The organism is Alcanivorax sp., from assembly GCF_051117345.1.
Lineage (GTDB): Bacteria > Pseudomonadota > Gammaproteobacteria > Pseudomonadales > Alcanivoracaceae > Alcanivorax.
The window spans coordinates 1-43,872 of sequence record NZ_JBNPEC010000058.1 but is presented as its reverse complement, the minus strand read 5'-3'; the positions used below and the strand labels follow the sequence as shown (position 1 = coordinate 43,872).

Genomic DNA, 43,872 nt, shown 5'->3' with positions numbered 1-43,872 from the left:
GCGACCATCGCCAGCTGCGATGAGGCCGAGTTCGAGAAAATTATCGACGTGGATCTATTCGGTGTCTGGCGCACCCTTCGCGCGGCCCTGCCGGAAGTTCAGCGTAACCACGGCCAGATTGTCATCACCTCGTCGATCTATTCGTTCGTCAACGGCATGGTCAATGCGCCCTATGCTGCCTCCAAGTCGGCCGTGGAAATGCTCGGCAGAGCCTTGCGGGCAGAGCTTGCCGGTACCGGCGCCAGCGCCAGTGTGCTCTACCCCGGCTGGACGGCAACGCCTATCACCGAGCTGGCCTTCGGTGGCCATGCCACCGCCTCCGAGCTGATTGAAAGCGCCTTCCCTGCCGTACTGAGAAAGCAGGTACAGCCCGAGGAGATTGCCACTGCCCTGGTTGCCGGCCTGACCACCCGCTCCGCCGCCATCATTGCCCCGGCCCGCTGGAAACCCTTGTCCATGCTGCGCGGGGTAATGAGCCCACTCAGCGATGCACTGCTGGATCGAAGCGATAAAATTCACCGCCTGGTGAGAAACATCGAAGCGAACCGCTAGCAACACCGCCCTTCGACTCTTGCAGCCTCTTTATGAGGCAGCAAGAGTCGAAGGCGAGCGCTCCCTATGCTGTCCTCTGCAAAGCGTTGACTCCCCCGCCACCACTGGCATGATCGACGTATCCCAGCCAGCAGTGCCAGCCAGGAGCCACCATGTCCAAGCCCGTCATCGCCGATATCAAACCCCGGAAAATCGAACTCAAACCCGGTGAGACCTATCACTTCTGCCGCTGCGGGCGTTCCGCCAACCAACCCTTCTGCGATGGCTCCCATGCCGGTACCGATATCACCCCTCTCGGCTTCGAAGCCGACAAGGACGAAGGCTACCTGTGCATGTGCAAGCACAGCGCCAACTTTCCCTATTGCGACGGGACCCATGCACGGTTCAGCAAGGATCAAGTCGGCGAAGAAGGCCCTGGCCCGGAAAGTATCCAGCGGGACGGCATGCCACAACCAAAGGCCACCGCCGAAGAACCCAACGTGGCGCTGATCCACGATCTGGCAGAAAACGGACTCGATAAAGTCGGCCACCATGGCCCGATGACCGCCATGGGCGTCCCTCGCGACTGCCTGCCAAAATGGGATGACATACAGATCATGGTGGCGCAGATGGCCACCCAGCCACTGCTGGATGACCAGCCCGTAGGCACCGAACTGGTGATCGGTCCCAGGGCGGACAAACCGCTAACGCTGGATATTCCCCTGATGGTCTCGGACATGAGTTTCGGTGCGCTTTCCGAAGAGGCGAAGGTATCACTGGCACGCGGCGCAGACAGGGCCGGCACCGGCATCTGCTCTGGCGAGGGCGGTATGCTGCCGGAAGAACAGGCCGCCAACTCCCGCTATTTCTACGAGTTGGCCAGCGCCATGTTTGGTTATACCGAGGACCATCTGAAGAAAGTGCAGGCGTTCCACTTCAAGGGTGGCCAGGGCGCCAAGACCGGTACCGGCGGCCATCTGCCCGCCAACAAGAACGTGGGCAAGATTTCCCAGGTACGCCACATTCCCGAAGGCCAGCCGGCCATCTCCCCGGCCACCTTCAGAGAGCTACATAGCAGCGATGATTTCAAACGTTTCGCCGACCGGGTGCGCGAGGTGTCCGGCGGCATACCGGTGGGCTTCAAACTGAGCGCCAATCATATCGAAAGGGACATCCAGTTCGCCCTGGATGCCAGCGCCGACTACATCATTCTGGATGGCCGAGGCGGCGGCACTGGCGCTGCGCCCGCCATGTTCCGCGACCACATCAGTGTGCCCACCATCCCCGCCCTGGCCCGCGCCCGCCGTTATCTGGATAACCAAGGCGCCAGCGGCAACGTCACCCTGATGATCACCGGCGGCCTGCGCATGCCCATGGATTTCGTCAAAGCCATGGCGCTTGGCGCCGACGGCATCGCCCTGTCCAACAGCGCCATGCAGGCCATTGGCTGCGTCGGCGCTCGCATGTGTAACACCAACCAATGCCCCGCCGGCATCGCCACCCAGAACGAGGAATTGCGAAAACGCCTGGACGTGGACCACGCCGCCCAGCGCCTGGCCAACTTCTTCCATGCCGCCACAGAACTGATGCAAGTCATGGCCCGCGCCTGCGGCCATCACCATCTGAATCAATTTACTCTGGAAGACCTGGCGACCTTTGATCGGGAGATGGCCGCCCTGGCTGGTGTTCGCTATGGCGGAATCGGCTAGCGTCTGAAGATCATAGAGGGCGGACTTTCAACACCTGTAAGCCATGTCTTACAGGACGACCGCATGCGTAAGAAAAGGCGTACATTTTTTCGTTAACTCACCATCCAGGCGATCTATTTTTCCAAACAACAATATTTTCCTTATCAATCAAACCGTTAGAAAACAGCGGTTCCATCACTCCGATAAGCCACCAACGAAGACGGTCAACAGACCGTGATAGAAATATCAATTCATCCCCTCAAAGTCTCCGCCTGTCGCGATCCCTTTGCCCTGATAGCCAACTCGAAACTAATAATAATTGAGACCCAGTTCACTAACTGATGGCGACCAGCAGTCTTCGCCACTATTGCAGCACCCGGTATAACCGGACCTCGGATGGCACAAATGCAAACACAGCGCCTTGGATTTGTCGGATTGGAAGAAGACACGGTCCGTGCCTGCCTCTCAATGCTGAAAATCATTGATAGCCGGTCCTCAGTCAACTGGAGCCATACAGCACCAGCATTGGCGGATGTGCTGATGGTATCCAGCCAGCAAGAGGCGCAAACCCGTCAGGAAAGCCTGAGTCAGAAACCTTATATCGTCATCTATCCCAGCTGTGAAGAAAAACCAAAATCCGCGTTTACCCTTCCACATCCCTTTCGAGTCATGCAATTGCTGGATGTACTGGATGATGTGGTGCGCTCACTGGATAGCTCATTGAATACGGCTACACATGATCGCCGGGTTTCTCGAAACGCAGGGACCCCCAGTAATGAAAGAGGCACCTCTCTGCCTAGCGCCGATTTCTGCGCTTCTTTATACCGCGTCATCAATAGCAAGGGCGGTGGGGAATTATACAGCAGCCAAAGCCCGGAAGGGCTGTTGCTGGTAAAGCCGGGTAGCCACCGATTTTATGCCCGACCTGCGCTACTGCATGCGCTGTCCGCCGGCCCGGTATCATTCTCCCCACTTAGCCCCAGTAGCGACCCTGTTTCCGAGGGCATGGTTCCTCGCCCTCTGTTCGAGCTCGCCTGGTTGACCGGAGCCAGCCATTCCAGTGCTCTACTGCCCTGGCTGGAGGAAGACAGTCAATTCCGGCTAAGTCGCTGGCCCAGTGCCGCCGCGCTTAACAAATCCCGACCGTTGCTTTCCCTCTGTGCGCTGATGACCCGACGTGCGCTGACGCTTTCCGAGCTGAAAACGCTTTCACACTGTGATGACAAGGTGCTTTTCCACTTTATCAATGCATGCGAAATCAGCGGGCTGCTGATAAGCCAGGCTCGAAGCGCTTCGACCGTGCACGCCATACCGGCTAACTCAGAAAATCATCGTCTCGGTGGGATGATTAAAGGCCTCAGAACTCGTCTGGGATTAGGCTAAGAAATGATAAGTCACGAATTCAAAATTTTGTTCACTGGCCCAATGGGCGCCGGCAAGACGACAGCGATCACCCAACTCAGCGATGAAGATTGTGTATCTACCGATGTCGTCAATACAGATTTGCAACAGTGCAACAAGGAAATGACTACCGCCGGGCTGGATTACGGTTATATCAGCTTGCCTGACGGCAGCGGCGTTCGTCTTTACGGCACACCAGGACAAGAACGTTTTCAGTTCATGTGGCCGATTCTGGCCAATAATGCTGCAGGTGTCGTTCTCCTGCTGAATGGCGAGCACCCGGACCTCGACGCTCATCTGGATCTTTATACCAACGCCTTTTCCAACAACGGGGAAACGCCCCTGGTTATTGGTATCGGCCGGGTCCCCAGCGATGACTTCACACGTATCGACCGGGTTACGGAAAAACTGGCAGCCAAACATCTGTTTGTACCAGTGATTTCTGTCGACGTCAGAGAGTGTGACGACGTTCTGCTTCTGGTTGAAACCCTACTCTGTCAGATCGAAGCCAACCACATGGAACTGATGCAAGTATGAGAGACAGGAACCCCCTTAGCGATTCGGCCGTGGCAATGGCGCAGAAACAGCTTCACATCCTGCAGGACTCCACCCCGGGTATCACCTCTGCAGTTCTACTGAGCAGTGATGGCTTTGAAATAGCCACTCTGGAAAACGATAAGGGAAAAGCCAGCCGGCTGGCCGCAATGGGTAGCTCCCTGGCGGCAATCAGCTCGGCGATAGCGAAAGAGGCAGGCATTTCTGAATGCAGCCGTATGATCGTGGAATCCGAGGAGGGCGTTGTGGCCGTGATGAAAGTGCCCAACAGCTCACCTCCCCTTGCATTGGCCGTCGTAGCCAATGACGCCTCCAAGCTCGGGCAACTGATCTGGGGCGCCAAAAAGTGTTGTGCAGCTCTATCGGAGTCATCGACAGCAGCCAGTTAGTCCCCCCCTGTGTAGGGAATATATAAAATATTAGGAGTAAGTTATGGGAAACGTTACTGAGAGTCTGAAAACCCTGTTGGAATCCGATGGTGCAATGTGTGCCGCTATTGTTGATTCAAACAGTGGCATGGTATTGGGTCAGGATGGGAGCGGACTGGATCTTGAATTGGCCGCTGCCGGTAACACCGAGGTGGTTCGTGCCAAGCTCAAAACCATGAAATCACTGGGACTGAAGGACACCATCGAAGATATTCTGATCACACTGGGAACCCAGTATCATATCATTCGTCCGGTGGCTAAAAATGAAGGTCTGTTCATGTACCTGGTGCTGGACAAGGGGAAATCCAATCTGGCACTGGCACGCCGAAACTGTCAGTCGGTAGAGTCTACCCTCAGCGTCTAGTCGCCTCAGCACAAAGGAGTAGCACGGGTTTGCTGCTCCTTTGAGTTTCATATCAGAAAGGCACCACGTCCTCGCACCGCGCAGTTTCCCGAGACTGTCGGATGTTCTTCCCACACCGCTGTTTGCTCTTCAAGAATGCCCTTTCACTATCCCGGCCAAGACTTGTTACACTCCTCTCCCCCAGCCACCGCCTGAGACACCAGCATGGCCCGCGTGACACTTGATCTCCCTGAGCAGTTTCTCTACACCCACACCATCAATGTGCGCATGACAGACTTGAATACCGGCAAGCATGTGGGCAACGACCAGATGATTTCCCTGCTTTCCGAGGCCCGTTACCGGTTTTTCTGCCACATCGGCTTCGACCAGTTCGATACCGACAAGCAGAGCATTGTGGTGACTGACCTGGTAGCGACCTACAAGGCAGAAAGTTTCGCCCAGGATGATCTTCAGTTCGAGGTGGGGCTGATGGATTTCAACAAGTACGGGGCGGACCTGATTTTCCGGGTCACCAAACAACCTTCCGGACGGCTGGTGGTACTGGCCAAGCAGGGTTTTGTGTTTTTTGATCATCAAAAGCACGGAGTCATGCCGGTGCCGACAGCGTTCCGGGAACAGTTTGCCGACCTGGACTGAATCCGGTAACACCCGTGGCAGCGAACCGCACTAACCAATGCAATGTACGGCTCAGGACAGTTCCAACAGCTCGGTCAGAAATTCCTTCCACACTTGGTAGACCATAAAACGCCCAAGGCCAGGAAAGCTGCGCAACCGCACCCCGGGTAAATCCCCCGCCAGGCCACGAGCGCTACCGATGGAAATAATCCGGTCGTCTTCGCCGTGCCACTGCATGACCGGCATGGTGATCTTGCTCAAATCCACCTGCCAGGGATGCTGCATACGCAGATACTCATCAATCATGATGCGCGCCCCCTGAAAGTGGCTACGACGCATACATTTGATGGTTCGCTGCAGCAGATCCGGGTTAGCCAGCACGGCTTTGTCTTGTTCGCACAATCCTTTGGCGATCATGGCGAAGAACTTCTCTGGCGCCTTCTGTACCCCCCGGATGCCTAATCTCCCTACCAGCACGAACAGGCGGGGGTCACGCCGAAACAAACGCAGAAACATGTTGTGAAGCGGGTCCAGCTTGTCCAGTTCGAAGTGCTCAATGGGAACAGTACTGGCCAGCAGCCCGAGTCGGTCGAAGATATCCGGGTACAAGGCTGCCGCACACAGTGCATAGGGCCCACCACCACAAAAGGCGGCCATGGGCGGACGATGCAACTCAAGATGCTCACATAACGCCAGAATATCCGGACCGAAATCCCGGAACTCCATGTCCGCCTTGTAGGTGGATATGCCATAACCGGGGCGCACAATCATGATCATGCGCAGCCCTTTCTCGCGATACCAGTCATCAAAATAGCTGTGATCCGGCAGCGCCGCCCCCAGGTTATCCAACGTCAGTACCGGGCGGCCGTGCGGGTCACCATATTCGTACCAGCTCAGCACACGCCGGTCCGGCAGGCTCAGGGTGTATTCCCGATCCTGCTGGATTTGCGGGAGTTTTGCCGCCTGCACCAGGGCATGGCCCATGGTGTGACTGACCAGCTGTACCTGACTGTTGGCATTGAGTTTGGCCATAATGGATTTGAGCTGGGTTCGGGCCGTGTGAATACTGACATTCAACAGCTTGGCGCTCTGGCTCAGGTTGCCGATCTTGCACAGCAAGTGCAGCAGACGGGATTCCGCCTGGCTGATATTGAACAGGGAGCGAAGCATCTCAGGGGATGGTGTCACCACGCTGTGCCCAGCCAACACCCAGACGATGGTACGCAGCTGGGCAATGCTGCCCGGTGCATCAGATTTCTGCACCGGCAGACATAACAGGGACACCCCGTCCTGGGGAGAACTGATGAGCTGGGTTTCGCGGCCTTCGGCCAACCGGTTGATGCGATCCAAGGCCTGTTTCAGCTCCCGGTCGGCAAACAACAAAGTACCATCTTCGCACAGCTGCACCGGGCCATCCGCCAGCACCTGTCTGGCCACCGGATTGCATTCCAGTACCTGCATGCTGTCATCCAGCATCAGCATGGGCCAGGGCATCTGGTTATACATGGCATTAAGCACCTGGGTGCGATCTTCCAGGGCATGCATGTAGGCACTGCTGCGCACCGCTCGTTCCAGGTGGGCGATCAGTTGATCCACATCATTTGAGGGATGTCGAGGTTTCAGAGCCGTGCCAGCGTGGCCGGCCTGCGGCCGGTTATCGGTCCAGCCGGCAATGGTATCCAGCAACTCGACCCAGTCGCCGGGGGACAGCGCAGTTTCGTAGATTTTACCGATCAGCGCATCGTTATTGTTGTCGTCTTCCACTCAGTCTCGCCCATAGTCAGCAGCAACGATCATAGGAAGTGCGGGGAACCACGGCAAGCAGGCAAACGACGACCGGCGACTATTCCCGCACGTCCGCCGGTGCTGCCCGGCGTTTGGCCAGCCAGCGCCAGACCAGACCATCTGGTCGCTGATGCCCCGTCTGCACGTAACGCAAGGCGTTGAGGTGGCGCAGGCTCCATTGCATCTGATTATTGGCCTTGTCGGTGCCGCAAAACAGCAACCGGTCACCGGGCTCCAGCTTTTCCTTTTCATCGGGCAGGAGAGTATTGCGGCCATTGCGGCGCAGCATCAGGGGAATGGCATCCAGACACGTTAGCCGATGACGGGGGCTACGACACAGATTGCCCAGGGTAACCGGCTCGCCCAGACGCAGAGCCAGGGTCACTGCGGGGGTCTCTTCATCGCCAATCTGCACATGCCAGCTTTCCGGGGTGATCGTGGTCGTGATACCGGCCATACGCTCCAGCAGTTGCTCATTCCACTCATTGCCCTGCTGTTCCGCTTCCCGCAGAAACTCTTTCAGCAGAGGCGCATTGAGAACCGAAAGAAAACGACTGGCCACCAGAAAACTGGTCTGCACCGGCAATTCCGGATTGACTGCCTGGAACAACAGACGGTTATGCAGGCGGTTTTGCAGTGCCACCATGTAGATACTGCTGTTCAGCTCGCGAGCGGTCATCATCACTGACAGGTTATCGGCGTCGTCCGGCGTTGCCACCACCAGGGCGACGGCCTTGTCGATGCCCGCTTCACGCAGGGTCACCGCCTCGGTGCCTTTGCCTTCCACACTGCCCGCAGGCACATCCGGCTGATGTGGATGTGGGGTGACCACCACCAGTTCAATACCGGCCTCCTTGCTGAGCGCTTCGTAGACGGCGCGACCGAAGGGACCAAAACCACACAGGATCCAGCGGCCCTGGGGAGGCATGGGCCTCTCAGGCAAGGCAGCGTCGGGCAGAGAGGTAAGCCAATCGTACACCCGGTGGGTATCCGGCTGGCGAATACCCAGCAACAGCCGCCGGGCAAAATCCTGGTAGGGATTGACCACCAGGTCGGTGCCAAAGGACAGCATGTTGTTGGCGTTTTCTTCGCTGCCCGCACGGCAGAACACCTTGCTATGCTTGTTGAGCAACTTCACCGTGGTGGCAATTTTCAGATTGGTGTGATTATTGTTGGTCACTGCCAGCACACCGCGACATAACGGATGCTTGAGCCCGGCCTTGACCAGATTCCCGGGAATTTCCGCATCCAGGGTAAAACCCGGCACATACAGTCCCTGGTCCTTGATACGCAGTGAATCAATGGCTTCCGGGTCCTTGTCCACAATGACCACCCGCATGCCACGGCTGAGCAAAGAGCGGGTCAACAACTTGCCCGTATCGCCATAACCGCAGATCACATAGAAGGGTTCACGAAACCGACGCAGGCTGCGCTGCAACTGCACCCGGCTCAGTTCATGACGAAAACTCTTGTCCTGCAGCAGGGAAATGATGATGCCCACGGAATACAGCCAAGAGAACACGGTCAGATAAATGCTGACCATGGTCCACATGCGCTGGCCGCCGGAAAAATCGTAGGGCACTTCGCCAAAGCCGATGGTGCTGCCGGTATAGCTGACCACGTAGAAGGCTTCGAAGAAGCTCATTCGCCAGGGATTACCCTGATCATCCACGCCCGGGATCAGAGTGAAACCCACCGTGGCGATGCTGTACGCCACAATCAACACCACCAGCGGCACACGCATGCGCCGCAGGATCATGGGAACGACTGAGGGCATGACAGTTATCGCTGCAGGGTGATGGTTTCCACCGTCAACAGCACGGCGGATACCAGGTTGGCCAACAGCGCGCCACCGGACAGGGACACAATGGACGCCATCACCGCCGGCGTGAGCCCGACTTCAAGCACGTGCACCGCTACCGCCCAGACGATGGCTGCCACTATCAACTGCAGATCTGCCACCAGGGAGGAAGCCAGCAACACAGCACCAATCTGCGTGCGTTCACCAAATTTGAGCACAGTGGCGATCAGGCTCACTACCAGGGCCGCAAACAGCTCGTAAACATCATGGTGTTGCGGGTTATCAATCTCGCCGTAGAAAAAACCGAAGTTAAGCGTTAGCGCAAGCAGAATGAAAAAGCCAAAAACCACCTTCTCGAGATTCATCGTGCATCCTTGTTTTGCCCGAGGTGTTGGAGATCATTGTGTCAGGGAATGGACTGGTGGGCTACAGGCTTACCTCAGGATGACTTACCCACGGAGTTCACCGCGAAATACTGTTTATCCGCAGTCCTCTGTGGTGAGGCCATGCCTCTAACCGGGCTGACAAACACTACAACGCCAACCCCGTGCACCAGCCGCTGGCCCAGGCCCACTGGAAGTTGAAGCCACCGAGCTGACCGGTGACATCGAGAACCTCACCAATGAAGTGCAAGCCAGGCACGCTGTTCACTTCAAAGGTCTTGGAGGAGATGGCGTCGGTGTCGACGCCGCCCAGGGTAACTTCCGCGGTGCGGTAGCCTTCCGTGCCCGAGGGTTTGAATTGCCAGCCCTTGAGGGTGGCTGCCAGACCACTCAGGCGTTCGTTGCTGAACTGCTGCAAGTTACCCTGCCAGCCGAACCGCTCTACCAAAGCCCCGGCCAGGCGTTGCGAGAAGTACTGGCGCAGCCATCGTTCCATGCCGCGGTTGGGATGCTGATTGCGCTCGGCGACCAGATCGGCGAACGGGTCGGCAACACCGGGTAGCCAGTCCACAGTCACCGGCTGGCCCGGTGTCCAGAAGCTGGAGACCTGCAACATGGCCGGGCCGGACAGGCCCCGGTGGGTGATCAGCATGGGCTCGGCAAAGTGGGCACCGCCGGCCTCCGCCACCACCTCGGTGCTGATGCCTGACAAGGCGGACAGCCAGGTCTTGTCATCCGGCTGCAATGTGAACGGTACCAGCCCGGCACGGGTAGGTAGCACACTGAGCCCGAACTGCTCGGCAAGCTGATAGCCGAAGCCGGTGGCCCCCATGGTGGGAATCGACAGCCCCCCGCAGGCCACCACCAGTTTGGCGCAACGGATGACGCCAGCGGACGTAGAGAGCACAAAGCCCTGCCCCACCCGCTCCACCCGGCGAATCTCCGTCTTCAGGGAAATGTCCGCACCGGCCCAGTCACACTCGGTGAGCAGGATGCCGAGAATATCCTTGGAGGATTCTGCGCAGAACAGTTGTCCCGGCGCCTTTTCCACATGCTCGATACCATGGCGCTCCACCAGCTCCACGAAGTGCCAGGGGCTGTAACGCTTGAGGGCGGATTTGCAGAAATGCGGGTTGGCGGAAACGAAATGTTCCGGGGTGGTATTCAGATTGGTGAAGTTGCACCGACCACCGCCGGACATGAGGATCTTCTTGCCCGCCTTGTTGGCGTGGTCCAGCACCTGCACCCGATGACCCTGATACGCAGCCGTGGCGGCACACATCAGTCCGGCCGCGCCGGCGCCGATAACGACGATATCCACTTCTGTACTGACTGCCATGGGGCCCTCCGGTTACCGGCCGCAAGGATAGCGGGGATGGGCCGCCACGGCTATGCAGAAACGTCAGATCCATTGTAGGAGCTATGCTTGCATGGCGAAGGGTTGGCAGTGGCCAAGCATAGCGTCTACCAACAACAGCAACCCGAGGGACGACCACAAGCCACAAGGCACGCCAGGCATCTCTGCCTTGGCGGCCTGACCCGGCTATAGCTTGTACGCGGCTCAGGCAGCCAAAGCCGCGTTGTTGCCTGACGCATGCGGCTTGATGCGGCCCTACTGATTCAGCTCCTGATCACTGAACATATCCGCAAACAACGGCGAGGTAAGGTAGCGTTCGCCAGAGTCCGGCAGCACCACCACAATGGTCTTGCCCTGGAATTCCGGCAGCTGGCTGATGCGGTCCGCCACGCACATGGCTGCCCCGCAGGAGATGCCGGCTAGAATGCCCTCTTCCTGCATCAGCTTGTGGGCCCATTCCATGGCGTCTTCGTTGCTCACCTGCTCACAGCGGTCCACCACCGCCAGGTCCAGGTTCTTGGGCACGAAGCCGGCACCAATCCCCTGAATTTTATGAGGCCCGTGGGTGGGTTCTTCCCCTTTCAGGGCTGCGGTGATCATGGTGGAAGAATCCGGTTCCACGGCGATGGAGGTGATCGCCTTGCCCTTCTGGTTCTTGATGTAGCGGGACACCCCGGTAATGGTGCCACCGGTGCCCACGCCGCTGACCAGCACATCGATATCACCGCCGGTGGCGTCCCAGATTTCCGGGCCAGTGGTTTTCTCGTGGATCTCCGGGTTGGCCGGGTTGTTGAACTGCTGCAGCATCAGGAACGTGTCCGGATTGTCGTTGACCAGTTCCTCGGCTTTGGCGATGGCACCGGGCATGCCTTTGGCGCCGGGGGTCAGCACCAGCTTGGCGCCCAGGGCCTTGAGGATTTTCCGGCGCTCCAGGCTCATGGTATCGGGCATGGTCAGTGTCAGGTCATACCCCCGCGCTGCCGCCACGTAGGCCAGGGCGATACCGGTATTGCCGCTGGTGGGTTCCACCAGGGTCATGCCGGGTTTCAATTTTCCGCTCTTTTCCGCATCCCAGATCATGGAGGAACCGATACGGCACTTTACGCTGCCTGCCGGGTTGCGTGATTCCAGCTTGGCGAGAATCTTGCCCTGGCTGATGCGGTTGATTCGCACCAGCGGCGTCTTGCCAATGGTTTCGCTGTTGTCCTTGTAGATCTCGGTCATGGTTGCCTCTCCTGAATCGGCTGATACTGCTTCCTATTGCGGCTTTTCCTGCTTTTTCAACCGCCGGCTCCAACGCTGGCGGGCATAGAGTCGCAGGTCTGCCACGTGATCGGTTTCGTCCATGATCTCACGGCCGAGAATACTTTCCAGAATATCTTCCAGGGTAATCAGCCCGACCCAGGTACCGTGTTCATCATAGACCACTGCCATATGCTGGCGCTGGGCCAGCATGGCGTGGAACAGCTTGTCGATGCTCATATCCGTATGGACCAGCGTCACCTCGTGGGCAAGCACATTCATGGTCTGGTCCGGGCTGGTGTCCAGCAAGTCGGATTTGTGGATATAGCCTTTGCCCTCGCCTTTCTCCGTCATCACCGGGAAGCGGGAAAAAGGCTGGTCTTTCTCTTTTTCCAGGAACTGGGCCACGGTCATCTCCGGGGTCACCGTCCGGCATACGGTGCGCGGGGTCATGATGGTGCCGACCTTGATGTCGTGCAGCCGCAGGATGTTCTGGATCACCTGGAATTCGTTGTCATCCAGGGCATCCTGATCCTTGCCCATGTCGGCCAGCGCGCGGATTTCTGCACGCACTTCCACATCGTGCTCACCACCGCCAATGCGACTGGTAATCAGCTTTGACAGCCATACAAAGGGCATCAGGGCGATCATAATAAACTGCAGAATCGGCGGCAAAATGGGCGCCAGGGCACGCCAGTATTTGGCACCGATGGTCTTGGGGATAATTTCCGACAACACCAGAATGGCCAGGGTCATCACCGCGGATGCTGCCCCCAGCCAGGCCTCGCCAAACACCACCGCCACCTGTGCCCCCACGCCGGTGGCGCCTACGGTATGGGCTACCGTATTGAGGGTGAGGATAGCGGACAGGGGCTTGTCGATATCGTCCTTGTAGGAGCGCAGCGTTTCGTAAAGCTTGGGCCGCTTTTCCCGCAGGCCAGCGATAAAGCTCGGCGTGATTGACAATAACGCCGCTTCCAGAATCGAGCAGAGAAAAGAAAAGCCGATGGAAACGGCAGCGAAGAGGATCAACAGGGTCACTGTGCGAGGCTCCTTCCGAGAGCCGCTGTCAGCCAGCGGCTGTTATAATCAGGCTGTGTAGCCGCCGGCAAAATCCGCCAGCACCCGGCACACATTGGCCATGCCGTCGTGAATGACCGCCTCGATTTCCGCCATGGTGATCTCATGGCTGGACTTGCCCGCCGCCGGGTTAACCACCAGCGACAGCATGGCATAAGGCAGCCCGAGCTCCCGGGCAAGCACCGCTTCAGGCATGCCGGTCATGCCGACGATGTCGCAGCCATCACGCTCCAGCCGTGTAATTTCTGCGGCGGTTTCCAGTCGTGGCCCCTGAGTGGCTGCATAGCAGCCGCCGTCGTTCCATTTCAGCTCCGACTCAGCCAGTGTTTCCTTCAGGCCATTGCGCAGGGCGCTATCGAACGGCCAGCTGAAATCCACGTGCACCAGGGGCTCCGCCGGGTCGTCGAACAGGGTCATCTCCCGGCCCCAGGTGTAGTCGATAATCTGGTCGGGCAACACCAGGGCGCCGGTGGGGGCCTGGGCAGTAATGCCGCCCACCGCGTTGACCGCCACAATGGCGGTGGCACCCGCCTCTTTCAGGGCCACCAGATTGGCCCGGTAGTTCACCTGATGGGGCAGCAGTACATGGGGGTCGCCATGGCGGGCCAGGAACAACACGTTCTGGCCATCCAGCTCCCCTTCCACCACCGCAGCGGACGGATCGCCGAAGCGGGTGGAAATCACATGTCTGCGGATGATGCGCAGATTATCCATGCGCGTAAGACCGGTGCCGCCAATAAACGCCAACATACTCAGTGTTCCTTTACCGCGTAGATCCCCGGCGCATTACGCCAGAAACCCTTGTAGTCCATGCCCATGCCAAAAAGATAATAATCCGCCGCGTCCAGGGCCGTGAAGTCGGCTTTCAGGCCCGGCTTTGCCTTGCGGTCATGCTGCTTGTCCACCAGCACACAGGTCTTCACCGAAGCGGCACCCTGAGCCTTGCAGGCGTCAATGATGGACAGCAAGGTGGTACCCACATCCAGAATGTCATCAACAATCAGCACATCCCGCCCGGCGAGGGAGGCATTGGGGGTGACGATCCACTCCACATCCCCCCCGCTGGTTTCGCCCAGATAACGGCTGGCGTGCAGGTAATCCATTTCCAGTGGAATATCCAGGCGCTTGACCAGCTCGGCAGCGAAGATCATGCCGCCGTTCATGATGGTCAGCATCACCGGCACCTTGCCGGAGTAGGCGTCGGTGACCGCGAAGGCCAGCTTGGCGATAGCTTCCTGAACCTGGTCAGCGGAATGCAGCTCGATGGCCTCACGGCGCACCCGCATCAGTTCCTGTTGCAGCTCCTCAGCGATGGACATGCTGTGCGTCCTCAGTGTTGTCGTTTTCCAGGCCCGTGGCGGGATGATCGTCGTTGTGGCTGACAAGATGCAGGGTACGCGTGGGGAAGGCAAACTCCGCCCCGTGCTCGTTGACGATGGCCATGATCTTCATCAGCACATCCTGCTTGATCTCATGGTAACGCACCCACTGGGTGGTCTTGGTGAAGGTGTAGATGAAGAACTCCAGGTGCGAGGCGCCATAGCTGTCGAAGTTGACGATCAGGGTACGGCTGTCGGTTTCCAGCTCCTCGTGGTCGATCAGCATCTGCTTCACTTCCGCCACAATGCCCGGCATTTTCTGCCAGTCGTCATAGCGGATACCGATCTTCTCGTTGATACGACGGTTAAACATGCGTGACGGGTTTTCCAGCACCACAGTAGTGAACATGGCATTGGGGATATACAACGGGCGCTGGTCGAAGGTGCGAATACAGGTCAGCCGCCAGCCGATATGCTCCACGGTACCCTCGATAGAACGGTCCGGTGAGCGCACCCAGTCGCCGATGCGGAACGGCTTGTCCAGGTAGACCATCATGCCGCCGAAGAAGTTGGCAAGCAGATCCTTGGCGGCAAAAGCCACCGCCATGCCACCGATACCGCCGAAAGCCAGCACCCCCGACACGCTGTAGCCCAGGGTCTGCAGGATGATCAGCAAGGAAGTGATGATCACCGACACCCGCAGCAGTTTGGCTATCGCTGCCGCAGTGGACTGGTCCATGGGTTTACGCATGCGCGAAGGGTCGATCAGGTTTTTCTGCGTGTAGGAGATAAACCGGTTGAGGAACATGGCGATGATGATGATGAAGGCGATCTGACGGACTTTGGGAGCCAGCTCGAACAGTTCATTGGCTTGCTCGGTCACTGCCTGCAGCAGCTCCACAGAAATCGACAAACCAATGACCCAGAACACCAGGCGCACAGGAATCCGCGCCGCTTCCAGCAGCGCATCGTCCCACAGGGTTTCAGTCTTGTTGATCAACCGGTCGAGCACGTCGATGACGCGCATCAGGATAAAATTCACCGACACCGTACACAGTACGATGATGAACAATTGAGTCAGCCAGATATCCGTGGGGGTCTCCACGTTCGGCCATTGCAGCAGTTGGTTCCAATCCCAGTTCATGTGAGTCCTTAGCGAGGTTCAGTCAATGCCGCCGCCAGCTCCGTGGCAGCGTGTCGTTTGGTGATTTCCATGGGGCGGCGTGGGCGGGCACGCAGGCCGCTGGCCGGTACCTGGCCGCTGAAAGGCGTCGCGGCGAGGAAATCCAGCACCTGTTCTGCCCCTGGCCGGTTATTGCAAGCCAGCACCATGTCGCACCCGGCATCCAGCGCCGCCCTGGCCCGCTCCGGATAACCGCCCACGCCGTGGGCCCCGGCCATGGACAGGTCATCAGAGAAAATCACCCCGCGAAAGCCCATTTGCTCGCGCAAGCGAGTCTGCAGCCAGTAGCGGGAAAACCCCGCGGTCTGGTTTTCCACGGCACTATAGATCACGTGGGCAGGCATGATGCCATCCAGCTTCTGTGCCAGCGCCACAAAGGGGCGCAGGTCCGCCGCTTCGATCTCGGCCAGCGGGCGCGGGTCCACCGGCAACTCCAGGTGTGAGTCCGCTACCACGTGGCCATGGCCGGGAAAGTGCTTGCCGGTGGCGGCCATGCCGGCGGCGCTCATGCCGTCGATAAAGGCACCGGCCAGGGCGATCATGGCATCTGCATCACCATGGAAGCTGCGGTCACCGATTACCGTGCTGGTGCCGTAGTCCAGATCCAGCACCGGCGCGAAGCTGAGATCGATATCCAGCTCCGTCAGCTCAGAGGCCATCAGCTCACCGAGCAGGGAGGCTTCCGCCATGGCTAGCTGCGGGGCCTGGTCGTAGCGACGCCCCAGGGCGGCCATGGGCGGCAGGCGCACGAAACCGTCACGGAAACGCTGTACGCGTCCTCCTTCCTGGTCCACGGCGATCAGTATCTCTGGCCGCACCGCACGAATCTGGCGAACCAGCTCAGCCAGCTGCTGCCGGTCCTGATAGTTACGGGTAAAGAGAATCAGCCCACCGGTACCCGGGTGGCTGAGCAGGTCTTTCTCCACATCGCTGACCTGGAGGCCTTCCAGATCGAGCATCAGCAGGGGGGAAACGGATGGCATGGCAATCCTGGTTATTCGGTAATGGTGACAGCGGCGCCCACTGGCACCTGATCAAAGACGCGAATCATATCCGCATTGCGCATGCGTATGCAGCCATGGGAGGCAGGCATGCCCATGGGCTCACTGTCCGGTGTGCCGTGAATATAAATAAAGCGTCGAAAACTATCCACGTCACCACCCAGATTGTGACCGGGTTCCATGCCCCCCAGCCAGAGAATGCGGGTGAGTACCCAGTCCCGCTGCGGATGCTCACGGGCCTTGGCCGTATCGCAGATTTCGCCGGCGAATTTGCGCCCGCTGAACACCGCACCTTCTGGCAGACCGTCACCGAAGCGGGCCCGCACCAGATGCCGCCCCAGCGGCGTAGCCTCGCTGCCCATGGCCTGACCGTCGCCGTTGCGGGCGGTAGACACCGGAAACCGCTCGGTGCGCTCACCACGCAGTTCCAGCCATTGTTCAGAGAGGTTGATGATCAGTTCCATACCATCCTTTTCAGGCAATAAAGCCTGCATATTGAACCACCCTACGCGGCCGGTTGCAGCCGCGAACCGCACTGACCAGGTAATTACGGCACAAAACAATCCGTAGGAGCATCGCTGGCGGCGCGATCAACGGCGTTAGAAGACTGGTTTCACAACAGAGGGCACAGAGACCACTGAGGAAAAGAATCGGTTTTTCTCTTGTTGTTCGGTGGTCTCTGTTGGTAAATGGCTTTTGATCGCGCCGCCAGCGACGCTCCTACGGGAAGGCATATTACTCCGGCACGTCGGCCTGGATGCCGCCGACCAGAAACGGCAGCAGCCGGCGGGTGATATCCGCGGCGCTCACATCCAGGTCGAAATCGGCCTTGCTCATAGCCTGCAGGGACTGCATGCCGGACAGGGTAAAGATTACGGCGCCCAGACTGAACTGAACCCGCCAGAACAGCTCCATGGGCGGCACGCTCGGCACCGCCCGCTGCAAGTGCTCCTGCAGGCGTTTAAAGACAGCGCCGTAGTGTTTGTGCAGATAGTCACGCAAATGCCCCTGAGGCTGACTGTAGGCCTGCCCGGAGAGACGAAAGAAGATGGCCGCGCGCTGGGGGTCTTCCGGGTGAGTACCCAGGGCCAGGCGAAACACGATGCCGAGCACATTTTCCGGCGTGTCCGGGGTGCCGGTCGCTTCCATTTCATCCAACTTGGCACCGAGCGCCGCACTGAACGGTGTCAGGAAGCGCTCGAATACCGCCTGTATCAGCGCTTCCTTGGAACCAAAATGGTAATTCACCGCGGCCAGGTTCACCCCGGCCTTGCTGGTAATGGCACGCAGACTGGTCTCCGCAAAGCCCTTCTGGGCAAACAATACCTCTGCGGTATCCAGAATCCGGTCTACCGTGCCCGCCTGTGCCATTCGCCCTGCCCTGTGTTCAAAACATACGTTTCAAACATACGTTTGGGTGTAAAGGCGGTCAAGGGCTGCTTTGGAATATGTCGCTGTAGGCGGAAAAGCGATTTCACCACAGAGGCCACAGAGTTCACTGAGAAAAAGACAGCTCTGTGCCTCAGTGAACCTCTGCGCTGATGAGGTCGGCATCGTCGAAAAGCGGATGGCCAAGCTTGTCTTCAACTGAGCAGGGTAAAAACGCGCAGTGTCCGCCAGACGAGGAAAGCGAAATGATCCGAGCTGCCTGGATTTCATACATAGCACAAAGCCCACCGAGCAATCCTGTTTTCACTCAGTGCCCCTGTGCCCTCTGTGGTGAAATCGCTTTTGACCCAGCCCAGCAAATCGCGCCGCGAGCGACGCTCCTACGGAAAGCTTAGAAGTAATACACCACTTCCGCCTGAATGAAATCCGAGCGGCTGACCGGGCTCAGGCCCGGATTGACCGCCCTGCCCTGCAAACCTGACAGGTACAACTCCGAAGCCGAAAGAGGTTTTGCGGTATCGGTATAAAAGCGGGCTTCCAGGCTGGCCTTGAGGTTATTGCCGAAGCGGCGGCTGGATTCCAGGTTGATCGCCTTCTCGTCATTCTCCAGATCGTAGATCACACCGGCGAGAATCTCCGTAGACGCCACATCGTTGAAGGTGAACCGGGTGGCCAACAGTACGTCGTCCTGGAAAGGCGACGCCAGCGATTCATCCCGGTCTTCCCACAGGTATTCGAGCAGCCAGCCCAGGTCCGCGGCACTGTCGAAAACGCCCACCTGGGTATATTCGAAGCCGCCATCCAGCGCGGTAAAGCGGTCTCCCTGCCCGGAACGGGTAATGGCTTCCAGCTTCCACAGCCAGCCGTTTTTCAAGTACTGCAGCTCCATCCCGGTCTGGTCAATCACGTTATACAGCGGCACCAGCTCCGGATCACTGCCGGCGGGCAGGCTGCCGGTGAGCAGCAGGCTTTGCAGCTGCTGGGGGCTGAGGGCTTCCGGGAGCAACAATGGCTCGCGGCTGGTGCCGGAGAAATGCGACAGGGCCAGTTCCAGGCCATTGTTGAAATACTGCTGGTAGCGGAACGCCACATCCACGCGCTTGTCTTCGGCGCCGGATTCGTAACGAGCATCGTCGGACACCGGCAACGGTGTACGCGGTCTACCCTCTTCCCCGGCGTAGGTACGCTCACGAAAGCCCGGCAGCACGAACAGGTCGACGATACCCCAGTCACGGACGGTAGACAGGTTCAGCATGGGCTGGCCGAGCTTTTCTTCGCCATCCACCTGATCCACCAGATCGGTCTGGTTGATGATATCCACCAAGTGGCGCCCTTCGGTAACGCCCCAGAATACCTTGCGAATCCCCACCCGGGATTCCCAGCCGCTACCCACGTGAATCCAGGACAGCTCGCGGATATCTGCATGGGTGCGCTCGCTATCGTTTTCGTCAACCCGCGCATAGGGAATAAAGATGAACTGGTCGTCCCGATTGTTCCACTCGTGGAAGACCTCGCCTTTCAGATACAGGGAGCCATTGGTGGAATAGTCCGCCGCCTCGTAAGGAGAAGCCTGGGTGAAATAACGCCCTTCCAGGCCGGTTTCGCCACGAAATTCCCAGCCAGCGGCCAGGCTGGGCAGCATCAGCAGTGCCACCAGGGTTTGTCGCAACAGCATAATCAACGGGCCCGTTTCAGGCTGTTTTTGTTGAAGTCCGATTCGCTCAGACCGGTGTCGTAGCGGTAATTGCTCCAGAACAGGTCAGTAGCCTTACCGGTCTGGTGATTAACCATGGCCATCTTGGCGGGCTGCCAGAACTTGTCCTGGTACTGGGCGAAGTCGCTCGTGGCAAGGGTTTTCAGGCGGGATTCCTTTCGGTCGTAGTAGTCCACCTTCCAGGTACGGTATTCCTGCTGGTCGACCCAGACGACCTGCTTGATGTAGCCGGAATTCTCATCGGTGGGATACCGCTCCATGACAAAGCAGGTCAGCTCGCCACAGGGTTCGTCGCGCAGGTATTTGTAGGTGTACTTCTCCACTTCCTGGCCACGCATGTCCTCAAAGCTGAATTCGCTGCCCATGAAGGGCCCGGACTTGTTGCGCGAGGCGATGGTCTTCACCCGGCGCAGGGCAGGAAGATACAGCCACTGATCATCATCACCGGTCTTGTGACTGTAGGTGAGCAAGGCAGTGCCACGCACATCGCGGGGGGTATCGAAAATGGTCAGACTCTTGTCACCCTCCTCGCCCGTTCCTTCCAGGGTACTGACCCGCAGCTCCCGCTCCGAGGTATCACCGCGCTGGGTGATCAGCACCATGCGCATATCCGCCTGGAAGTCACCAAACCCTGCCCCGCGACGATCCGCTTCACGGGCAATTTCCAGCCCTTTCTCTTCCGGCATCTGGGCGTGGAGAACAGGAATGGCACAGGCCAGAGCCAGGCCGGACAGCAGCAGGCGAACTTTCATGGTGAACCTCGGTTTGGTTATTTTGTTGATCACACCGTAATGGGTAACAGTGTGTTTACCGTGATAGGGAGGATAACGGAAAGGGGGATGCTGAAGGGGCCAAAAAGCAGGGAATAGTTAATAGTGAACAGTTAATAGCTCGCGTGCTGAGCAAGGTTTGATTTCACACGCACGAGGCCGCGCCCAAAGGATGAGCGCGGCCTCGTGCGTTTAAAGCAAAGACAATCGCGATTCGCGTAGCTGTTAACTGTTCACTATTAACTGTTAACTGCCCTCACCACTCTTCCAGATACCCCACACAATGCTCCACCAGCTCGCTGACCCGCTGGATGGCATTGCTCAGGCGCTCAATGTCGCCTTCCGCCAGGGGGGCGTAGCGGTCTTCCGCCATCAGGTTGAGAGCGTTGGCGTCGCTGGGTGGGGCTGGGCGGCGGGCCAGGCCGGCGGCGCCCATGGCGTTCTGCATTTCGCCGTCCAGCCAGGCGATCAGGTCTGCCCGGTCGGCCAGCGCCTGGCCGAGGATGGCCATTTCCGGGGCTTCCACTTCGGAATCACGAAATGCCTGAACCAGGGCTGCCAGGCTGAATAAATGGTCGGCACCGGCCACCTGATAAGTGCTGGCAGACTGCCGAGCCAGACCGACCAGGGCCGAATAGAGATGAAATACCACCGCACCACGCAGGGACAGGCGTACCGCAGGCACCGCACCCGCCTGTTCGCGGGTGAGCTGACGTAGCAGGGCCTGAGCAAAGTAGATCCGCTCGCGCAGACCACTGACGGCATTTTCTCGGACCATTCGGGACATGAGAGGACTCGCAGATACTATGGGTATGACAGGTTAACCTGACCGCAGGCGCTATGCTGGCATCGCAAACATAGCGCCTACAAATGATGGCGGTCAGGATTTCTTGGCGGCCGATTTTTTCTTTGCCGGGGCCTTCTTTTTGGCAGCCGCTTTTTTCTTGGCGGGTGCCTTCTTCTTGGTCTGTTCCTCTACCCACTTGCCGTCGCGGTAAAAGGCCATCCAGCCGGTGGCTTTGCCGTCGATCTCGCTCATCACGTACTGCTCTTTGGCCTTGCGGCTGTAGCGCAGCACCCCGGGATTGCCGTCCGGGTCTTTCGCTGGCGCCTCGGCCAGATACTTGTGCTTGGGATCGAGCTGCTCTGCAACACTCTGGATTTCCATGATCAGCGGTGGACGGGTTTCCCGGTTTTTCGGGAATTTGCTGGCCGCCAGGAACAAACCGGAAGCACCATCGCGAAGCAGATAGTGGTCATCATCGTACTTTTCGCACTTGAGGTGCGGCATGGGAATCGGGTCCGCCCGCGGCGGCGCCGGCTCGCCACTCTTGAGCAACTTGCGGGTATTTCCGCACTCTTCGTTGGTGCACTTGAAGAATTTACCAAACCGGCCGGTGCGCAACTGCATCTCGTTGCTGCATTTTTCACACTCCAGCACCGGGCCATCGTAGCCCTTGATGCGGAACTCGCCCTTCTCGACCACGTAGCCGTCACAGTCCGGGTTATTACCGCAGATGTGCAGCTTGCGCTTTTCATCGATCAGGTAGTTTTCCATGGCCGTGCCACACTTCTGGCAACGCTTCTTGTTGCGCAGCTCCTTGGCTTCCGCTTCCTCATCATCGGCATTCACCGATTCGGCTTCTTCGCCGGGCAGCAGATTCAGGGTGGCGGTGCAACGCTCTTTCGGCGGCAGGCTGTAGCCTGAGCAGCCCAGGAAAACCCCGGTGGAGCCGGTGCGGATCTGCATGGGACGGCCGCACTTGGGGCAATCAATGTCAGTGTCGGTGGGCAGGTTGGCACGCATACCGCCGATGGCCTGCTTGCCACTGCCCTCGCCCTGGGCGGCTTCCAGTTTACCCACGAAATCGCGATAGAAATCGTCGAGCACATCCTGCCAGTTGCGGCGGCCCTCGGCGATTTCATCCAGGGTTTCTTCCATCCGGGCGGTGAAGCTGTAATCCATCAGGTTGGGAAAGCTTTCCGTCAGCCGGTCGGTGACGATATCGCCCATCTTTTCCGCATAGAAACGGCGGTTATCCTGGCGGACATAGCCACGATCCTGAATGGTGGAGATGATCGCCGCATAGGTAGATGGGCGGCCAATGCCGCGTTTTTCCAGTTCCTTCACCAGGCTGGCCTCAGTGAAACGAGCCGCCGGCTTGGTGAAGTGCTGATCGATGTCCACCTGATCGATGGTCAGTTTGTCGCCCTCTTTCACATCCGGCAGCAGGGTATCTTCCTGGCCTTTACGTGAGGCAGGCGGCTGGATGCGGGTCCAACCGTCGTATTTCATAATGCGACCCTTGGCCTTCAGCTCGTAGTCATTGCCGGTGGCGGTGAGCGTGGAGCTCAGGTATTCCGCTGGCGGCATCTGACAGGCAATGAACTGACGACGAATCAGCTCATACAGACGCTGGGCATCACGCTCCATATCCTTGAGAGAATCGGACGTGCGGCGTACATCGGAGGGGCGGATCGCTTCGTGAGCTTCCTGAGCGCCTTCCTTGCTGCTGTAGGACAGCGGCTTCTCGGGCAGGTATTTGTCACCCAACTTCTCGCCGATCCATTCCCGACAGGCGGCGACCGCGTCACTGCTCAGGTTGGTGGAATCGGTACGCATATAAGTGATATGGCCGGCCTCATAAAGGCGCTGGGCCATCATCATGGTCTTCTTCACCCCGAAACCGAGGCGGGTACTGGCCGCCTGCTGCAGGGTGGAGGTAATAAAGGGGGCCGAAGGTTTCGAGCGGGTGGGCCGCTGCTCACGCTGGCTGATGGTGAGGGTGCCGGCCTGCAGCAACGCCTGGCGATGCTGCTCCGCATCGTCACCGTTGTCCGGGCGGAAGTTCATGCCCTTGTGCTTGGCCACTTCCAGACGCAGGGCTTCGCCCTGCTCGCTGTGGGTGTCGCTGTGCATTTCCCAGAATTCTTCCGGGATAAAGGCACGGATTTCCCGCTCGCGCTCCACCACCAGTTCCACGGCCACGGACTGAACCCGGCCGGCGGACAGGCCACGGGCAATCTTTTCCCACAGCAGCGGCGAGATCATGAAGCCCACCACCCGATCCAGGAAACGGCGAGCTTGCTGGGCTTCCACCCGACTCAGGTCCAGCTTGCCGGGCTGCTCGAAGGCAGCCTGAATGGCTTTCTTGGTAATTTCGTTGAACACCACCCGGTCAAAGCGGCTATCGTCACCACCGATCACTTCCCGCAGGTGCCAGGCAATCGCCTCCCCTTCGCGGTCCAAATCCGTTGCGAGATAGATGCGATCGGCTTTGGCGGCAAGACGTTTGAGTTCGTCGATTACCTTTTCCTTGCCGGGAAGGATCTCGTAATGGGCCTTCCAGCCGTGCTCCGGGTCCACGCCCATGCGGTTGATCAACTGGGCCTTGGCCTTCTTCTTTTTATAGGCTTCGCGCTCCTCCTTGGGCAGGGAGCGGGTGTAGGCCGCTTCCTTGGCGCGTTCCTGAGGGGTGCTCTTCTTGGAGCCACCACTGACCGGCAGATCGCGTACGTGGCCGACGCTGGACTTCACTACGAAGTCGTCGCCCAGGTAGCGGTTGATGGTCTTGGCCTTGGCAGGCGACTCCACAATAACAAGAGTTTTTCCCATTCTCAGGTTCTCAATGGCGGCAGTTTGTTGAACAGAGCGCACCGGCTACAGTGCCCCGATATGGCGATCGCACAGGCGGCGCCAGTCTTCTTCGGGCGCTATTTAGACAGCGCCGGTATGGCCGGGTCAAGCTCTGCTGTCACCGACCGGCCTTTTTTAGTAGTAGACCAGAGACAGGGTCGTGGGCAACCCTCACAGTGAGAAACGGGCTCTGGCAAGCCGCCCAAAGAGCGTTATACTGCGGGAAACACACCGTTTCAGGGAGAGAACCGTGACGAGTCCTTATCGCCGAATTCTGGTCGCCATTGATTGCAGTGATGAGTCTGCCCAGGTGCTGTCCCGGGCGGCCGGGGTGCTCTCCGGCAATGATGGTGAGCTGCATCTGATCCATGTGATCGAGCCCCTGGCGCTGGCCTATGGCGCCGATGTGCCCATGGATGTGACCGACCTGCAGAGCGGCCTGATGAAACAGGCCCGGGACACCGCCGACACCTATGCCGGCCGTTATCAGATACCCGCCGATAATGTCCATGTGGAGCTGGGTTCCATTGAGAAGACCATCCTCGACCAGGCAGACAAACTGGACGCCGACCTGATCGTAGTCGGCAGCCACACCCGCAGCGGTCTCGCCCTGCTACTGGGCTCCACCGCCCGCGGCCTGGTTCCTGGGGCGCATTGCGATGTGTTGGCGGTTAAGGTCGATCAGAAGAGCAGTTAATAATTAACAGTGAATAGTTAATAGCGCGCGTGCCAGCGCATGCCTGACTGAAACGTAAGAGGCCGCGCCCAGAATATGGGCGCGGCCTCTTACGTTCACAGAATAGAAAACCTGTTCCGCGAAACTGTTCACTATTCACTGTTAACGATTAACTGCCTTCAAGTGAGCTGCAACGCCCCCGTCCCTTCCGCCCCTTCTTCGTTCCAACGACATAGCAGCTCCGCCAGTGCCTGGGCCTGAACCTTGAGGGCGGCCAGTTCTTCCCTGCTACCTTTTTCTCCGTGGAACACCGGTAGTTTGCGCATGGACTGGACCAATTCATGGTCTGGCGACTGCATGCGTTTGACTTCCAGGGTCCAGCGGATGTGGTGAACGATCATGTGAAAGAACGCCAGCCGGGTGATCAATGAATAAGGGCTGTCATCTTCGTTGAATTCATTGAAATCCAGGCTCACCAATACCGCTTCACGGGCAGCCTCTGACACCTTGATTGTGGCGCTGCGGGGGGTACCGAGCAACATGGAAAGGGTGCCAAAAACCTCCCCCGGCGATACGTAATAAAGCGGCGTTTCGCCGGCCGTATCGGATAGCACTTCAAGCTGCCCTCGCAGCAGAAAATACAGGGTGGAATCCACATCCCCGGCACGAATCACAGTGTCACCGGAACCGGCTACCCAAAGGCGGGTATTCTGCTCAAGCTGGGCAAATTCGCTTTGATCATCACGAGCAATTTCATTGAAAAACGGGACACCGGATAACAGCTGCCGGATCCGTTGTTGGCCGAAGTCATTATTATTGGCCTGCTCCATCTACTATCCCCAGGTCTGATGGAATTATTATCGAAGAGTCCGCCTACGGACGAATCAACACAAAGATCCGCAACCATTCAGAAGCTCTCTGCAATATGCTAGTGCCACCGCTCTCACAGGGCAACGATATCCTCCCGAAACCGGTGAAAACCTGCCCCCATACAACTGTTCAAATAGCACTGTTCATATTATCAGTACCTATGCTAGCATCGGTTTTGTAGCACTGTTTGTCAGCCAAGGCTGACAGCCTGGTTAGCCAGAAGCGTCGATGACGCCCGGGTATGGAACCGAAATCCTGCGGGAAACATGGAGAAGGTTATGAGCAGCAAACTCACCGATCGCCAGCAACAGGTGCTGGACTGTATCCGCGAATGCATCGCCGATACCGGTATGGCACCCACTCGCGCGGAAATTGCCGACATCATGGGCTTTCAGTCCAAGAATGCCGCCTCTGACCATTTGCGAGCCCTGGAACGCAAGGGCTTTATCAAACTCCACAGTGACCGCTCCCGGGGCATTCAACTGCTCGACAATGCCTACTGGTCGGAAGAAGAACTCCCGATTGTGGGCAAAGTGGCTGCCGGGGTTCCCATCGAGGCCATCGAAAATGTGGAACGCACCGTGCCGGTGCCCCAGGGACTGTTCAAGCAACGTCCCACTTACCTGTTGAAAGTACAGGGCGACAGTATGATCGAGGCCGGCATCTTCGATGGCGACCTGATTGCCGTGCGCAAATCCAACGTGGCGCGCTCCGGTGAAATTGTGGTTGCCCGCATTGACGAAGAAGTCACGGTAAAGACCCTAAAGTTGAATAAATCCAGTGCCACCCTGTTACCGGCCAACGATGCTTACGAGCCAATCAAGGTACCGGCGGATCAACTGATCATCGAGGGTATTTTCGTGGGGTTGATTCGTGATCCGAACTCTTTCTAGTGCCATTCTGCTATTCATGAGTGTTGCCGCCATGTCCGATACGCATCTACTTGCTCCCTGCCCGGCTTCGCCTAACTGCGTCTCCAGCCTGGCCAAAGACGAAGATCGCCGGGTTGCCCCCCTGCAGGTAGCAGACACTCGACAGGCCAGCATGGCCCGTCTACAGGCCTTGCTCCGCCAGTTACCCCGTGTAGAGTTCGACGTGGTCGGCCAGTCCCGGATTCAGGCCCGCTTCTCCAGCCGGCTGTTGCGATTCGTGGATGACGTAACCTTTTATATCCGCGAAGACGGCATGGTAGAAGTGCGTTCCGCCTCCCGGGTAGGCTATTGGGATTTAGGTGCCAACCGTCGTCGGGTAGAATCCCTGCGCGAACAACTGGCGGAGCAGGCTCCTGATGAAAGAACCTCACACTACTCACTGCAAGAGCGACATTCCTCACTGGGCTGATATCGGCGTCAATCTGACCGACAAGCAGTTCCGGGATGACCGGGATGAGGTGCTGGAACGAGCCCGTTCTGCCGGGGTAACCTGGCAATTACTCACCGGCACCAATGTGGACGAATCCCGCCAAGCCATGGAGCTGGCCAGCCAGCACGATGATCTGTTTTCCACCGCCGGCCTTCACCCCCATAGCGCCCGTTTCTACTCCTCCACCCTGGAAAAGAAACTGCGGGAGCTGGTAAGCCAGCAGAGCGTAAAGGCCGCCGGCGAGATGGTCCTGGATTTCAATCGCGACTTTTCCCCACGGGCGGATCAGGAACGTGCCTTTGAGGCACAACTGGCTCTGGCTGTGGAATACCGGTTACCGGTGTTTTTGCATGAGCGTGACGCCCATGAGCGCTTCGCGCCCATCCTCAAATCGCACCGGGATCATCTTGTCGGTGCAGTGGTGCACTGCTTTACCGGTTCACGCCAGGCGCTTTTCGATTATCTGGATCTGGATTGCCACATTGGCATCACCGGCTGGGTGTGCGATGAGCGCCGCGGCAAGCCGCTGGCCGAGCTGGTGCACAATATCCCGGATAACCGGCTGCTGCTGGAAACCGATGCGCCCTATCTGCTGCCCCGGGATCTGCCGGAAGCGCCCCCCAAGAAACGACGCAACGAGCCGTCGTTGCTTCCCTGGATTGGCCAACGAGTGGCGAGCTTGCGAGGACAGGATGTGGGCCAGGTGGCGGCCATGACAAGCCAAAATGCGCGAGCACTGTTCGGATAAGCGAAACCACCAAACCGTTGAGTTGGAGCTTTGCCTGCAAAGCGAAGGTACCAGTGCGAAAGGTTGCCCCAGATCTTCGCCTTGCAAAAAAGGCTCCTACAGCAGGTCAGACCTGGCTTCGCCAGTGAAAGCGCACCCGAAGCGGAGGGATCACCTCCCCTTCCGGCTGACCGACCATTTCCGCATGGGCTGAATGGTGCAACAGATGCGCCGTGCCAGTGGACAGGGTCTGGAGCTGGTTATTGGCATGCTCGGGGCCATTAAAGCGCATGATTTTACCGCCGTCATCGGCAACCCAGTACCAGGCATCACCAAAACGAACCTTGACGGTGCAGACGGACAGACAGGCCGAGAAAATCTCGACTTCATCGGCCTTGCGCTTGTGCAGTTTTTTGGGGCTTATCGTTTCCATGCCGACAATAATGATCTTGCCGCTGTGAAGCCCACATCAATCACTCAACCTGCCAGAAACTGCTGCACATCAAGCAGACTGAATGGCCAGCCCAGCTCCCGCCCCTCTTTCATCAGCACGGGAATGCGCTCGCCATAACGGGCCAGCAGCTCATCGTCCTCGGCCACATCAACCAGTGTCAGCGTAAGCTCCGGTGACACCATGGAGACCAGTTCACGGGCCTGCTCACAGAGGTGACAGCCCACCGTGGTATAAAGCACTACGCTCATCAGTCCTCCACATGCCGAATGGCATAGCAGACATGAATCTTGTCATTCCGGCGGAAATCCTCCGGAATGCTCCAGCGGGAAATATCATCTACCTGATACCACTTGCTGATACTCGGGTCGAGTTCGAAACGGCGGTAGTTGCAGGAAAAGTACAGCACCCCGCCCGGCTCCAGCCGACGCATGATCTTGCGGATCAGTTCGCCATGGTGCTCTTCCACGACGAAATCACTGCGCGACTTATTGTTGGAAAAGGTCGGCGGATCACAGAACACCAGATCAAACTGCTCCTGACATTCGTCCAGCCAGCGCATGGTGTCTGCACGCACCAACTCATGCTGGTCGGTGGAAAAGCCATTGGCGGCCAGATTGCAGGCCGCCCATTCCAGGTAGCGCTTGGACGCATCCACGGTGACCGTGCGCTTGGCGCCGCCAACAGCCGCATGCACGGTGGCAGAACCGGTGTAGGCAAACAGGTTGAGGAAGCGCTTGCCGCCGGCTTCTTCGGCAATTTTCAGTCGCGTGGGGCGGTGATCCAGGAACAGACCAGTGTCCAGATAATCCTGCAGGTTGATCAACAACTGCGCCTGCCCTTCCCGCACCAGCCGGTAACGCCCCTGCCCATCCAGCTTCTGATACTGCTGATTACCTTTCTGGCGCTCTCGGGTACGCAGGTGGACCTGTTCGCGGTGCACACCCAGCGCCGCGCGAACGGCGGTCACCGCCAGATCACGCCGCTGTTTGGCCTTTTCCGGGTCCACGGTTTTCGGCGCCTTGAATTCCTGCACCAGCACCTGATCGCCATAGATATCCACGGCCACGTTGAACTCAGGCAGGTCTCTGTCGTAGAGGCGATAGCACTGGATATCTTCGCGCTCCAGCCAGCGGCGCAAGTGTTTGCCATTCTTGCGCAAGCGGTTCACCAGCGGCTGAGCTCCTTCCGGCACCTCGAAGGCAGATGACTCAGCAATCGTCACCACCTCCACTGGCGCCGGCTGGCGAGAGTGGTAGAGACGAATGAAGTTATTGAACGGCCCGTTTTTCAGTCGCCACTGGCTCTGCAGGTCCATGCCGGAGCGATCCATCACTTCCGCGTCGGCGCCCAACAACACCGCTCGCCAGGTCGGCGCCAATTTAGCCAGCAACCGGCCAAGGGCGAAATGCAGCCAGCCAGCTTGTTGCTGCTCGTCCAGACGCTCGCCCCAGGGCGGGTTAGCTACCAGCAAACCCTGATCGGCGAAATCCCGGGAACGCAGGGCGCCCAGTTCGCGGCGTTCGAAATGAATGGCCTGACGAACCCCCGCCCGCTCGGCATTTTGCTGGGCCAGCTGGATAGCCCGGCCGTCCACATCGAATCCCTTCAGGGACATCTCCGGAAGCGGCTGGCGGGCGCTGGCGGCAGCCTCTTCCATGGCATCCTCCCAGAGCTGACGGCGACATGCCCGCCACTGCTGGAAACCGTAATGCTTGCGCTGGGCACCCGCTGCCCAGCCGGCAGCGATCTGCGCGGCTTCTATCAACAGGGTACCGGAGCCGCAGAACGGGTCCATTAGCGCTGCCGGATGATTGCCCTGACGCCAGCCGGCGGCCCACAGCATGGCGGCGCCCAGGGTTTCACGCAGGGGCGCCCGACCGCCGGCTAAGCGGTAACCACGCCGATGCAAGGGATCACCAGCCATATCCAGCCACAGATGCGCTTCATTGGGATCCAGCCGGGCACGGATACAGCAACTGCCACGAGCATCCCGGGATACCGTGAACTGCGGTGGCAATGACTGAATAAACCGTTTGGTGCTGATGCGGTTATCACCGCGCACCCCTGCCCCATGCTCCAGATGGATATGCAGGGGCGCATCATTTCCCACCAGCGCTAGCCAATCCTGGCTGGCGGCCAGCTTTTCCGGGGCGATATCCGGGGTTACCCCCAGCGTGGCCAGGGACAACAGCACCCGTTCCGCCAGCCGCGACCACAGACAGACCCGAAGTGCATCCGCGGTACCACCGGTAAACGCCACATGGGCCCGACCGGTTTCTGTTACCGATATCCCCAGTGACGACAGTTCGTCGGCCAGCAACTCGGCAATGCCGGGCATGCTGGTGGCCACAAATTCCATTACTGATACCTCGTAAGTGACTGTTTTATACGCAACGAAAAAATTAACCATTTAATTTTCAATGCGTTACACAAACCGTCATCAAGCTGCCCTTTATACGTCATATGCTTAACAAGCACGAACCATATTGCTACATGGTATTCGACACTACCCCAACGCTTTCCCATACTGAAATGGTCGACCCCGATGACTGGCCTTGTTCTCTGCCAGGGGTCATTTTCAATACCGCTATCTGTGAAAGGGAAAGCGTCTATGAAGCGACAAAAACGAAACAAAGACGACCGCGCCTACAGCCGGGGATACAACGCCGGCCTGGATGGAAAATCTCGTGAGGAGTGCCCGTTTGGCGCCCTCAGTGCACGCACCAACTGGATGGGCGGCTGGCGCGAAGGTCGCACTGATTTCGCACATGGCATGCTGGGGGTCTCCAGCATTCAGAACCTGAAAAATATCGGCTAACACCTTCAACCCAGTTCAACACTCCGCCGGCGCATCAAGCGCCGACTCACAGGGCCCCTCCCGGGCCCTTTTTAATTTCCAGCTTCCGGCTCGCAGCCTAGATAGCTTTCGGCCAGGCGCGGGCGATATCACCGATCAGCCCCGGCCCTTGATAAATCAGGCCACTGTATATCTGAACCAGGTCGGCCCCCAGGCGCTGCTTCTCCAGCGCATCGGCGGCGCGGTTGATGCCGCCTACCCCGATTATCGGGATTCGCCCTTTCAGGGTATCGCTCATGGTAGCCAGAGCTTGGTTGGCAATGGGCTTCAGGGGAGCACCGCTAAGTCCGCCCTGCTCATCGCCCTTGGGCAGTCCTTGTACCCCTTCGCGGGACAGCGTGGTATTCCCCACGCAAACACCGTCGATGCCGTGCTGCACAAACGCTTCGCCCATGGCCTGCAGCTCTTCTTCGCTGTTGTCTGGAGCAATCTTGATGACCAACGGCACGCGGCGGCGATGCTGCGCATCCAGACGGGTCTGGGCTTCGCGCAAGGTACCAAGCAATTCATTTAGCGCATCGCCGTGCTGGAGGCTACGCAGACCAGGAGTATTTGGCGAGGAGACATTCACCACCAGATAGGACGCATAGGCGTGGACTTTCTGCTGGCAACTCAGGTAATCCTGAACCGCGTCTTCTACAGGAGTGTCCTTGTTCTTGCCGATATTGATACCCAGCACACCCTTGTAGCGGCTCTGTTTAACCGCACCGACCAGATAGTCCACGCCGAGGTTGTTGAACCCCATCCGGTTGATCAGCGCCTGGGCCTTGGGCAGACGGAACAGGCGAGGCTGGGGGTTACCCGGCTGTGGCCGCGGGGTTACCGTGCCTACCTCGATGAAACCGAACCCCAGATCCGCCAGACCATCGATGCAGTCGCCATTCTTGTCCAGACCCGCCGCCAGGCCCACGGGATTGGGGAACTCAATGCCCATCACTTCCCGTGGTGATGCCGACACACTGCCCGGCCAAAGCTTGCCCGCCCGCTTGCGCAGCATGGCCAGAGTCAGCTCGTGGGCGTGTTCTTCAGACAGGGAAAACAGCAGGGGGCGAGCAAGGGAGTACAGCATGGGACAACCCGGATTGTGATAATGGCCGGCATTATAGCCAAGCTACCCCGTCACTTCGATGTTTTGTGTCGGACAGCCCCGGGGAGTACGGCACCACCTACCGGCCGCACTTTACCTTGTGGACCAGACACCACGTGAACCGGTCGGTTCAGCAGCTGGGCCGCCCTGCACCAGAACAAAAAAAGCCCGGCAGAGCCGGGCTTGAAAATAACCAACAGAAACCAGCGCGTCAGTTAGCTGTTCTGACGAGCGCGGGCCGCATCAGGCTTGAGCAGGAAGCAGCCCAGAGCGGGCAACAGCCACAGGGCGCCGATCATGTTCCACAGGAACATGAAGGTCAGCAGGATCCCCATATCCGCCTGGAACTTGATGGAGCTGAATGCCCAGAAGATCACGCCCACCGCCAGGGTAATACCGGTAAAGGCCACCGCCTTGCCGGTGGTCTTGAGCGTTTCCCTGTAGGCAGATTCCAGATCCATACCCTGTTTCAGGTAATGGGCCAGCTTGCTGTAGATATAAATACCGTAATCCACACCGATACCGACACCCAGGGCAATCACCGGCAGGGTCGCCACTTTCACGCCGATGCCCAGATGCGCCATCAGTGCCTGACAAAGGATGGAAGTCAGACCCAGCGGCACGATGATACAGATCACCGCACGGATGGAGCGGAAGGCAATCAGCACCAGAATGGATACCACCGCGTACACCAGGGCCAGCATGGGATACTGGTTGGCCTCGATGGTCTGGTTGGTGGCAGCTTCTACACCCGCATTCCCTGACGCCAGCTTGAACTCGATGACCTCATTGTTGTTCCGCTTTTCGGCAAAATCGGCAACCGCTGCGGTGACGCGATCCAGGGTTTCCGCCTTGTGGTCATCCAGGAACACATACACCGGGGCCAGGGAACAGTCCAGATTGTAGAGGCTGTCCGGCATGAAGCTCATGACATTGTTGAGCGCATACTGGTCCCGGGAAATGGTGGCCCATTTCAGGGAGCCTTCATTCATGTTGGTGGAGATCAGCTTGGTCGCAGACGCAATGGTAATCACATCCTGCACCCCATCCACATTGCGCAGGGTCCATGACAAATCATCCACGGTCTGCATGGCCGGATACGTGTTACAGGATTCCACCGGCGTCTTGCCCATCACCACCAGCACATCTGCACTGACAGAGTAGTTGGACACCAGGAAGTTCACGTCATGGTTATAGCGATAGCGGGGCTTGGGTTCATAGCCGCGCGGACAGTCCATTTCTTCACACGGGTCCGGCCAGAGCTCGGGCGCCCCTTTGTCCAGGTCACCGATTTTCAGATCCTGGCTCATGTAGATACCCACACCGTAACCGGCCACGGCGATCACAATGGAGAGAGCCGCCAAAGGCTTACGGGTAAAGCGGGCAAACAGTCCTGCCAGCGGGTGATCCTTCTTCTCCCCCGCCTGAATCTTGCGCACCGCTGCACCACTGACACCCAGGTAGGAAAGCACCATCGGTACCACAATCAGGTTGGTGATAATGATCACCGCTACACCGATACTGGCCGCCATGGCCAGTTCCCGGATCACGCCCACATCAATGATATAGAGCGTCAGGAACCCGATGGCATCTGAAACCAGCGCCACCATGCCCGGTACATACAGGGACTGGAACGTATTTCGCGCCGCGTCCAGTGGGCTCTGCCCTTCTGCAGCATAGTTCGCCAGCGTATTGACGATCTGCACACCATGAGAGACCGCAATGGCAAACACCAGGAACGGCACCAGCATGGAATAGGGATCAATGGTGAAGCCCAGCGTACTGACAATCCCCAGCTGCCAGATAACCGCCACAAAAGAACAGACGGTCACTGTCATTGCACTGCGCAAACAGCGGGTATCAAGCAGCAGCAGCACCGCAATCAGAGCCAGGGTGAAGAAGAAGAACATGGCCACTTCTTCTGCTGCGGCCATCACATCACCCGCTTTTTTGGCCAGGCCGACGATGTGGATGCGGACGTTGGGGTACTTGTCCTGGTAGGTTTCGCGAATCTCTTCCAGACGAGCGGCCAGCACGGGAATATCCACGCCGTTCTCACCCAACGCATCCAGCAGATGCGCATGCACCACACTGGACTGGAAGTTATCCGCCACCAGACGCCCTACCTGCCCGGAACGCAGTACATTGGTGCGCAACTCTTCCAGTGAGTCTTCGGAGCCATCATAGCCCGCGGGAATCACTTCACCGCCCTGGAAGCCCTGCTCGGTGACCTCATTCCAACGCACATTGCTGGTCCAGAGGGAACTGATCTTGCTGGGATCCACGCCATCCAGAGCAAACACCTCGTCGGTGATTTCCTTCAGAGCGGTCATATACTCAGGATTAAAGATGTCGTCACTCTGGGTTTCTGCAACGATGACACGTACATCGTTGCCCAGGCTCATATCATCCTTGTGTTCCAGAAAGTTCTGGATATAGGGGTGGCCCAGCGGGACCATTTTGCGGATATCGGTATTAAGCTGAATCTTGCTGGCCTGAAAGCCCAGAAAGACAGTCGCTGCAATGAACAGCAGCAGCACGACGGGACGAATGGAAAACAGCCCGCCGGCAATGGTTTTGGAAATACGACCTGACATGCTGTGCCCCTTATTTTACGTCTTCAATCACACGCACTCCGCCCTGGCCGGCGATAAGAACGCCGCCCGCCTTTCGGGGCAAAATTGCGGAGATGGATTCACGGTCCGGAAGGAACCGCAGGGAAAAGGTTTGACCACCATCATGGCTGGTGAGAATACCGCCGGCATTGGTAACCAGCACCACGGTGCCGTCTTCCAGTACCGTGCCGTCATTCACACCACGGGTCAGCTTGGTGGGCACCTTGACCCAGCTACTGCCGCGATTGGCGGTTAACCACACATTGCCTTGCAGGCCATAAACCAGCACCTGGTAATCGGATATCGGGGTGGCACCGAACAGGGTCCCTTCATAGGGGCTGCTCAGTGACTCCCAGTTCTGGCCCTTGTCAGCGGAACGAAAGATGACGCCTTTCTCACCAACCAGATAGCGGTCGCTGCTAGCCGGAGCGGCCGCATAACCGTAAAGGTGCCAGCCATCATTATTGCTCAACGCAGCGGTTCGTTTGCTCCAGGTATCACCGCCGTTGGACGTTTCCAGGTAGTAACCATAGCCGCCCACTGCCACGGCCTTGTCACGGCTTTCACAGTGCACGTCCAATAGCGGCGCACCGGAGGTATCGACAGGTGCAGCAGCGATTTCCTCGTAGGGATCATCGCTGTAGAGATCATCCCCGTAGGCATCGTCCTCATAAGGGTCACCATAGATGTCGTCCATGGACAGATCATCCATGCTCTCATCAGCGGTCTCGCTATCATCACTGCCACCCAGCGGATCACTGTACTGGAGCGTCCAGCTTTCTCCGCCATCACGGGTACCCAGTACCACGGCATCGTGGCCCACGGCCCAGCCGTTGCGGGCATCCGCAAAACAAACCGCTGTCAGGAGCACCTCTTCAGGCGTTTTGGCCGCCTGCCAGTGGCCCCCATCATCATCGGAGTAAAGAATCTTGCCACGGTCACCCACCGCCACAATCCGGCCATTGGCATCGGCCAGGTCCAGATAGTTGTTGGCAGTAACCAGCGGCGACTTGCTATCAATAAACTGTGCCTGCAAAGGGGCAGACAGCATGGCTGCAGTAGCCAGCAAAAGTATTTTTCTCATTGTCCCATCTCTTCCCGAAGGCTCGTTTGCCGAGCCGAGTGCAAAACGACCGGGGGCCATGGGCGTCCCGGTCGCGTTGCCAGAGCTGCCGTTAAACGGTCAGCCTTTTCTTGTCATTACCGTCCACGGCGGCGCAGAGCGGCCGGGTGGAAGTAGCGATCATCCGGAACCGGCTGGCTGTAATCCAGAATGGACGGTTCTTCATTATCCAGGAACTGTACGTGGTACCGCTGGGCCCGCAGATCGTGGAAGGTATCCAGAGCGGTCCATTGGGTCGGCACTTCGTAGTAGTTCTTGATGTAGGCAAGGCTTACACGCCACAGCTCATCACGACGGTCATACTGGTCGATGGCGGCGATCTGCCAGGAATCCGCATCAATGTAGAAACGACGCTTGGCATAGATATGGCGCTCACCCTCTTTCAGGTTAGCTTCCACGACCCATACACGGTGCAGTTCCCAACGCTGGTAATCCGGGTTTACGTGGCCCTGTTGCAGCAGGGTTTCGTATTTCACATCCGGGCTGTCCATCTTGTAGTTGTTGTAGGGGATAAACATTTCCACCGGCTTTTCGTGGACCAGCTTCCAGTTGTACTTGTCCGGGGCACCGTTATACATATCGGTGTCATCGGCAGTACGAAGGCCGTCGGCTGCAGCGATCGGGGTGTCGTAGGCCAGGTTGGGAGCACGACGGACACGACGCTGGCCGGCGTTATAACCCCAGGCCTGACGCGGCATTTTCTTCTGGTCGAGCATTTCATGAACCAGCACTGCCCCACCGGCCAGACGTGCCGGTGCCTTGGTGAAGGACAGGTAGTAGAAAATGATGTTGTCCAGGCTGTCGAAGTTGTACTTGGGATCGTAGTAACGGAAGTACACTTCCTGCTGAGAGGTGATCAGGGAGTAGGCACCGTTACGCTGCACCGCCACTTCGGAAGCACGACGCACCACGTACAGACCACGCCAACGCAGGATATGGTTCCAGATCGCCTGCTGAGCCTTGTCTTCGTTGCTGCCACTCAGAATCGGGAAAGGAATCCCGCCGAACGCATTGTTAACACCGGTTTCTGCCAATGAAGCCTTGGTCGCGTTACTCTTGGTATTGTCGTAAACCCATTGCGGTGCGGAGGTGGAGCGACGGCTCGGGTAGACATTGAGTTTGAAAGTGTCCGGGTAGGTTTTCAACATACCCTGCACACCGTCAGGCACCTTGTCCGCATACTTGGACAGGTTCTGGGCGGTGATGGTGAACACTACCTTGTCATTCTTGTAGGGGTCCGGGTGATGCTGGCCGGGACGGGTATATTCCTTGGGGATATCCTTCTTCTGGATACCACCAGTCCAGTCCGGAATGCCAAGGCCAGTGGACACGGCTTTGCCGTTACCGGTGACGTTGGCCCCGAACGGAGTCAGGGATTTACCCAACTTTGCCGCTTCTTGCGCGGACACGGCAGCCTGCACATTGGCCGCTACGCTCAGTGACAGCGCAAGCGCGCTGCCCATGGCGGTCAATTTCTTCAACATGATTGCTCTCCGAATAAACGGGCCGGAAACCCGGCCCGGAAAAAATTAAAAAGAGTACTTAACAGAAACCGAAGCGTTGTTCCGGTCCGCCAGTTTGTTGGAATATTTGGCGCCCCAGAAGCTGGTGGCAGACATGCCCACTTCCAGGTTGTTCAGGTACACAAAATCCAGCCCCAGCGTGGCGGCCTTACGGTCTTCCATAAAGTTACCGCCGATGGGGGAATTACCACTCACGTCATGGGCAACTCGCACACTCGGGCTCATGGAAATACCGGCGAAAATATTGTTGTAGTCCGCTTTCAGAACCGCACGATAACCCCAGGATGTGTCATCCAGATTATATTTGTTCGGGTCATCCGGGCTCAGGATCTGGGCTTCGGAACTGAGAATTGCGGCAGTGGAGTTATATTCCAGCTCCGGGTTCTCCAGGCCTTCGATGTGCTCGACGCCCAGTTCCAGCAGCGCGATCAGACCATCGGTACCCCAGGTTGGGCCAAAGTTGAAAATGCTGACCAGGGAGCCGTTATAGCTTTCCACTTCGTCATAGAAGTAATAAAGCTGGCCTTCCTGAACCGGCGTATTGGGATTGAGGCAGCTACCACCAAGCTCTGCACGCACACAGTGCTGCGTCAGACTACCCAGAGTAGGTGTAGGGTTAGCCGCTGCGCCTGCCAGTGACTGAATCAGGTTGTCGCCGATTTCATTGATAATGGCACGCTTGGGCCGGTAAGCCAGCTCACCCGCCAGAGACATGGAGCCAACGACAGTGTTGAAGCTGCCACCGAACATGTCCTGATCTTCCACATAGGCCATCTGGTACTCGGTAGTGTCGATGGTTTCCGGAACACCAGCCAGACCAGAGGTGTTGATCTTGTTGATGCGGGAGCCCACGACAGGGGTACGTGCATGAGTGCGGGTATAATAAAGCGCAAATTCAGTACCATTCAGGCTTTCGGCAAAGTAACGATAGGCCAGACCAAACTGACCATTGTCCTTGGCTTCCTCGTCACGAATCCGATCAACGGTTACCTGGGTCGCTTCGTATTCATAACCTGGCCCAAACTGGGCGGTATAGGCTGCAAACGCATTCTCCAGCCCAGGCGCGCCAGCCCCGAGGGCGACGACTCGACCGTCGATAATCACGTTATCAGCGCCCCGGCCCGGGAACGCATCATGGGTAGAGAAATAGGTGCCCGCTGGCGCATCCTCGGAATTTTCCCACTCGAACTGGTAAAAGCCTTCCAGTGTCGCGTTAAAGGTCAGCCCGTAGGAAAAGTACAAGCTATCCAGCGGCAGCAATGCCTCCTTGATTTCAGAGCCCGGCAAGCGCAAGGCGTTGAGGTCAAAGTAGTTGGCAGTATTGACACCACCCTGAATGAACAGGGCTTCACCCCAGTTGATCACCTGTTGGCCCAGGCGCACATTCAGGGGTTTCTCGAAAAGATCGAAACTCCCCCAGACATAAGCATCCAGCATGCGGGCCCGTTGGCCAGCATAGCGCTCGGCATCACTGTTGAAATCGTCACCGATACCGTTGTTGGCATAATCGGAATATGTCGCATAACGAGTAAACCCGTTACCCGGCACGAAGGGACCCGATTTCATTAGAGCGCCGCCATCATGACCACCGCCCATGATCTGCTTATCATGGAACGCCGTGGCACGCAGGAACATGCCGTAACGGCCCTGCCAACTCAGATCCATCTCCGGGGTGATCTTGTAAACCAGAGACGCCAGCCCGGTATCAAAATTGTTATTGGCATCGTTCTTGTTGACCTGGGAGCCATAGCCCTTGAGGGTCATGTCAACCACATCGCCGTTGGCCGCCAACATCCGGTCCTGTCCTTCTGTGCGGAACAACGCACCAACGGACAAGGCGGTATCCAGTCGACCGGACCAGTCGGGGTTATCAAATTGAAGCTGAATTGCAGAGGCAGGAAGTGACAAGCTGGTAAGGGCTGCAGCACCAGCAACAGCCATCGCTAACCTGGTTTTGCGCAGGGGGTTATTATTCATGTAGCTCTCCGAGTTGCCATGCATGGCTTTATTGTTCTTGCCCCGGTGGCGGCTTCTCCCTTGTGTACCGGTCCCATCATTCTATCCGATGCACACCACCACCCAGACTAAGTCTTAATTCTTACATATCGGGGCCAAAAAGAAATCCCCCCTCAGTGTACATTTAACGACCAGCCAGTCATCACAATTTTATGCACCCTGAGAAGAGCCTCAAATCAGGCCACTAATATCCGCTCGAGAACCTCTCTCAGATTGTCCGAGGCCTTTTTTTGCACTGCCTGCAAGGCTGAGGCTAGCTGCTGACGGCGCCCCGCTTCCAGCTTTGGCAGACGCGCAGCTGCATTGGCCAACCGGGCTGCGATTTGCGGGTTGATCCCGTCTAGTCGAACCAGTGCCGCAGCAAACAGGCGGTACCCCTCCCCGTCCGGAGAGTGGAAGGCAGACGGGTTGCCATTGGCGAGGGTGCCCATGAGAGCTCGCACCCGATTCGGAACAGTCCAGTCAAACGCGGAATGTGCCATCAATTCCTCTATTCCGGGCAGGCTGGCCGGCCCCGGTATGGCCGCCTGAACGGCAAACCACTGATCCATTACCAGAGCCTCATCGGACCAGCGTTCCGCGAACTGGGCCAGCGCCTGGTTCGCGCCGGCCAGGTTGTAGTGCACCAGCACCCGCAGTGCAGCCAGTTCTTCGGTCATACACAGCGGTAACTCGAACAACTCCGCTGCCAGACGCTGCGCTTCCGGGTGACCGGACGCTGCCAGGTAATCCAGCGCCAGATTGCGCAACTGACGGCGACCCATGGCCCGGCCATCCATTTCCAGCTCGGTAGCAATCAGATTTTCTGCCAGTGACAGCCAGTGGTCCTGCAACGCCTTGCCCAGGGCCTGCTTCATGGCACGGTGGGCAGCATGGACTTTGCCAGGATCCAGGGGGGTATGCCGGTCCCCCAGGGCCACTTCGCCGGGCAGTGACAGCAACAGAGCAGCCTGCGCCGGATCTTCATCGGCCCGGCCAATCACTTGCTCCAATACCGGCACCAGCGCTTGCGCCTCAGCTGCTGCGGTTGCCTCCCCCTTCACGAGACGATCCAGCGCGGAGAAATAAAGCCGCTGAGCGGCACTCCAGCGACAGTAGCCATCACTGTCGTGGGCCAGCAGGCGAGATAGCTGGTCATAATCGAAGTCGTAGTCGAGCATCACCGGCGCGGAAAAGCCACGCAGCAAGGAGGGCGTAACCGGCCCTGCAACATCAAAATTGAGAGTCTGCTCATCCCTGTCGAGGATAATGACCTTCTCCCGATTGCCTGGCTCATCCAGTGGCAGCGGTTCACCGGCTTCGTCCAGCAAGGCCAGACGCACCGGGATCATCAACGGCTGCTTCTTCGCCTGCCCCGGTGTCGGGGGAGTGTGTTGGCGGAAGGTGAGCTGGTACCGACCCTTTTCAAGGCTATCTGTCACGGTCAGTACCGGGGTCCCGGCCTGACTGTACCAGCGCTTGAACTGGGTCAGATCCCGCCCGGAGATCTCCTCCATGCAGGCAACGAAGTCATCACAGGTGACTGCCTGGCCATCGAATCGCTCGAAGTAAAGGTCTGTGGCGCGACGAAAGGCTTCCGGCCCTAACAGGTGATACTGCATACGGACAATTTCAGCGCCTTTTTCATAGATCGTCAGCGTGTAGAAATTATCAATTTTCTGGTATTCCGCCGGGCGAACAGGATGCGCCATGGGGCCCTGATCTTCAGGAAACTGGTGGTTAACCAGAAAGTCCACATTCTCCACCCGTTGCACCGCGGCGGAATTCATATCAGCAGAGAACTGCTGGTCACGGAATACGGTAAAGCCTTCCTTGAGACTGAGCTGAAACCAGTCCCGGCAGGTAACCCGGTTACCCGACCAGTTATGGAAATACTCATGGGCCACCACGGATTCCACCCGCTGAAAACCAGCATCCGTGGTAGTGGAGGGGTGCGCCAGCACGCAGGCGGTGTTGAAGATATTAAGGCCCTTGTTCTCCATGGCCCCCATATTGAAGTGGCTTACCGCCACGATCATGTAGATATCCAGGTCGTACTCACGACCATAGGTATCTTCATCCCAGCGCATGGCATTCTTCAGCGACAGCATGGCGTGATCCAGCTTGTCCAGATCGCGGTGTTCCGCATAAAGACGCAGCGACACCTGGCGACCGGAACCGGTGGTGTAGCTGTCTTCCAGGCAAGCCAGATCACCGGCTACCAGCGCAAACAGATAGCAGGGTTTCGGGAATGGGTCCTCCCAGGTCACCCAGTGGCGATCACCCTCCTCGCCTTGATCGACCGGGTTACCGTTGGATAGCAGCAGCGGGTAGCGCTTCTTGTCGGCCCGCACCGTGGTGGTAAACCGGGCCAGCACATCGGGACGGTCCGGGAAGAAGGTAATACGGCGAAAGCCTTCCGCTTCACATTGGGTGCAATACATGCCGTTGGAGCGGTAGAGACCGTCAAGCGCAGTATTTTTTTCCGGTTCGATATCCACCACTGACGTTAGCTGGCAGCGTTCAGGCAGCCCCCTGACAATCAACTGATCGTCACTGTACTCGTACTGCCCCTCTTCAAGCACAACTCCGTCCAGGGCCAGGGAGCGCAGAACAAGGCCCTCGCCGTTGAAGCGCATCTCTCCCGCCGGGACAGGAGAAGCCGGGTTATGTTTGAGCAACAAACTACTGGTGACTGTCGTCACGCCATCATGGATATCCACATCCAGAACCACCTCATCCACCAGATAGACCGGAGGCTGATACTCTTCCAGTCGTGTGGTCTTGACTGCACTATGCGCGGTTTCCATGCATGACTCCTGCTGTAATTTCAACGTACCCGTTCAGGACACTCATAGTAGACACTTGGCCTAAACGAAAACACCCCGCAAGAGCGGGGTGTTTTCGTAGATACTGCCAGATCGGATTATGGTGCCTCTACATCTCCAGGCGCCTGGGTTCCGACACCCACCTGCGCACCAGAGGAAAGTACGAAGCTGACCACCTGAGCCTGCAGTTCTGCAGTCACCTGCGGTGCACCACCGGACGGAGTCAGCAACGAGCCATGCCCACCGGCTGTCATTTTCACGTAACCCGGCGCAGCGGTCACATCAGCCGCGCCAGCCCCTAGCTGAGTCGCACCGGTGAGGGAAGCCAGAGCTTCTGTACCCATCAATGGCAGTGCCGGATCGCCGTTAGGCACCACCGCATCACCATTCACCTGCTGAATCAGTACCGGCACACCAAGAGTCCCCAGAGTTTCGGCAAAATTCACCGGATCACCAGAAGCCACCGTGCTTTGTGCGGCATAGAGGAACTTTTCATAGTTACTGGTTCCAACATTGACCCCATTGGCCGCCAACCCTGCCTGGATGCGGGGAGCGAACGTTTGCGAGTTGTTCAGGATCTGGGTCAACTGTGTACCCCCGACAGAGGCAACGAGCCCTTTAACAGGATTCAAGTTGCTGCCGAAAGTAGCATCATTACTGATCGCAATCTGATTCACGGTGGTGAATACCGACCCAACTATCGCACCCAGAGAGGCCCCGACAACCGTCACATTATCGGTATCCAGCGTACCGTTAGTGGCAATATCCAGATCGCTGATCGCCTGCAGGCTGGCATTCAGGTTCATCAGATCCATCACCGACTGACGCATATTATCGCGGGTGTTCCCCAAGCTGGCCAGATTGATGAACCAGGCACCAGAGCCGTCTTGTGCAGTTGGGCTGTCAAAATTCATAAGAGCAGGATTGCCCGTTGCGCCCTGGACCACATTGAAGTGACGCTCATGGAAGTCTTCGCCATAAAGAGCAGAGAAATCAATCAGTGCACTGTTCTCAACATTCAATGCGGCAGCAAATGCACTGTTAGCAGGCACACCATGTACCGGCAAGTCAATTGCCACAGTGGCCACGCACTTTGAGGCAAGCGTGTGGCCCAGCGCCATTACAGAGGTACGGTCACTGGTAATGCCATGGACATAAATGACTGTGGGGTAACCCGTGCCATCACGAACATTGCCACAGTTTGCGCCCATCAGCTCTGCCGGGGCAGTAGCCGGATTCGGCAGGGTAACCTGAAGCGGCACCAGCTCTTCACCGGTCTCTGCGGCAAACGGAAAGCGATAGGTCACATTGTAAGAGCCGTCAATATCCGCAGGCGGAATACCCGGCCCAACCTGAGACCCCAACACCTGGTCCGCATTCCAGGTTTTTTGCAGGAAGCTGAAATCTGCAGGAGCGGCAGGCGCTGACAGGTAATAAGGCAACGAAATGCTACCGGTGTAGAGCGTACCAATCCCCGCAGCCAGTTGCCAGGCAGTCAGTGTCGAGAAATCC

The 43,872-nt window shown here is 58.0% G+C and carries 38 protein-coding genes and 1 pseudogene; 12 read left to right on the top strand and 27 right to left on the bottom strand.

What is annotated here, in order from left to right:
• The 7 genes from ACFE0K_RS03945 to ACFE0K_RS03915 all read left to right on the top strand — a co-directional run.
• Positions 1-552: SDR family NAD(P)-dependent oxidoreductase (locus tag ACFE0K_RS03945; RefSeq protein ID WP_434534822.1), on the top strand; the 552-nt coding region annotated here is incomplete at its 5' end.
• Positions 553-704: 152 nt separating this feature from the next.
• Positions 705-2,240 carry a glutamate synthase-related protein gene (locus ACFE0K_RS03940; RefSeq protein WP_434534821.1) on the top strand — a complete coding sequence of 512 codons (1,536 nt, stop codon included), beginning with the start codon at positions 705-707 and terminating at the stop codon, positions 2,238-2,240.
• 375 nt (positions 2,241-2,615) lie between these two features.
• The gene (locus ACFE0K_RS03935; RefSeq protein ID WP_434534820.1) at positions 2,616-3,602 is read left to right on the top strand and encodes a hypothetical protein; all 987 of its coding nucleotides are present in this window, start codon (positions 2,616-2,618) and stop codon (positions 3,600-3,602) included.
• Between the two features lie 3 nt (positions 3,603-3,605).
• Complete coding sequence (locus tag ACFE0K_RS03930) at positions 3,606-4,157, top strand: GTP-binding protein (protein WP_434534819.1); 552 nt, start codon at positions 3,606-3,608, stop codon at positions 4,155-4,157.
• 35 nt (positions 4,158-4,192) lie between these two features.
• Positions 4,193-4,564 carry a roadblock/LC7 domain-containing protein gene (locus tag ACFE0K_RS03925; protein ID WP_434534818.1) on the top strand — a complete coding sequence of 124 codons (372 nt, stop codon included), beginning with the start codon at positions 4,193-4,195 and terminating at the stop codon, positions 4,562-4,564.
• Between the two features lie 43 nt (positions 4,565-4,607).
• On the top strand, positions 4,608-4,967 hold the full coding sequence (locus ACFE0K_RS03920; protein WP_434534817.1) for a hypothetical protein: 360 nt from the start codon (positions 4,608-4,610) through the stop codon (positions 4,965-4,967).
• Positions 4,968-5,171: 204 nt separating this feature from the next.
• The gene (locus ACFE0K_RS03915; RefSeq protein ID WP_434534816.1) at positions 5,172-5,603 is read left to right on the top strand and encodes a thioesterase family protein; all 432 of its coding nucleotides are present in this window, start codon (positions 5,172-5,174) and stop codon (positions 5,601-5,603) included.
• Positions 5,604-5,654: 51 nt separating this feature from the next.
• Here ACFE0K_RS03915 and ACFE0K_RS03910 read toward each other — a convergent pair whose 3' ends face one another.
• The 16 genes from ACFE0K_RS03910 to topA form a co-directional block, all read right to left on the bottom strand.
• A complete protein-coding gene (locus tag ACFE0K_RS03910) occupies positions 5,655-7,346 on the bottom strand; it encodes an alpha/beta hydrolase (RefSeq protein ID WP_434534815.1) in 1,692 nt (563 codons plus the stop codon).
• A gap of 79 nt (positions 7,347-7,425) precedes the next feature.
• Positions 7,426-9,144 carry a potassium channel family protein gene (locus ACFE0K_RS03905; RefSeq protein WP_434534814.1) on the bottom strand — a complete coding sequence of 573 codons (1,719 nt, stop codon included), beginning with the start codon at positions 9,142-9,144 and terminating at the stop codon, positions 7,426-7,428.
• 5 nt (positions 9,145-9,149) lie between these two features.
• Entirely contained in the window at positions 9,150-9,533 is a 384-nt protein-coding gene (locus ACFE0K_RS03900) for a DUF6394 family protein (protein WP_035247195.1), read from the bottom strand.
• 166 nt (positions 9,534-9,699) lie between these two features.
• Complete coding sequence (locus ACFE0K_RS03895) at positions 9,700-10,890, bottom strand: NAD(P)/FAD-dependent oxidoreductase (RefSeq protein ID WP_434534813.1); 1,191 nt, start codon at positions 10,888-10,890, stop codon at positions 9,700-9,702.
• A 273-nt stretch (positions 10,891-11,163) separates the two neighbouring features.
• Entirely contained in the window at positions 11,164-12,132 is a 969-nt protein-coding gene (cysK, locus tag ACFE0K_RS03890) for a cysteine synthase A (protein ID WP_434534812.1), read from the bottom strand.
• A 33-nt stretch (positions 12,133-12,165) separates the two neighbouring features.
• Positions 12,166-13,191 carry a CNNM domain-containing protein gene (locus tag ACFE0K_RS03885; RefSeq protein WP_434534811.1) on the bottom strand — a complete coding sequence of 342 codons (1,026 nt, stop codon included), beginning with the start codon at positions 13,189-13,191 and terminating at the stop codon, positions 12,166-12,168.
• A gap of 48 nt (positions 13,192-13,239) precedes the next feature.
• A complete protein-coding gene (locus tag ACFE0K_RS03880; protein WP_434534810.1) occupies positions 13,240-13,980 on the bottom strand; it encodes an S-methyl-5'-thioinosine phosphorylase in 741 nt (246 codons plus the stop codon).
• Positions 13,981-13,982: 2 nt separating this feature from the next.
• Positions 13,983-14,549 carry a hypoxanthine-guanine phosphoribosyltransferase gene (locus tag ACFE0K_RS03875; RefSeq protein WP_335627764.1) on the bottom strand — a complete coding sequence of 189 codons (567 nt, stop codon included), beginning with the start codon at positions 14,547-14,549 and terminating at the stop codon, positions 13,983-13,985.
• Positions 14,536-15,693 carry a mechanosensitive ion channel family protein gene (locus tag ACFE0K_RS03870; protein WP_434534809.1) on the bottom strand — a complete coding sequence of 386 codons (1,158 nt, stop codon included), beginning with the start codon at positions 15,691-15,693 and terminating at the stop codon, positions 14,536-14,538. Before ACFE0K_RS03870 ends, ACFE0K_RS03875 begins: the two co-directional genes overlap by 14 nt.
• 8 nt (positions 15,694-15,701) lie before the next feature.
• Positions 15,702-16,715 (bottom strand): beta-N-acetylhexosaminidase, encoded by a 1,014-nt coding sequence (gene nagZ, locus ACFE0K_RS03865; RefSeq protein WP_434534808.1) that lies wholly within the window; start codon positions 16,713-16,715, stop codon positions 15,702-15,704.
• An 11-nt stretch (positions 16,716-16,726) separates the two neighbouring features.
• A complete protein-coding gene (locus ACFE0K_RS03860) occupies positions 16,727-17,227 on the bottom strand; it encodes a L,D-transpeptidase family protein (protein ID WP_434534807.1) in 501 nt (166 codons plus the stop codon).
• A 241-nt stretch (positions 17,228-17,468) separates the two neighbouring features.
• Positions 17,469-18,104 carry a TetR/AcrR family transcriptional regulator gene (locus ACFE0K_RS03855; RefSeq protein WP_434534806.1) on the bottom strand — a complete coding sequence of 212 codons (636 nt, stop codon included), beginning with the start codon at positions 18,102-18,104 and terminating at the stop codon, positions 17,469-17,471.
• Between the two features lie 409 nt (positions 18,105-18,513).
• On the bottom strand, positions 18,514-19,797 hold the full coding sequence (locus ACFE0K_RS03850; RefSeq protein ID WP_434534805.1) for a hypothetical protein: 1,284 nt from the start codon (positions 19,795-19,797) through the stop codon (positions 18,514-18,516).
• A 2-nt stretch (positions 19,798-19,799) separates the two neighbouring features.
• Positions 19,800-20,588, bottom strand: coding sequence for an outer membrane lipoprotein-sorting protein (locus ACFE0K_RS03845; protein ID WP_434534804.1), 789 nt, complete (start codon positions 20,586-20,588; stop codon positions 19,800-19,802).
• Positions 20,589-20,862: 274 nt separating this feature from the next.
• A complete protein-coding gene (locus tag ACFE0K_RS03840) occupies positions 20,863-21,393 on the bottom strand; it encodes a hypothetical protein (protein WP_434534803.1) in 531 nt (176 codons plus the stop codon).
• Between the two features lie 93 nt (positions 21,394-21,486).
• Positions 21,487-24,222, bottom strand: coding sequence for a type I DNA topoisomerase (gene topA / locus ACFE0K_RS03835; protein WP_434534802.1), 2,736 nt, complete (start codon positions 24,220-24,222; stop codon positions 21,487-21,489).
• A gap of 271 nt (positions 24,223-24,493) precedes the next feature.
• Here topA and ACFE0K_RS03830 point away from each other — a divergent pair, with 271 nt between their 5' ends.
• A complete protein-coding gene (locus tag ACFE0K_RS03830; protein ID WP_434534801.1) occupies positions 24,494-24,940 on the top strand; it encodes a universal stress protein in 447 nt (148 codons plus the stop codon).
• A 158-nt stretch (positions 24,941-25,098) separates the two neighbouring features.
• Here ACFE0K_RS03830 and ACFE0K_RS03825 read toward each other — a convergent pair whose 3' ends face one another.
• A complete protein-coding gene (locus ACFE0K_RS03825; RefSeq protein WP_434534800.1) occupies positions 25,099-25,749 on the bottom strand; it encodes a cyclic nucleotide-binding domain-containing protein in 651 nt (216 codons plus the stop codon).
• Positions 25,750-26,067: 318 nt separating this feature from the next.
• On the opposite strand from ACFE0K_RS03825, the gene lexA reads away from it, so the two are divergent.
• Genes lexA through ACFE0K_RS03810 form a run of 3 tightly spaced genes read left to right on the top strand, consistent with a single transcriptional unit; the run spans position 26,068 to position 27,899 of the window.
• Entirely contained in the window at positions 26,068-26,682 is a 615-nt protein-coding gene (gene lexA, locus ACFE0K_RS03820; protein ID WP_434534799.1) for a transcriptional repressor LexA, read from the top strand.
• 31 nt (positions 26,683-26,713) lie between these two features.
• On the top strand, positions 26,714-27,130 hold the full coding sequence (locus ACFE0K_RS03815; protein ID WP_434534798.1) for a DUF1499 domain-containing protein: 417 nt from the start codon (positions 26,714-26,716) through the stop codon (positions 27,128-27,130).
• Positions 27,078-27,899, top strand: a complete 822-nt coding sequence (locus tag ACFE0K_RS03810) for a TatD family hydrolase (protein ID WP_434534797.1) — start codon at positions 27,078-27,080, stop codon at positions 27,897-27,899. Before ACFE0K_RS03815 ends, ACFE0K_RS03810 begins: the two co-directional genes overlap by 53 nt.
• 106 nt (positions 27,900-28,005) lie before the next feature.
• Here the strand turns inward: ACFE0K_RS03810 and ACFE0K_RS03805 are convergent, their stop codons facing one another.
• Genes ACFE0K_RS03805 through rlmKL form a run of 3 tightly spaced genes read right to left on the bottom strand, consistent with a single transcriptional unit; the run spans position 28,006 to position 30,691 of the window.
• Complete coding sequence (locus ACFE0K_RS03805; RefSeq protein WP_434534796.1) at positions 28,006-28,311, bottom strand: DUF6482 family protein; 306 nt, start codon at positions 28,309-28,311, stop codon at positions 28,006-28,008.
• Between the two features lie 44 nt (positions 28,312-28,355).
• Positions 28,356-28,580 (bottom strand): glutaredoxin family protein, encoded by a 225-nt coding sequence (locus ACFE0K_RS03800; protein ID WP_434534795.1) that lies wholly within the window; start codon positions 28,578-28,580, stop codon positions 28,356-28,358.
• Positions 28,580-30,691, bottom strand: a complete 2,112-nt coding sequence (gene rlmKL / locus ACFE0K_RS03795; protein WP_434534794.1) for a bifunctional 23S rRNA (guanine(2069)-N(7))-methyltransferase RlmK/23S rRNA (guanine(2445)-N(2))-methyltransferase RlmL — start codon at positions 30,689-30,691, stop codon at positions 28,580-28,582. The genes ACFE0K_RS03800 and rlmKL overlap by 1 nt, the downstream gene beginning before the upstream one ends.
• Before the next feature lie 252 nt (positions 30,692-30,943).
• Here rlmKL and rmf point away from each other — a divergent pair, with 252 nt between their 5' ends.
• Positions 30,944-31,150, top strand: coding sequence for a ribosome modulation factor (gene rmf, locus ACFE0K_RS03790; protein WP_035247144.1), 207 nt, complete (start codon positions 30,944-30,946; stop codon positions 31,148-31,150).
• A 97-nt stretch (positions 31,151-31,247) separates the two neighbouring features.
• Here the strand turns inward: rmf and ACFE0K_RS03785 are convergent, their stop codons facing one another.
• The 7 genes and pseudogenes from ACFE0K_RS03785 to ACFE0K_RS03755 form a co-directional block, all read right to left on the bottom strand.
• On the bottom strand, positions 31,248-32,258 hold the full coding sequence (locus ACFE0K_RS03785) for a quinone-dependent dihydroorotate dehydrogenase (RefSeq protein WP_434534793.1): 1,011 nt from the start codon (positions 32,256-32,258) through the stop codon (positions 31,248-31,250).
• A gap of 233 nt (positions 32,259-32,491) precedes the next feature.
• Positions 32,492-34,873 (bottom strand): efflux RND transporter permease subunit, encoded by a 2,382-nt coding sequence (locus ACFE0K_RS03780; RefSeq protein WP_434534792.1) that lies wholly within the window; start codon positions 34,871-34,873, stop codon positions 32,492-32,494.
• Positions 34,874-34,883: 10 nt separating this feature from the next.
• Positions 34,884-35,975 (bottom strand): WD40/YVTN/BNR-like repeat-containing protein, encoded by a 1,092-nt coding sequence (locus ACFE0K_RS03775; RefSeq protein WP_434534791.1) that lies wholly within the window; start codon positions 35,973-35,975, stop codon positions 34,884-34,886.
• 116 nt (positions 35,976-36,091) lie between these two features.
• Entirely contained in the window at positions 36,092-37,498 is a 1,407-nt protein-coding gene (locus tag ACFE0K_RS03770) for a DUF1329 domain-containing protein (RefSeq protein WP_434534790.1), read from the bottom strand.
• 45 nt (positions 37,499-37,543) lie between these two features.
• Positions 37,544-39,514: a DUF1302 domain-containing protein gene (locus tag ACFE0K_RS03765; RefSeq protein ID WP_434534789.1), complete on the bottom strand. Its 1,971-nt coding sequence runs from the start codon at positions 39,512-39,514 to the stop codon at positions 37,544-37,546.
• Between the two features lie 215 nt (positions 39,515-39,729).
• Positions 39,730-42,342 (bottom strand): aminopeptidase N, encoded by a 2,613-nt coding sequence (gene pepN, locus ACFE0K_RS03760; protein ID WP_434534788.1) that lies wholly within the window; start codon positions 42,340-42,342, stop codon positions 39,730-39,732.
• Positions 42,343-42,458: 116 nt separating this feature from the next.
• A pseudogene (locus tag ACFE0K_RS03755) lies at positions 42,459-43,872 on the bottom strand (hypothetical protein); the annotation flags it as partial.

Excerpts from the sequence above, each read along its gene's own strand:
- ACFE0K_RS03940 (WP_434534821.1), top strand. The coding sequence starts at position 705 with ATGTCCAAGCCCGTCATCGCCGATATCAAACCCCGGAAAATCGAACTC.
- ACFE0K_RS03935 (WP_434534820.1), top strand. The coding sequence starts at position 2,616 with ATGGCACAAATGCAAACACAGCGCCTTGGATTTGTCGGATTGGAAGAA.
- ACFE0K_RS03930 (WP_434534819.1), top strand. The coding sequence starts at position 3,606 with ATGATAAGTCACGAATTCAAAATTTTGTTCACTGGCCCAATGGGCGCC.
- ACFE0K_RS03925 (WP_434534818.1), top strand. The coding sequence starts at position 4,193 with ATGGCGCAGAAACAGCTTCACATCCTGCAGGACTCCACCCCGGGTATC.
- ACFE0K_RS03920 (WP_434534817.1), top strand. The coding sequence starts at position 4,608 with ATGGGAAACGTTACTGAGAGTCTGAAAACCCTGTTGGAATCCGATGGT.
- ACFE0K_RS03915 (WP_434534816.1), top strand. The coding sequence starts at position 5,172 with ATGGCCCGCGTGACACTTGATCTCCCTGAGCAGTTTCTCTACACCCAC.
- ACFE0K_RS03905 (WP_434534814.1), bottom strand. The coding sequence starts at position 9,144 with ATGCCCTCAGTCGTTCCCATGATCCTGCGGCGCATGCGTGTGCCGCTG.
- ACFE0K_RS03900 (WP_035247195.1), bottom strand. The coding sequence starts at position 9,533 with ATGAATCTCGAGAAGGTGGTTTTTGGCTTTTTCATTCTGCTTGCGCTA.
- ACFE0K_RS03895 (WP_434534813.1), bottom strand. The coding sequence starts at position 10,890 with ATGGCAGTCAGTACAGAAGTGGATATCGTCGTTATCGGCGCCGGCGCG.
- cysK (WP_434534812.1), bottom strand. The coding sequence starts at position 12,132 with ATGACCGAGATCTACAAGGACAACAGCGAAACCATTGGCAAGACGCCG.
- ACFE0K_RS03880 (WP_434534810.1), bottom strand. The coding sequence starts at position 13,980 with ATGTTGGCGTTTATTGGCGGCACCGGTCTTACGCGCATGGATAATCTG.
- ACFE0K_RS03875 (WP_335627764.1), bottom strand. The coding sequence starts at position 14,549 with ATGTCCATCGCTGAGGAGCTGCAACAGGAACTGATGCGGGTGCGCCGT.
- ACFE0K_RS03870 (WP_434534809.1), bottom strand. The coding sequence starts at position 15,693 with ATGAACTGGGATTGGAACCAACTGCTGCAATGGCCGAACGTGGAGACC.
- nagZ (WP_434534808.1), bottom strand. The coding sequence starts at position 16,715 with ATGCCATCCGTTTCCCCCCTGCTGATGCTCGATCTGGAAGGCCTCCAG.
- ACFE0K_RS03860 (WP_434534807.1), bottom strand. The coding sequence starts at position 17,227 with ATGCAGGCTTTATTGCCTGAAAAGGATGGTATGGAACTGATCATCAAC.
- ACFE0K_RS03855 (WP_434534806.1), bottom strand. The coding sequence starts at position 18,104 with ATGGCACAGGCGGGCACGGTAGACCGGATTCTGGATACCGCAGAGGTA.
- ACFE0K_RS03850 (WP_434534805.1), bottom strand. The coding sequence starts at position 19,797 with ATGCTGTTGCGACAAACCCTGGTGGCACTGCTGATGCTGCCCAGCCTG.
- ACFE0K_RS03845 (WP_434534804.1), bottom strand. The coding sequence starts at position 20,588 with ATGAAAGTTCGCCTGCTGCTGTCCGGCCTGGCTCTGGCCTGTGCCATT.
- ACFE0K_RS03840 (WP_434534803.1), bottom strand. The coding sequence starts at position 21,393 with ATGTCCCGAATGGTCCGAGAAAATGCCGTCAGTGGTCTGCGCGAGCGG.
- topA (WP_434534802.1), bottom strand. The coding sequence starts at position 24,222 with ATGGGAAAAACTCTTGTTATTGTGGAGTCGCCTGCCAAGGCCAAGACC.
- ACFE0K_RS03825 (WP_434534800.1), bottom strand. The coding sequence starts at position 25,749 with ATGGAGCAGGCCAATAATAATGACTTCGGCCAACAACGGATCCGGCAG.
- lexA (WP_434534799.1), top strand. The coding sequence starts at position 26,068 with ATGAGCAGCAAACTCACCGATCGCCAGCAACAGGTGCTGGACTGTATC.
- ACFE0K_RS03815 (WP_434534798.1), top strand. The coding sequence starts at position 26,714 with ATGTCCGATACGCATCTACTTGCTCCCTGCCCGGCTTCGCCTAACTGC.
- ACFE0K_RS03810 (WP_434534797.1), top strand. The coding sequence starts at position 27,078 with ATGAAAGAACCTCACACTACTCACTGCAAGAGCGACATTCCTCACTGG.
- ACFE0K_RS03805 (WP_434534796.1), bottom strand. The coding sequence starts at position 28,311 with ATGGAAACGATAAGCCCCAAAAAACTGCACAAGCGCAAGGCCGATGAA.
- ACFE0K_RS03800 (WP_434534795.1), bottom strand. The coding sequence starts at position 28,580 with ATGAGCGTAGTGCTTTATACCACGGTGGGCTGTCACCTCTGTGAGCAG.
- rlmKL (WP_434534794.1), bottom strand. The coding sequence starts at position 30,691 with ATGGAATTTGTGGCCACCAGCATGCCCGGCATTGCCGAGTTGCTGGCC.
- rmf (WP_035247144.1), top strand. The coding sequence starts at position 30,944 with ATGAAGCGACAAAAACGAAACAAAGACGACCGCGCCTACAGCCGGGGA.
- ACFE0K_RS03785 (WP_434534793.1), bottom strand. The coding sequence starts at position 32,258 with ATGCTGTACTCCCTTGCTCGCCCCCTGCTGTTTTCCCTGTCTGAAGAA.
- ACFE0K_RS03780 (WP_434534792.1), bottom strand. The coding sequence starts at position 34,873 with ATGTCAGGTCGTATTTCCAAAACCATTGCCGGCGGGCTGTTTTCCATT.
- ACFE0K_RS03775 (WP_434534791.1), bottom strand. The coding sequence starts at position 35,975 with ATGAGAAAAATACTTTTGCTGGCTACTGCAGCCATGCTGTCTGCCCCT.
- ACFE0K_RS03770 (WP_434534790.1), bottom strand. The coding sequence starts at position 37,498 with ATGTTGAAGAAATTGACCGCCATGGGCAGCGCGCTTGCGCTGTCACTG.
- ACFE0K_RS03765 (WP_434534789.1), bottom strand. The coding sequence starts at position 39,514 with ATGAATAATAACCCCCTGCGCAAAACCAGGTTAGCGATGGCTGTTGCT.
- pepN (WP_434534788.1), bottom strand. The coding sequence starts at position 42,342 with ATGGAAACCGCGCATAGTGCAGTCAAGACCACACGACTGGAAGAGTAT.